Annotated in this window: 50 protein-coding genes (1 of these 50 only partly in view); 29 read left to right on the top strand and 21 right to left on the bottom strand. The window is 72.4% G+C overall.

What is annotated here, in order from left to right; translation table 11 throughout:
* Nucleotides 1-1,324: the 3' portion of a GMC oxidoreductase gene (locus ASE20_RS04220; protein ID WP_056893288.1), read on the top strand. The gene continues 278 nt to the left of window position 1, outside the view; 1,324 of the gene's 1,602 nt are visible here — the last part of the coding sequence; its start codon lies beyond the left edge, outside the window; its stop codon occupies nt 1,322-1,324.
* Nucleotides 1,325-1,329: 5 nt separating this feature from the next.
* Entirely contained in the window at nt 1,330-2,013 is a 684-nt protein-coding gene (locus ASE20_RS04215) for a TetR/AcrR family transcriptional regulator (protein WP_056893287.1), read from the top strand.
* Here the strand turns inward: ASE20_RS04215 and ASE20_RS04210 are convergent.
* Genes ASE20_RS04210 through ASE20_RS04195 form a run of 4 tightly spaced genes read right to left on the bottom strand, consistent with a single transcriptional unit; the run spans nt 2,010 to nt 5,735 of the window.
* Entirely contained in the window at nt 2,010-2,756 is a 747-nt protein-coding gene (locus tag ASE20_RS04210) for a hypothetical protein (RefSeq protein WP_200952713.1), read from the bottom strand. The two genes, ASE20_RS04215 and ASE20_RS04210, sit on opposite strands and share 4 nt — an antisense overlap.
* Nucleotides 2,753-3,592 (bottom strand): alpha/beta fold hydrolase, encoded by an 840-nt coding sequence (locus ASE20_RS04205; RefSeq protein ID WP_056893286.1) that lies wholly within the window; start codon nt 3,590-3,592, stop codon nt 2,753-2,755. The genes ASE20_RS04210 and ASE20_RS04205 overlap by 4 nt, the downstream gene beginning before the upstream one ends.
* Nucleotides 3,589-4,491, bottom strand: coding sequence for an SDR family NAD(P)-dependent oxidoreductase (locus ASE20_RS04200; protein WP_056893285.1), 903 nt, complete (start codon nt 4,489-4,491; stop codon nt 3,589-3,591). The genes ASE20_RS04205 and ASE20_RS04200 overlap by 4 nt, the downstream gene beginning before the upstream one ends.
* Nucleotides 4,488-5,735: an NADH:flavin oxidoreductase/NADH oxidase family protein gene (locus ASE20_RS04195; protein WP_056893284.1), complete on the bottom strand. Its 1,248-nt coding sequence runs from the start codon at nt 5,733-5,735 to the stop codon at nt 4,488-4,490. The genes ASE20_RS04200 and ASE20_RS04195 overlap by 4 nt, the downstream gene beginning before the upstream one ends.
* 91 nt (nt 5,736-5,826) lie before the next feature.
* Here ASE20_RS04195 and ASE20_RS04190 point away from each other — a divergent pair, with 91 nt between their 5' ends.
* The 7 genes from ASE20_RS04190 (at nt 5,827) to ASE20_RS04160 (ending at nt 13,022) form a co-directional block, all read left to right on the top strand.
* Nucleotides 5,827-6,441 (top strand): TetR/AcrR family transcriptional regulator, encoded by a 615-nt coding sequence (locus ASE20_RS04190; protein WP_056893283.1) that lies wholly within the window; start codon nt 5,827-5,829, stop codon nt 6,439-6,441.
* Nucleotides 6,438-7,430 (top strand): NADP-dependent oxidoreductase, encoded by a 993-nt coding sequence (locus tag ASE20_RS04185; RefSeq protein WP_056893282.1) that lies wholly within the window; start codon nt 6,438-6,440, stop codon nt 7,428-7,430. Before ASE20_RS04190 ends, ASE20_RS04185 begins: the two co-directional genes overlap by 4 nt.
* On the top strand, nt 7,427-8,287 hold the full coding sequence (locus ASE20_RS04180; RefSeq protein WP_056893281.1) for an alpha/beta fold hydrolase: 861 nt from the start codon (nt 7,427-7,429) through the stop codon (nt 8,285-8,287). Before ASE20_RS04185 ends, ASE20_RS04180 begins: the two co-directional genes overlap by 4 nt.
* Before the next feature lie 87 nt (nt 8,288-8,374).
* Entirely contained in the window at nt 8,375-9,241 is an 867-nt protein-coding gene (locus tag ASE20_RS04175) for an alpha/beta fold hydrolase (protein WP_056893280.1), read from the top strand.
* A gap of 122 nt (nt 9,242-9,363) precedes the next feature.
* On the top strand, nt 9,364-10,443 hold the full coding sequence (locus tag ASE20_RS04170) for an SDR family oxidoreductase (RefSeq protein WP_200952712.1): 1,080 nt from the start codon (nt 9,364-9,366) through the stop codon (nt 10,441-10,443).
* Between the two features lie 53 nt (nt 10,444-10,496).
* A complete protein-coding gene (locus tag ASE20_RS04165; RefSeq protein WP_056917994.1) occupies nt 10,497-11,297 on the top strand; it encodes a hypothetical protein in 801 nt (266 codons plus the stop codon).
* A gap of 114 nt (nt 11,298-11,411) precedes the next feature.
* Complete coding sequence (locus ASE20_RS04160; protein WP_225869209.1) at nt 11,412-13,022, top strand: helicase; 1,611 nt, start codon at nt 11,412-11,414, stop codon at nt 13,020-13,022.
* Between the two features lie 33 nt (nt 13,023-13,055).
* Here ASE20_RS04160 and ASE20_RS04155 read toward each other — a convergent pair whose 3' ends face one another.
* From ASE20_RS04155 to ASE20_RS24595, 3 genes are all read right to left on the bottom strand, one after another.
* A complete protein-coding gene (locus ASE20_RS04155; RefSeq protein ID WP_082612137.1) occupies nt 13,056-13,676 on the bottom strand; it encodes a type 1 glutamine amidotransferase domain-containing protein in 621 nt (206 codons plus the stop codon).
* Between the two features lie 132 nt (nt 13,677-13,808).
* Nucleotides 13,809-14,510 (bottom strand): helix-turn-helix transcriptional regulator, encoded by a 702-nt coding sequence (locus ASE20_RS24600; RefSeq protein WP_056893278.1) that lies wholly within the window; start codon nt 14,508-14,510, stop codon nt 13,809-13,811.
* On the bottom strand, nt 14,488-15,312 hold the full coding sequence (locus tag ASE20_RS24595) for a hypothetical protein (protein ID WP_056893277.1): 825 nt from the start codon (nt 15,310-15,312) through the stop codon (nt 14,488-14,490). The genes ASE20_RS24600 and ASE20_RS24595 overlap by 23 nt, the downstream gene beginning before the upstream one ends.
* Nucleotides 15,313-15,516: 204 nt before the next feature.
* Between ASE20_RS24595 and ASE20_RS24590 the strand changes: the two genes are divergently transcribed.
* From ASE20_RS24590 to ASE20_RS04125, 4 genes are all read left to right on the top strand, one after another.
* Nucleotides 15,517-17,562 carry a hypothetical protein gene (locus ASE20_RS24590; RefSeq protein ID WP_056893276.1) on the top strand — a complete coding sequence of 682 codons (2,046 nt, stop codon included), beginning with the start codon at nt 15,517-15,519 and terminating at the stop codon, nt 17,560-17,562.
* Nucleotides 17,550-18,281, top strand: a complete 732-nt coding sequence (locus ASE20_RS24960; protein WP_056893275.1) for a CDP-alcohol phosphatidyltransferase family protein — start codon at nt 17,550-17,552, stop codon at nt 18,279-18,281. Before ASE20_RS24590 ends, ASE20_RS24960 begins: the two co-directional genes overlap by 13 nt.
* A complete protein-coding gene (locus ASE20_RS24955; RefSeq protein ID WP_056893274.1) occupies nt 18,278-19,198 on the top strand; it encodes a glycosyltransferase family 2 protein in 921 nt (306 codons plus the stop codon). The genes ASE20_RS24960 and ASE20_RS24955 overlap by 4 nt, the downstream gene beginning before the upstream one ends.
* A 235-nt stretch (nt 19,199-19,433) precedes the next feature.
* Nucleotides 19,434-20,756, top strand: a complete 1,323-nt coding sequence (locus ASE20_RS04125; protein WP_056893273.1) for a cellulase family glycosylhydrolase — start codon at nt 19,434-19,436, stop codon at nt 20,754-20,756.
* 41 nt (nt 20,757-20,797) lie between these two features.
* Here ASE20_RS04125 and ASE20_RS04120 read toward each other — a convergent pair whose 3' ends face one another.
* From ASE20_RS04120 to ASE20_RS04100, 5 genes are all read right to left on the bottom strand, one after another.
* On the bottom strand, nt 20,798-21,964 hold the full coding sequence (locus ASE20_RS04120) for a hypothetical protein (protein ID WP_157538648.1): 1,167 nt from the start codon (nt 21,962-21,964) through the stop codon (nt 20,798-20,800).
* A gap of 5 nt (nt 21,965-21,969) precedes the next feature.
* On the bottom strand, nt 21,970-23,106 hold the full coding sequence (locus ASE20_RS04115) for a hypothetical protein (protein WP_157538647.1): 1,137 nt from the start codon (nt 23,104-23,106) through the stop codon (nt 21,970-21,972).
* A gap of 104 nt (nt 23,107-23,210) precedes the next feature.
* Nucleotides 23,211-24,086, bottom strand: a complete 876-nt coding sequence (locus tag ASE20_RS04110; protein WP_056893270.1) for a sulfotransferase family protein — start codon at nt 24,084-24,086, stop codon at nt 23,211-23,213.
* A complete protein-coding gene (locus ASE20_RS04105; protein ID WP_056893269.1) occupies nt 24,083-25,576 on the bottom strand; it encodes a polysaccharide biosynthesis C-terminal domain-containing protein in 1,494 nt (497 codons plus the stop codon). Before ASE20_RS04105 ends, ASE20_RS04110 begins: the two co-directional genes overlap by 4 nt.
* Nucleotides 25,573-26,988 (bottom strand): hypothetical protein, encoded by a 1,416-nt coding sequence (locus ASE20_RS04100; RefSeq protein WP_157538646.1) that lies wholly within the window; start codon nt 26,986-26,988, stop codon nt 25,573-25,575. The genes ASE20_RS04105 and ASE20_RS04100 overlap by 4 nt, the downstream gene beginning before the upstream one ends.
* A 262-nt stretch (nt 26,989-27,250) precedes the next feature.
* Between ASE20_RS04100 and ASE20_RS04095 the strand changes: the two genes are divergently transcribed.
* The 10 genes from ASE20_RS04095 to ASE20_RS04050 all read left to right on the top strand — a co-directional run bounded on the left by ASE20_RS04095 (nt 27,251) and on the right by ASE20_RS04050 (nt 43,110).
* Nucleotides 27,251-32,755: a PKD domain-containing protein gene (locus tag ASE20_RS04095; RefSeq protein WP_162261037.1), complete on the top strand. Its 5,505-nt coding sequence runs from the start codon at nt 27,251-27,253 to the stop codon at nt 32,753-32,755.
* A gap of 254 nt (nt 32,756-33,009) precedes the next feature.
* Nucleotides 33,010-34,413 carry a sensor histidine kinase gene (locus ASE20_RS04090; RefSeq protein ID WP_056893266.1) on the top strand — a complete coding sequence of 468 codons (1,404 nt, stop codon included), beginning with the start codon at nt 33,010-33,012 and terminating at the stop codon, nt 34,411-34,413.
* Complete coding sequence (locus ASE20_RS04085; RefSeq protein ID WP_056893265.1) at nt 34,410-35,093, top strand: response regulator; 684 nt, start codon at nt 34,410-34,412, stop codon at nt 35,091-35,093. The genes ASE20_RS04090 and ASE20_RS04085 overlap by 4 nt, the downstream gene beginning before the upstream one ends.
* A 99-nt stretch (nt 35,094-35,192) precedes the next feature.
* Entirely contained in the window at nt 35,193-35,642 is a 450-nt protein-coding gene (locus ASE20_RS04080) for a polysaccharide biosynthesis protein (RefSeq protein WP_056893264.1), read from the top strand.
* Nucleotides 35,639-36,139, top strand: coding sequence for a glycosyltransferase (locus tag ASE20_RS04075; RefSeq protein WP_157538644.1), 501 nt, complete (start codon nt 35,639-35,641; stop codon nt 36,137-36,139). Before ASE20_RS04080 ends, ASE20_RS04075 begins: the two co-directional genes overlap by 4 nt.
* Nucleotides 36,136-37,563, top strand: a complete 1,428-nt coding sequence (locus ASE20_RS04070) for an exopolysaccharide biosynthesis polyprenyl glycosylphosphotransferase (protein ID WP_056893262.1) — start codon at nt 36,136-36,138, stop codon at nt 37,561-37,563. Before ASE20_RS04075 ends, ASE20_RS04070 begins: the two co-directional genes overlap by 4 nt.
* A gap of 75 nt (nt 37,564-37,638) precedes the next feature.
* On the top strand, nt 37,639-40,536 hold the full coding sequence (locus tag ASE20_RS04065) for a PKD domain-containing protein (RefSeq protein ID WP_056893261.1): 2,898 nt from the start codon (nt 37,639-37,641) through the stop codon (nt 40,534-40,536).
* Nucleotides 40,537-40,711: 175 nt separating this feature from the next.
* A complete protein-coding gene (locus tag ASE20_RS04060) occupies nt 40,712-41,419 on the top strand; it encodes a GAF and ANTAR domain-containing protein (protein ID WP_056893260.1) in 708 nt (235 codons plus the stop codon).
* Between the two features lie 51 nt (nt 41,420-41,470).
* The gene (locus ASE20_RS04055; protein WP_056893259.1) at nt 41,471-42,193 is read left to right on the top strand and encodes a GAF and ANTAR domain-containing protein; all 723 of its coding nucleotides are present in this window, start codon (nt 41,471-41,473) and stop codon (nt 42,191-42,193) included.
* Between the two features lie 164 nt (nt 42,194-42,357).
* On the top strand, nt 42,358-43,110 hold the full coding sequence (locus ASE20_RS04050) for a response regulator transcription factor (RefSeq protein WP_162261036.1): 753 nt from the start codon (nt 42,358-42,360) through the stop codon (nt 43,108-43,110).
* Nucleotides 43,111-43,137: 27 nt separating this feature from the next.
* On the opposite strand, the gene ASE20_RS04045 is transcribed toward ASE20_RS04050, so the two are convergent.
* The gene (locus tag ASE20_RS04045) at nt 43,138-43,644 is read right to left on the bottom strand and encodes a nitroreductase family deazaflavin-dependent oxidoreductase (RefSeq protein ID WP_200952711.1); all 507 of its coding nucleotides are present in this window, start codon (nt 43,642-43,644) and stop codon (nt 43,138-43,140) included.
* Between the two features lie 124 nt (nt 43,645-43,768).
* Between ASE20_RS04045 and ASE20_RS04040 the strand changes: the two genes are divergently transcribed.
* Nucleotides 43,769-44,767, top strand: a complete 999-nt coding sequence (locus tag ASE20_RS04040; RefSeq protein WP_082612134.1) for a phosphatase PAP2 family protein — start codon at nt 43,769-43,771, stop codon at nt 44,765-44,767.
* Here ASE20_RS04040 and ASE20_RS04035 read toward each other — a convergent pair.
* Nucleotides 44,751-45,251 carry a hypothetical protein gene (locus tag ASE20_RS04035; protein ID WP_056893255.1) on the bottom strand — a complete coding sequence of 167 codons (501 nt, stop codon included), beginning with the start codon at nt 45,249-45,251 and terminating at the stop codon, nt 44,751-44,753. The genes ASE20_RS04040 and ASE20_RS04035 overlap by 17 nt on opposite strands.
* 136 nt (nt 45,252-45,387) lie before the next feature.
* On the opposite strand from ASE20_RS04035, the gene ASE20_RS04030 reads away from it, so the two are divergent.
* From ASE20_RS04030 to ASE20_RS04020, 3 genes are all read left to right on the top strand, one after another.
* Nucleotides 45,388-46,344 (top strand): zinc metalloprotease, encoded by a 957-nt coding sequence (locus tag ASE20_RS04030; RefSeq protein ID WP_056893254.1) that lies wholly within the window; start codon nt 45,388-45,390, stop codon nt 46,342-46,344.
* A 67-nt stretch (nt 46,345-46,411) separates the two neighbouring features.
* Nucleotides 46,412-47,080 (top strand): lysophospholipid acyltransferase family protein, encoded by a 669-nt coding sequence (locus tag ASE20_RS04025; protein ID WP_056893253.1) that lies wholly within the window; start codon nt 46,412-46,414, stop codon nt 47,078-47,080.
* A 113-nt stretch (nt 47,081-47,193) separates the two neighbouring features.
* Entirely contained in the window at nt 47,194-47,796 is a 603-nt protein-coding gene (locus tag ASE20_RS04020; protein WP_056893252.1) for a hypothetical protein, read from the top strand.
* A 17-nt stretch (nt 47,797-47,813) separates the two neighbouring features.
* Here ASE20_RS04020 and wrbA read toward each other — a convergent pair whose 3' ends face one another.
* The gene (gene wrbA / locus ASE20_RS04015; RefSeq protein WP_056893251.1) at nt 47,814-48,410 is read right to left on the bottom strand and encodes an NAD(P)H:quinone oxidoreductase; all 597 of its coding nucleotides are present in this window, start codon (nt 48,408-48,410) and stop codon (nt 47,814-47,816) included.
* Between the two features lie 101 nt (nt 48,411-48,511).
* Between wrbA and ASE20_RS04010 the strand changes: the two genes are divergently transcribed.
* Nucleotides 48,512-48,901, top strand: a complete 390-nt coding sequence (locus ASE20_RS04010; protein WP_056893250.1) for a hypothetical protein — start codon at nt 48,512-48,514, stop codon at nt 48,899-48,901.
* Nucleotides 48,902-48,912: 11 nt separating this feature from the next.
* Here the strand turns inward: ASE20_RS04010 and ASE20_RS04005 are convergent, their stop codons facing one another.
* Genes ASE20_RS04005 through ASE20_RS03980 form a run of 6 tightly spaced genes read right to left on the bottom strand, consistent with a single transcriptional unit; the run spans nt 48,913 to nt 56,823 of the window.
* Nucleotides 48,913-50,370, bottom strand: coding sequence for a protein adenylyltransferase SelO (locus ASE20_RS04005; RefSeq protein ID WP_056893249.1), 1,458 nt, complete (start codon nt 50,368-50,370; stop codon nt 48,913-48,915).
* 37 nt (nt 50,371-50,407) lie between these two features.
* The gene (locus tag ASE20_RS04000; RefSeq protein WP_225869208.1) at nt 50,408-51,793 is read right to left on the bottom strand and encodes a flavin monoamine oxidase family protein; all 1,386 of its coding nucleotides are present in this window, start codon (nt 51,791-51,793) and stop codon (nt 50,408-50,410) included.
* Nucleotides 51,790-52,737, bottom strand: a complete 948-nt coding sequence (locus ASE20_RS03995) for a nitrilase-related carbon-nitrogen hydrolase (RefSeq protein ID WP_056893248.1) — start codon at nt 52,735-52,737, stop codon at nt 51,790-51,792. The genes ASE20_RS04000 and ASE20_RS03995 overlap by 4 nt, the downstream gene beginning before the upstream one ends.
* A complete protein-coding gene (locus ASE20_RS03990) occupies nt 52,734-53,783 on the bottom strand; it encodes an agmatine/peptidylarginine deiminase (protein ID WP_225869207.1) in 1,050 nt (349 codons plus the stop codon). Before ASE20_RS03990 ends, ASE20_RS03995 begins: the two co-directional genes overlap by 4 nt.
* Nucleotides 53,780-55,444 (bottom strand): amidohydrolase, encoded by a 1,665-nt coding sequence (locus tag ASE20_RS03985; protein ID WP_056893247.1) that lies wholly within the window; start codon nt 55,442-55,444, stop codon nt 53,780-53,782. The genes ASE20_RS03990 and ASE20_RS03985 overlap by 4 nt, the downstream gene beginning before the upstream one ends.
* Nucleotides 55,441-56,823 carry an APC family permease gene (locus tag ASE20_RS03980; RefSeq protein WP_056893246.1) on the bottom strand — a complete coding sequence of 461 codons (1,383 nt, stop codon included), beginning with the start codon at nt 56,821-56,823 and terminating at the stop codon, nt 55,441-55,443. Before ASE20_RS03980 ends, ASE20_RS03985 begins: the two co-directional genes overlap by 4 nt.
* Before the next feature lie 76 nt (nt 56,824-56,899).
* On the opposite strand from ASE20_RS03980, the gene ASE20_RS03975 reads away from it, so the two are divergent.
* A complete protein-coding gene (locus ASE20_RS03975; RefSeq protein WP_056893245.1) occupies nt 56,900-57,481 on the top strand; it encodes a TetR/AcrR family transcriptional regulator in 582 nt (193 codons plus the stop codon).
* Nucleotides 57,482-57,671 lie beyond the last annotated feature (190 nt).

The raw sequence follows: 57,671 nt of genomic DNA, 5'->3' as shown, positions 1-57,671 counted from the left end.
GGTGTACGGCGGCGTCCTCTTCCGCCCCCACGAGGCCTTCTTCCGTCATCCCCAGTGGACGGCGCTCGCACCATGGCGGGAGCACCTCGAACCCCACTACCGCACAGCGGAGCGGATGCTCGGCGCGAGCCGGACGCCCTGGGAGTCCGTGACCAGCGGCCTGACGCGCGAGGTCGCGGACCGCTTCGGGGGCGCTTTCGCGCCGGCGCCCGTGGCCGTCTTCTTCGGCGAGCCCGGTGTCACGGTGCCGGATCCCTACTTCGGCGGCGAAGGGCCTGACCGCACGGGATGCACCCGGTGCGGGCAGTGCATGACCGGTTGCCGCACCGGTGCAGCCAACCGACTCACCAAGAACTACCTCTGGTTCGCGCAGAGGCTCGGTGCCCGGATCCTCGCCGAGCGCGAGGTCGTCGACGTGACCCCGCTCGGGGCCGCGGACGGGAGCGACGGCTATCGGGTCTCGACTCGCCGGCCCGGCACCAGGTGGCGACAAGGGTGCACCAGCGTCACGACGCGCGGCGTCGTGTTCGCCGGCGGCGCGGTGGGCACCAACGCCCTCCTCGCGGACTGCAAGCACCGCGGGTCCCTGCCCGCCGTGAGCGACCGCCTGGGTCACCTCGTCCGCACCAACAGCGAGGCCGTGCTGTCGGTCCTGCTCCCCGAGGACATCGGCACGTGGCGCGACGTCACCGCGAGCAGTCGGGTCGTCGTCGACGGCGACACCCAGATCGAGTTCCTCACCTATGGTCCTCGCGGCGACTTCATGAGGCTGATGTTCACGGTGCTGGTCGGCGAGGGCCGTCCCGCTCGCCGCCTGCTGAGCTGGCTCGTCACCGTGCTGCGCCACCCCCGACGCTGGCTGGCGACGCTGCGCTCGGGCTGGAGCGCGAGGACGCTGATGATGCTCGTCATGCAGCCACGGGACAACGCGATCCGGTTCGTTGCCAGCAAGCGCCTCCTCGGCAGGGGCTACCGGCTCTCCACCGGCCGCGACGACGAGCGCCCCGCCCCGACGTTCATCCGAGAGGGTCACCGGGTCGCGACGTGGCTCGCGGAGCGCACCGGGGGCATCGCCCAGGGCAGCGTCTTCGAGGCGTTCGGGAACCGGCCGATGACGGCCCACGTGCTCGGCGGCGCGGTGATCGGCGCGAGCCCGGCGACCGGGGTCGTGGACGCCGAGCTGAAGGTGTACGGCTACCGCAACATGGTCGTCTGCGATGCCGCTGCACTCCCGGCCAACCCCGGTGTGAACCCGGCGCTGACGATCACCGCCCTGGCCGAGCACGCCATGGCCCAGGTCCCTGCCGCCGGTTTGGGACGATGACGCCCATGGCGAGAGACTCCACCACGACCGACGGCCCGTCGAACGGGATCCCCGAGCGACTCATCGAGGCAGCCGTCGCCATGCTCGCCGAGGAAGGGCCCTCGGCCATCAAGGCACGAGCGGTCGCCGCACGGGCCGGCATGTCGAGCATGGTCGTCTACAACTACTTCGGAGGGGTCCCCGAGCTGCTCAGCGCCGTGCAGGACCACGGCTTCGACCAGCTGGGTCAAGCGTTCGCGGAGGTGGGTGCGAGCGAGGATCCCGTGGCCGACCTGTTCACGATGGCCCTCACCACCCTGTCCTACGCGCGCGCGAACCCGCACCTGTACGACGCCATGTTCGGCCTCTCGACCCGCGCGACCTATCGTCCGACGCCTGCGAAGGGCGAGCGGCGGGCCGGCCACTCCCCCGCGTTCCACGCTGCGTACGCCCACGTGATCGCGGCCGCCGCGCGGATGGGCGACGACGGCGGGCTCACGATCGAGGACCCGGCCGCTGCGGCCGGCGCGCTGTGGAGCTTCGTCCACGGCTACGTCACCCTCGAGCTCTCCCACCACTTCGCCGAGTTCGCCGACCCCGTCTGGCAGGTCCTGGTCCCGATGGGCGTCACCTTCTGCGTCGGGCTCGGGGCCGACCGCGCCGCCGCCCTCGCATCGCACGAGACCGCGCTCCGGCGCGCCTGGACCTAGCAACCCGCTCGGCGCGCCTCCGGCAGCTGCGGGTACGGCGGCCGGTCGATCCCGAGCGCCCCGGTGCAGGCCAGCGGCCGGGCCTGGAGGAAGACCCCGACCCGATGGGTCTTCTCCTTCAGCGCATGGGTCATGGCACTGGCGTGGCCGCCTTTCTTGTAGGCGAAGTCCTGCGCGAGGCCGTACGTCTTCCAGAGACTGATCGAGGTGTGCTCGTAGGGCAGCTGGGACGAGATGTCGATGCTGCCGCGATGCCCGGGGTGGTGGGCGGCCCGGCTGGCTGCGTGCACGTTGTTGCGGAGGAACTCGACGAGCCGGCCGCGGCGGAGGATGCCGTGCACGATCGCGACCATGGGCTCGCCCTCCGCGAGGGGCTCGGCCCCCTCGGCACTGGGCCGCCAGCCGTGCCAGTCGTCCCGCTCGGACTCCGAGTCGATCCGCACCCGGACGAGCTCGCTGTCCATGCTGAACCGGCCCGGACCGTCGATCGCACCACGCAGCGGGCCGGCGAACGCGGCCTCGGCCGCCTCGGCCGACTCCCAGGCTGCCACGAGGGCGCACCCACCCGGCACCAGGCTGGGTACGAGGGCGTGGGTGCCGTTGTTGGCGTAGTTCACCGAGGCGCCACGGAGCCCACTGATGCCGTTCTCGATCGCGCGGGCGAGGCCACGTCGCCATCGGAGTCGCCCGCCCGGCGGCCGCCCGAAGGCGTCGATGGTGACGAAGTCGGGCCCGCCCGTCACTTCGCCCCCAGGAAGTCGAGGACCTCGGGCACGAACTCGTGGTGGTACTGGAACACGCCGCCGTGACCGGCGGCGGGGTAGATCCGCAGGCGGGAGTCGGGCAGCCGGGCCGCCATGTCCCTGGAGTGCTCACTGGCGACCATCAGGTCGTTGTCGCCGTTGGCGACGAGGACCGGGACCTTGATCTGCGACAGGTCGTCGGCGCGGTGCAGTCCCGCGCTCGTGATCGCGCGCACCTGCGCGATGCCGGCCTGCCGGGAGATCGGGGTGTCCAGGTCCGACGTGCGCTCCGCGAGCCGCGCGAAGTAGGCGTTGGCCGCCTTCTTGCCCTCCCGGGTGCGGGGGAAGAAGAGGAAGTGGCGCGGGTCCTTCCGACTCAGGAAGGCCTTGGCGTAGGCACCGCCGACGATGAACGGCATCTTCCAGATGCCCCCGCCGCCGCGCGGGCCCGTGCCGGCGAGCACCAACCGGCGGACCAGGTCGGGCGCCTGGAGTGCGACCATCTGGGCCACGCCCCCGCCGAGCGAGAAGCCGATCAGGTCGACCTGGTCGTGGCCCAGCGCACGGATGAAGGCGATCGCGTCGGCGCCCATCTGGGCGACGTCGGTCGGCACCCGGCCGCCGGTGCTCCCGACGCCGCGGTTGTCGAACGCGATCACGTGGTGCTTCGCGGCGACGCCGTCCAGCACGCGCGGGTCCCAGTCGTCGAGCACGGCGGTCAGGTGGTGCAGGAACACGACCGGCACACCTCCGGGCTCGCCCAGCTCGCGGTAGGCGAACGAGGTGCCGTCGACGTCGATCGCCTTGGTGGGCGTGGTCTTCCAGGCGGTGGTCATGACTTCTTCCTTCGTGAGGATCCTGCAGACGTTGTTGCGGGTGTGGGTACGACGGCCACCGGGCGGGCGTCGAGTCGGGCGAGGACGTCGAGGATGCGGCGGTCGCGGCTGAAACGGGAGTCGAGCGTGGGGTTCAGGAGGCCCCGCAGGGAGGACACTGGACCCCACAGGTTCGGGCGGATGACCCGCACCGCGCGGTTCTCCAGTCCGTCCGCGATGCCGGCGGCGGCCTGATCCGGCGTGATCCGCTTGAGCATCGCCTTGGGCAGGGCGCCGAGCAGCTCCATGACGACCGGGTCCTCGTCCACGCCGCGGGCGATCATGTCTGTCTGGACGAGGGAGAAGTACGCCGTCAGGACGGAGACGCCATGGTCGGCGAGCTCGACGCGCAGACCGCGTCCGAGCTGCTCGACGGCCGCCTTGCTCATGGCGTACGGGATCGTGCCCATGCCGTTGAGGAAGGCGAAGACCGAGCTGATCACAACGACCTGCCCCTGCTGGGCGATCACCTGGGGCAGCGCCGCGGTCACCGTGTTGGCGACGCCGGTGACGTTCACCGCCAGGGTGGCCTCGATGTCCGCGGTGGGCGTGTTGCGCAGGGTGGCCGCCTTCGCGAGGAGTCCGGCGTTGGCGATCACGACGTCCAGACGCCCGAAGTGGTCGACCGCGTGAGCCACGGCGGCCTCGAGCGTCGAGGGGTCGCGGACGTCGGCGACGCATCCCAGGGCGTTGGCCGGGTGCAGGTCCCTCGCACGACCGGGCGTCGCCGGGTCGATGTCGGCGATCACCACGCGGGCGCCGCGGCCGAGCAGGGTGCGGGCCGTCGCGGCTCCGATCCCGCCGTTCCCGCCGGTGATGAGGACGACCTTGTCGGTGAGGTCGTACGACGGGCGGCTCACTTGAGGCCCCGACGCGGGGTGAACGAGACGCGGCCGTTGCGGCGCACCATGGCGGTGGCGGTGCGCAGGGCACCACGGCTCAGGTCCGGCTCCTGCCCTCGGGCCAGCCGGTGCAGCTGGTCGGTGTTCCAGCTGATGTTCAGGAAGCCGTCGAGCGCCTTCAGGTCGGTGAGCCGGCCGAGGATGGGACGCATGCCGGCCCGGATCTCGTGCGCCGTCAGCACGCTGGTGCGCCCCTCGAGGATGGCCGCCGCGGCGTCGGTCGTGGTGACGGTCGGCCGGGCCAAGCCCACGAGGTCGCAGTCACCGACCTCCAGCGCCGCCTCCATCGCGGCGCGGCTTCGGAAACCACCGGTCACCGCGATCGGGATCGATCCCGCCTCGCGCCGCACCGACCGTGCGTAGTCGAGGAAGTAGGCCTCCCGCTCGCGGGTGGACGAGGCCTCGGAGCCACCCATGGCCGGGGCCTCGTAGCTGCCTCCACTGACCTCGATCAGGTCGACGGCCTCCTCGGCGAGGGCAGCGACGACCGCACGGGAGTCGTCCTCGCTGAAGCCTCCGCGCTGGAAGTCCGCGGAGTTCAGCTTCACGGCGACCGCGAAGCCGGGGCGGACCAGGGATCGCACGCGGCGCACGACCTCGATCAGGAACCGCATGCGCCGTTCGGGACTGCCTCCCCACTCGTCGGTGCGCAGGTTCGTGAGCGGCGAGAGGAACTGGGTGATCAGGTAACCGTGGGCCGCGTGGAGCTCGACGCCGTCGAACCCGGCCTCCTCGCAGACCGCGGCGGCGGTCGCGAAGCGCTCGACGATGTCCTCGATCTCGGCGGCGGTCAGCTCCCGCGGCGTGGTGGCGCCGGGCATCGCCAGCGGGACGGCACTCGGCGCCACGGGGCGGTGGCCGACGGCGAGGAGGTTGGACTGGCGGCCCGGGTGGTTCAGCTGCGCGAGGATCACCGCGCCCCCGTCGTGCGCGGCCTTGGTCCACGCCGTCAGCTGCGGCAGGGCGCGACGGTCCTCGATCACGATGTTGCCCGGCTCCCCGAGATGGGCGCGGTCGACCATGATGTTCCCGGTGACCAGCAGTCCGTAGCCTCCCTGCGCCCAGCGCCGGTAGAGGGTGACGATCCGGTTGTCGGGCGAGTTGTCGGCGTCGCCCAGGGCCTCGCTCAACGCCGCCTTGCCGATGCGGTTGGGCAGCCGTACGCCGGACGGCAGGTCGAGCGGATCAGCGAGCGAGGCCATGGCGACTCCAGATGTCGGGATTGCAGTACGGTCGTAATAGTATGATCGTAATGCTAAGATTCCCGCAAGCCCCCGAGAGGAGATGGACCCCATGACCCGCTACAGCCCCGAGCACAAGGAGGCGACCCGGCGTCGCATGATCGAGACGGCCGGGCGCCGGTTCAAGAGCGACGGCATCGACGGCTCGGGCATCGCCACGCTCGTCGCCGATGCCGGCCTGACCAACGGCGCCTTCTACGGCCACTTCTCCTCGAAGGACGACCTCGTCGCCTCGGTCGTGACCCAACAGCTCGAGGACCAGGTCGCCGTCGTGGACTCCCTGCCGGCCGGACTCGCCTCGGTCGAGCAGTACCTGCGGTACTACCTCTCCCCCGCCCATCGCGACGACCTCGCCGGCGGCTGCCCCTCGGCGGCCCTCCTGGACGAGATCGGGCGGTGCGACGTGGCAGTCCGGGAGGCCTACACCGCGGGCGCGACGGCGATGATCCAGGCCATCGCACGTCACCTCGACAACGGAGACCCGGAACAGACCGAGCAGCGCGCGATCGGGCTCTTCTCGCTGCTGGTCGGGTCACTGCAGGTGGCCCGCGCGGTCACCGACCCCGACCTGTCCGACCGCGTGCTCGCGGCGGCGTACACCAATGCGGTGGCCCTGGCCACCGCTCCCCATCCTCCCGCCCACGCGAACCGTCAGGAACCCGAATGAAAGCCTTCGTCGTCACCCACTACGGCCCTGACGGGCTCCAGGCTGCCGACGTCCCGGCACCGAGCGTCGGGCCACGCGACGTGCTCGTCGACATCCGGGCCGCCAGCATCAACCCGCTCGACAAGATGGTCCGCAACGGCGAGTTCAAGCAGCTCCTGAAGTACAAGCCGCCCTTCGTGCTCGGCCACGACCTCGCCGGCGTCGTGACCGAGGTCGGCTCCGAGGTCCGCGGCTTCGCGGTGGGCGACGAGGTCTACTCCCGGCCACGCGACCTGCGCATCGGCGCCTTCGCCGAGTCGATCGCGATCGATGCCGCGGACGTCGCCCACAAGCCCGCGACGCTGTCGTTCGAGGAAGCCGCCGCCGTGCCGCTCGTCGCGCTCGCCGCGTGGCAGGCGCTCGTGGACCTGGCCGAGGTCAGGCCCGGCCAGAAGGTCCTCGTGCACGCAGGCGCCGGAGGCCTCGGATCCACCGTCATCCAGGTGGCCAAGCACCTCGGTGCCCACGTCGCGACGACCGCGCACACCAGGGACGCCGAGAAGGTCCGGGCACTGGGCGCCGACGAGGTCATCGACTTCACCACCACCGGCTTCGTCGACGTCCTCAGCGGGTACGACGTCGTCCTCGACTCGCTCGGCCCCGACAGCCTGCAGAAGTCCCTCCGGGTGCTGAGGCCCGGCGGGCTGGCGATCAGCGTCGTCGGGCCGCCCGACCCCTCCTTCGCCGCCCGGCTCGGCCAGCCGTTGCTCAAGCCGGTGATGGCCCTGATGAGCCGGAAGGTCCGCCGCGCGGCACGGCGTCTCGGCGTCCGCTACTCGTTCTTCTTCATGAAGGCCAGCGGCGCCCAGCTCGCGACCCTCGCGGGCCTCTACGACGACGGCACGCTGCGTCCCGTTCTCGACCGCACCTTCCCCTTCGACCGGACCCTCGACGCCATGGCCTACGTCGAGCAGGGCAAGGCCTCCGGCAAGATCGTGGTGACGCGATGACCAGGTCGAGCGGCCCGGCGACATCCGCGGTGACCTCGGCCACCGCACCCACCCGTCACCTCGACGCCGACGGCGTGCGGTTCGCCTACCGCGAGCTCGGTCCGCGCGGCGGCGTACCCCTCGTGCTGCTGCACCACTTCACGGCCACGATCGACGACTGGGACCCGCGAGTCCTCGACGGCATCGCCGCGGAGCGACACGTCGTCGTCTTCGACAACCGCGGGGTCGGTGGCACCAGCGGCCGGGTCCCGCTGACCGTCGAGGCCATGGCCGGCGACGCGATCGCGTTCGTCCGAGCTCTCGGGCTGGTCGAGGTCGACCTCCTCGGGTTCTCCCTCGGCGGGTTCATCGCCCAAGTGGTCGCTACCAGGGAGCCGCGCCTGGTGCGGCGGCTGGTCTTCGCGGGCACCGGCCCGGCCGGCTTCAAGGGCGTCGGCCGGCTCAACCGGCGCCTCCTCACCGACACCGCGCAGGGCGCGGCCCGGAGGAGCGACCCCAAGCCCCTCCTCTTCTTCACCAGGACACCGAGCGGCCGCGCCGCCGCCGCCGACTACATGCGGCGCATCGGCGAGCGGACCAGCGATCGTGTCGAGCGGACTTCGCTCAGAGCAGCCGCCCGCCAGATGGTGGCCATCGCGCGGTGGGGTGCCCGGCCCCCGATGGACCTGGAGCTGATCCGCCAGCCGGCGCTCGTGGCCAACGGCGAGGACGACCGCATGCTGGCGACCCGCGGGTCCTTCGAGCTCGCGCACCGCCTCCCCGACGCCCGCCTGGTCGTCTACCCCGACGCCGGCCACGGGGGCGTGTTCCAGCACCACGACCGCTTCGTGCCGGAGGTCCTGGACTTCCTGCGCTGACGCGCCGGAACCGCCCTGCCGAACGGAACCAACATGCCATCAAGATGCGGTCCTCGCGGCCGCCACGACCTCGAAATGAGCCCTCAGATGTCGCATCCCACCCCGGGCAACGACCCGGTCGTCACCTCCTACGCCCAAGCCCCTGCCCGCACCGTCAACGCCAGCGGCGTGAGCTACGCCTACCGGGAGCTGGGCCCGAAGGGCGGCATCCCCGTCGTCTTCTTCGTCCACCTCGCGGCGACCCTGGACAACTGGGATCCCCACATCGTCGACGCCGTCGCCCGGACCCGCCACGTCATCACCTTCGACCAGCGCGGCGTCGGGGCATCGACCGGGAAGGTGCCGGCCACCCTCGAGGAAGCCGCCGACCACGCGTACGAGTTCATCACCGCACTCGGCTACGACAAGATCGACGTGTTCTCCTTCTCGATGGGCGGGATGATCGCCCAGGACCTGGTCGTCAAGCATCCCGACCTGGTCCGCCGGCTCGTCCTCACCGGCACCGGCCCGCGCGGCGGCAAGGACATGGACAAGGTGGTCGGCGTGACCTACTGGGACATCCTGCGCGCGACCCTGACCCGCTCGGACCCCAAGGAGTTTCTCTTCTTCAACCGCGACGCGGCGGGCAAGGCCGCGGGGAAGGCCTTCGTCGCACGTCTCGGCGAGCGCACGGTCGACCGTGACAAGGACATCAGCCTCACCGCACTGCGCACCCAGCTCAAGGCGATCCAGAAGTTCGGCCGCTCCGCCCCCTCCGACCTCTCCACCGTCACCCAGCCCACCCTGATCGCCAACGGCGACCACGACCGCATGGTCCCAACCGTGCTGTCCGAGGACCTGCACCGCCGGATCAAGGGCAGCCAGCTGGTCATCTACCCGAACTCCGGCCACGGTGGCATCTTCCAGTTCCACGAGAAGTTCGCTCCGGTCGTCGCGGAGTTCCTCGCCGCCTGACCAGCGGCGGCCGCAGGTGGGTCTCGAACGGAGGACGCCGCCCCCGTCGGGGGACTGGCGCACATAGAGTCCGGATCCTCGGAGAACCTCGCCTCGTCCCGCCTCGCGAACGGAGATCCGTCATGGGCTCGTCCCCCACGACCATCGACCCCACCCAGCCCGTCCTCGTCACCGGCGCGACCGGGTACGTCGCCAGCTGGATCGTGCGCTACCTCCTCGAGGACGGGTACGTCGTCCGGGGCACCGTGCGCGACCCCGACAAGTCGTCCGGGCTGGAGCACCTGCACGCGCTGGCCGCGGAGCACCCCGGTCGCCTCACCCTGCACCGCGCCGACCTGCTGACCGACGGCAGCTACGCCGAGGCGATGGAGGGGTGCGAGCTCGTGATCCACACCGCCTCGCCGTTCCTCCTCGGCAAGGTGCGCGACCCGCAGCGGCAGCTGGTGACGCCGGCGCTCGACGGCACCCGCAACGTGCTGGCGAGCGTGGAGGCCACGCCGTCGGTCAAGCGGGTCGTGCTGACGAGCAGCGTGGTGGCCATCCACGGCGACAACGCCGACATGGCGGGCCGCGGTCCGTTCGACGAGAGCGACTGGAACACGACGAGCAGTGTCGACCACCAGCCGTACCCGTACTCCAAGACCGTCGCGGAGCGTGCCGCCTGGGAGATCTGCGAGCGACAGGACCGCTGGGACCTGGTGACGATCCACCCGGGCCTGGTACTCGGGCCCGCGCTGACCACGGCGAGCAAGTCCGGCTCGATGACCACCATGAAGGCGTTCACGGACGGCAGCCTGCTCGGCGGTGCACCGGACCTCGCGATGGGGATGGTGGACGTGCGCGACGTGGCGCGGGCGCACATCCTCGCGGGCTTCACGCCGGAGGCCCACGGCCGCTACATCACCAACGCCCGCACGATCACGATGCTCCAGATCGGGAAGATCCTGCGCGGGGCGTTCGGGCTGACGTACCCGTTCCCCCACAACAGGATCCCGAAGCGGGTGTTCAAGCTGGTGGCACCGGTGGCGGGCTACAGCCGGGAGTTCGTGGAGAAGAACGTCGGCTGGCCGCTGGAGTTCGACAACACCCGCAGCCGCCAGGAGCTGGGCCTGGCCTACCGCGATCCCGCCAGCACCGTCACCGAGCACTTCCAGCAGATGATCGACGACGGGATCGCGCGCACCTCGCCGCTGCGCAGATGATCCGGGCCGTCGTGGCACACTGACGGACCCCCGACGCACCTCGAGGAGTGCCGATGCCCAGGTTGATCCCGTTGCTCGCCCTTGCCCTGACGGGCGCCCTGACCTCGTTCTCCCCCTCCGTCGCCGCCTCCGAGGCTCCGTCACCTGCGGTGACCGTGCCGGCGGTCGGTGCGCCGCAGACGTTCTTCCGCGGCAACTTGGGGCCGTACAGCATCCGGCCGCAGATCCGCCTGCGGATCGACCCCGCCGTCGAGATGAACCTGCCCGACGCCACGGGCGAGGAGAACCGGACGTGGGACGTGCAGGTGCTCCGCGCCGACATGCGCGCGGCCACGCGGCCGGCGTGGCAGACGGCGATCACCGGCACCACCGAGCAGTGGCACCAGCTCCTCGTCGGCTCGGGCCGCGTCATCTGCGTGCGCGCCCGCCAGACCAGCTGGGGCGTCACCGGCGCCTGGTCCTACCGATCGTGCGTGGTGCGTGCGCTCGACGACCAGGCCCTGCGTCACGTGGGACCCCTCAGGGTCGTCGACGACTGGAGGTACGTCGACGGTCACGCCTCCCGGATCCTGGCGCGGACCCGGGTGGTCATGGGAGGGATACCCGCCGGCGCCGAGTACGGTCCCGTCCTCACCGACCGAGGGATCCGCCCGGACGGCACCGTGTGCAACAAGCCGCGCTGGAAGATCGCGGGCCAACGCGAACCCGGGTATGCCATCGGTGTCAGCACCGGGCCGCTCGACCTCCTGATGCACCGCACGAGGGTGGCTGGAACGGCGGTCATGAGGTCGCCGTACGGACCCAGCTGCCCTGTCGGCGGGTTCATCGTCGTTCCGAGCTGGGTCCCCCGGTAGCGTCGGCAGGTGGCCAGCTCTCGTCGATCCAGCGGACGCCGACGCAGCGGCACCCGATCGTCCCCACGGCCGTTGCCGTTCGTCGGGCCGGGTGAGCGGCTGTGGGTGCTCGACGTGCCCTACGGGACCCAGGTCGAGGGCGCGACCTGGCACTCGGCGGTGAAGGCCCACGTGTACGTCGGCCGCCACCTCCCGGCGCACCTGGCGCCGTACTCCCCGGGCCCCCACACGCTGGGCAGGTTCGTCGAGAACACCCTCAACCCGGACAGCCCGACGCCGAACCCGGAGCCGACCGACACACTCGAGCCGCGGCAGCTCCAGTTCGAGGCGGCAGACGCGATCGCGGAGCGGGCGGCGGCCGGTGGGCGCCAGTTCCTGCTGGCAGACGAGCCCGGCGTGGGCAAGACGATCTCGGCGGTCCTGGGGGCGACGGCGGTGGGCGACCTCCGGGGCGCCCGCCGGGTGCTGGTGGTGGCCGACCGGCCGGCGGCGATCACGATCGGGCACTGGTGCCGCACGATCACGGCACTGGGCGACGGTGGACTCGAGTGGGTCGTGATCACGTGGGACCGCCTGGAGAAGGTCAAGGACCACACGTGGGACGTGATCATCGCGGACGAGGCCCACGCCCTGCGCCGTACGACGACCAAGCGCTGGAAGCACTGGACGCGGATCTCCGGGCACGGAAAGCCGCACGACAAGGCGCCGTTCGTGATCGCGACGACGGCGACGCCCGGCCACACGCCGCTGGAGCTGCCGTACCTCGCGCCGGCCTACGCGCAGGTCCTCGGGGAGCCGATGAGGGACTGGATCTCGGCGACCCAGCCCGGCGCCGACTTCGCCGCGGCGCTGGAGCGGCACGGGGTCGCCGTCGAGCACGGCCGGTACGGCGCCGCGTGGACCACCGACGCGGCGCGGCGGGCCGCCGACCTCAAGCTCGTGCGCGGCTGGCTCGCCGACGAGCGGCCGCCGGCGATGCTGCACCGCGCGGCGCCGTGGGGGCCGGTGCCGATCTCGGGCATGCCGGTCGCGCTCACGCCAGCGGAGCGGTCGGCGTACGAGGCCGAGTGGGGCGCGTTCTGCCGCGAGATGGACATCGCCCGGCGCGGCCGCAACGTCGCCAAGGGGCGAGCCGCGCTGCTGCGCTTCCGCCAGAAGGCCGGCCTGATCCGGGTCGACTCGACGGTCGCGTGGATCGCCCAGCAGGTCGAGGCGGAGCGGCAGGTGGCGTGCTCGGTCGAGTTCGTCGCGACGGCCGCGGACCCGATCGCCGACCGGCTGCGGGACTCCGGCATCGAGGTCGCCACGATCTACGGTCGCGACCGGTTCGACGTGGAGGCAGAGCGGCTCCGGTTCCAGACCGGGGCCGCCAAGGTCTGCGTCTTCACCACGGTCGCCTCGATCAGCCTGCACGCGGGCGAGACCCTCCCCGACGGCCGGCAGGCCAGCACCGCACCGCGGGTCGGTGTCTTCCACCAGGCCAGGTTCTCGGGCATCGCCGGCCGGCAGGTGACCGGCCGCACCCACCGCGACCACCAGGTCTCCCCGTGGCACATCGCCTACGCCGAGGGCACGGTCGAGGAGCAGGTCGGCAAGGTGATGGTCGAGCGGATCGCCGCGGCCTCCGACACCGTCGGGAGCGACACCACCGGCCTGGCCGACCTCGCCGCGCTGCTCGGCGCCGACTGGCTCCCGGCCACCTCGCTGACCGAGGAAGGCGGCTGAGGGGGCGAGCGCCTCGCCCACCCCCTGACAGCCTCAGACGTCGGCCGAGCGCGCCGAGTCCGCGCCGTGCTCCAGCGCCTCGACCAGGGACGCGATGAACGCCGGCAGGTCGTCCGGCTTGCGGCTGGTGATGAGGTTGCCGTCCGTGACGACCCGCTCGTCGACCCAGGTCGCGCCGGCGTTGCGCAGGTCCGTCTGCAGGCTCGGCCACGACGTCAACCGCCGGTCGCGCACGACGTCCGCCTCGATCAACGTCCACGGCGCGTGGCAGATCGCGGCGACGGGCTTGCCCTGCTCCATGAACGAGCGCACCAGCGCGACGGCGCCGTCGTCGGTCCGCAGCGCATCCGGGTTCGCCACACCCCCGGGCAGGACGAGGGCGTCGAAGTCGCCCGCGTCGGCGTCGCTCACGGTGACGTCGACCGCGCGGGTGTCGGCCTTGTCGAGGTGGTCGAAGGTCTGCACGGACCCGTCCTCCGGACTGACCAGGACGGCCTCGTGGCCCGCGTCGACCACCGCCTTCCAGGGATCGTCGAGCTCCACCCGCTCGATCCCCTCGCCGGCCACGAGGAACGCGATCCGCCGCGTCTTCCGTGCCGAGCGGTCGTCGGTGTCGGCAACGCTGCTGGCGCCGGTGGTCAGGGAGCTGCTCATCCTCGTCCTCCTGGGTGTCGTGGTTGCTGATCACCAGCGATACCCGGCAGGAGCGGCCGGACACGGGCACCACAGCACTTCCCCGGAAGCGCGCGGCCCCCGTGCCGAAGCGCGAGCGGCCGCGTCGCAGCGTCAGCGACCCCCGAACCGCGGGAACACCTCCAGCGACCTGCGGTACATCGCGACGGCGGCGAGCTGGGAGTCCACGCCGAGCTTGCGGCGCAGCGACTTCACCTGGCTGCGGACCGTCGCCTCCGCGACCCCCGACGCCTCGGCGATCTCCCTGACCGAGATGCCGTCGTAGAGGGAGCCGAGGATCTCGTACTCGCGGTGGGTCAGCAGCTCCATCCGGCGCACCAGGTCCCGCTGCCCCTCCGCGACGTCCTCCCATTCCCGTACGGCGCGCGTGCGGAGCGGATCCGGGGTCGGGGAGCGACCGGCCATGGTCTCGCGCAGACCGGTGACGAGGCCGGCCGTCGTCGTCGTCGTGGGCAGCACACCGACGGCGCCGGCGGTCAGGACCGTGCCCCAGCGCGGCCCCAGCGCGCTGTCGGTGAGGACCAGCCAGCGCACGGGCCCCCGACTGACCAGCACCTCGACGTCATGCAGCAGGTCCGGGGTCCGCAGGTCGCACAGCACGACGCCGACCCGCGCTCCGGTACGGGCCAGCCGGCCCCGGAACACCATCGTGCGGCGCCGCTCGGGCCACTCGAGCACCGTCGAGCGGAAGCCCTGGGCGTTCAGGGCCGCGGCGATGGCCTGCCCGACCAGCCGGCGATCGGCCACCAGGACGACGCGCCGCGCGGCCTCGTCAGCGAACGTCGACGACGACACGGTCGATGACTCCGTTGAACTGGTCGACCGAACGGCGATCCAGCTGACCGCTCGCCCCGACCTTGGCCCCGATCGACAGCGGCACCGGACCGAAGACCATCGCGCCCGGACCGATCGGCTGGCTCCATTCACTGGGTTCCCCACCTCGCTCGAGGTCGAGCAGCTGGAGGCGAACCTCACCCGTGCGGACCGAGCACGTGAGCCGGTACCAGCGGTCGGGCACGACCTTGCGGTCCGCCGCGACCAGCACCGCCCGGTCGCTGCCGACGGCTCGGCAGGACGGGGTGCCGTGGTCGAGCTGGAGCTTGACCTGGGCGGGATCGCCGAAACGGCCCCACTGGACCACGTTGTCACCATCGTCGCCGGGTCGCGGCGGCGCCGGGGCATCGGCCCGGAGATCCGCCTGCAGCCGGACGGTCCGACGACCGGGATCCAGCTGCGCGTGGCCCGCCGCGTCCGGCCAGACCACGATCGCGGCCGCCCGGATCGCACCGTCCGCACGGGCGGCGGGGGTCCGTACCGCCCAGCCCTCGTCGAGGTCGGGGGTCCAGGTGAGCTCCCCGCCGCCCAAGGTCACCACGGACGCGCGCAGCGGAAGGGTTCCCACACTGCCCGCGCCAGGGACGACGTCGCCCGGCACGACCGGGTCGTCGAAGGCGAACGCGATGTCGTAGTCGCGCAGCTCGACGTCGTCACGGTCGACGGTCTGCGCGCCGGACCCCTCCGGCGGGTGAGCGGGCGCACCGCAGCCGCTCGTCAGCACGAGCGGGAGGAGGACCGCGACGGTGATCCGGGTGCTCACAGCTCACCGGCCTCTCCTCAGCGCAGGGACACGTCCCCCGCGGACGCGGGCCGACAGGGCTCTCATCGTCGCTGCCTCCCTCCCACGTCACGCAGGCTCGACGGCCTTCACCGTAGGCCGACGACGACCCCTCTCCCGGCTCGCAGCGATACTCACCCAAATTTGATGAGTCGGCCGGGCCCGTCGAGACGGTTGGCTTGGCCCATGGCGGAGGGACATCGGACCGAACCTCCGACAACGAGGGTCGCGCGCCGGGCATTCGTCGTCGGCATCGTCGGACTGCCCCTGTGGTGGCTGGTCGGTGTCGCCTCCCTGGTCCCCCTGCTGGTCGTGGTCCCGATGGCCTGGGACCTGTGGGCCCGACGCAGGATGCTCGTCCCGCCGCACTTCGCCTGGTGGCTGCTCTTCCTGCTCTGGGTGCTGCTCGGCCTCGGCACGTTGTGGTCGACGGCGCCGGGAGCGGTCGATGCCGACGGCGGGACCCGGATCCTCGTCTTCGGCTTCCGGTTGTCGTGGTACGTCGGCTGCAGCATCCTGCTGCTCTGGATCGGCAACACCCCGGCGAGCCTCCTGCCCGATCGGCTCGTGCACCGGGTCTTCGCCTCCGTCTTCGTCGTCGCGGTGATCGGCGGCGTGGTGGGCGTGAGCAGTCCGGAGCTCACCGTGACCACGCTGGCCGAACGCGTTCTTCCGCACCAGCTGACGGCCAACGAGTTCGTCCACACCCTGGTGTCCGCCGAGGTGGCGGACGTCCAGGAGGTGCTCGGCGACCCGGAGCCGCGTCCCAAGGCACCGTTCCCCTACACCAACACGTGGGGCAGCGTGCTGGCCCTCTCCCTGGTGTTCTTCGTGGCCGCGATGGCCTCCGCGCCCCGCAAGTGGCGGTGGTGTGCGGCGCCCGTCGTCGCGGCGGCCGCCATCCCGGTGGTGATGAGCCTCAACCGGGGACTGTGGATCGCCCTCGGGGCGGCCGCCGTCGGCCTGCTGGTGCTGGCCGCGCTCCGGCGCAACCCGGTCGCTCTGACCGGGCTCGTGGCCACGGTCATCTTCGCGGGGGTCGCCCTGACGTCCACCCCACTCGGCGACACCGTGCAGTCCCGGATCGATCATCCGCACAGCAACGACAGGAGGTCCCAGCTGCTCGTCGCGACCGTCAGCTCGATGACCGAGGGCTCACCCGCCGTGGGCTTCGGGAGCACGCGCGACACGGCGGGCACCTTCGAGTCGATCGCGGGTGGGTCCACCCCGGACTGCGCCGCGTGCGGGGTGCCGCCCCTGGGGACGCAGGGCCAGCTCTGGTTGCTGCTCTTCTCCCAGGGCTGGGTCGGAGCCGTCCTCTTCCTGGGCTTCTTCGTGCTCGTCCTCGCCCGCGTCGTGCGCTGTCGCGACGTCAGCACGACCGTCGCGACCTTCGTGGTCGGCATCTTCCTGCTCCAGATGACGGTGTACGACACCCTGGGCCTGCCGATGCTGCTGGTCATGGCCGCCGTCGGGCTGGCCTGGCGCCAGGAGGGGCGCAGCCACCGGTTGCCTCGGGTCGACCGGACCGCCGTGCTCGTCGTGGCCGGTGTCGCATCGACGGGCGCGCTCCTCGGCGTGCTCGCCAGCGCGACCTCCGACGCGCACCTCGCGTCCACCGTCGCCGTGGGACTGACACCGACGCCCACCTACCTCGACGTCGGCGAGGAGGCGGCAGCGCTCGAGAAGGACAGCTCCGCCGCCGTCCCCACCACGAGCAGCGTCGACACCGAGGCCTCGCTCCTGCTCTCGGAACGCGCGCTCAGTAGGGCCGGCGCCCGTTCGGGGGTCCGCACCAGCGATCTCCGTGACGACGTCGAGGTGACGGCTCCGCCACTGTCGGCGGTCGTCGAGATGACGGTGACCACGCCGACGCCGCAGGATCCGTCGCCGGCGGCCCGGGCCGTCGCGGAGGAGTACCTCCACGAGCGGCAGGAGTTCCTCGACGGCCGACGGGCCGATCTCGTCGCCCGTCTCAGGACGAGCCTGGCCGCGACGGATCCGCTCGATCCCGCCTGGACCACCTCACGCCAGTACCTGCGCTCCGCGATCGATCACCTCACGACCCACCGCCCCGAGGCGGGGCGGGTGCTCCGGGTGGGCGAGGTGCACAGGCTGGCACCCGATCGCTCGGTGCCGGTCACGAGCGGGCTGGCCCTGGGCGTCCTGGTCGGCCTCGCGGGTGTGCGCCTCGCGCGCGCCGGACGGAGGAGCTCCGCGTGGACGGCGTGACCCCGACGCGCGACATCTGGACCCGGGTCGCGATCGATCCCCTGGTGGATCCCCTGGCGCGGGTGCTGGCACCGCACCGCACGATCACCCCGAACCGGATCACCGCCGCCTCCGGCCTGCTCGGGGTCGCTGCCGCCGCCAGTCTGGCGGGCGGTCTGCTGCGGCTGGGCGGAGCCCTGTTCCTGCTGCGCTTCCTCGCGGACTGCCTCGACGGCAAGGTCGCTCGGTCCCAGCAGAGCAGCTCCCACCGCGGTGCCCTCCTCGACGTCGCGACGGACGTGGTCTGCGTGACCGCGGCGTACGCGGCCCTGTCCTGGTGGGCCGTGCGCACCCACCGTGTCGATCCCCTGCTGGCCGGCGCGCTCCTGGGTGCGCTAGGGACCTACGGCTGGGCGCTGGCCCACCGCAAGCTCCTGGCCCGGGTGGCGGACCGCGGGGCGGGCAGCGCCCGCATCCCGCAGGCCACCGGCCTGCCGGTCGTGGACGGCTGGCTGCGGTTGTGCCGACGGGCGGGGATGCGACCGGTTCCGTGGTCCGTGGAGGCCGAGACGCTCGTGCTGGGCCTGCTCCCGATCGTCGGACCGGGGGCAGCCGCCACCGGGCTCCCGGTGGCACTGGCCTTCTACGTGGTCGCGAGCCTGGTCAACCTGCGTCGGTGCTGGCGGATCTCCGGGCTGCTCGACCGGCAGGACGTCGGCGCTCGCGGCGGCGTACCGTGAGCGGCGAGCACGCGGACCTGCCCGACGTCGACGTGGTGATCGCGACCCGCGACCGCCCGCGGCTGGTCCGCGAGGCGATCACCGCCGTCCTCTCCCAGACCTACGCCGGGACGATCCGCTGCATCGTCGTCTTCGACGGCACCGAGCTCGATCACTCCCTGGAGCAACGCGGTCCCGGCCGGTCGGTGGAGGTCGTGGCGAACCGTCGTCGTCCCGGCCTCGCCGGCGCGCGCAACACCGGGATCCTCGCGGGGCAGGGCGAGCTCGTGGCGTTCTGCGACGACGACGACCTGTGGCTGCCCGACAAGCTCGGCCGCCAGGTCGAGCTCCTCCGGACCGGTGGACCGGCGACCTGTGTGACCGGGATCGAGGTCTCCTACGAGGGCGAGCGCCACACCCGGGTACCCACCCCCGCGGACCTGGAGCTGCGCCACCTCGTCCGGCACCGCGTGATGGAGGCACACCCCTCCACCGTCGTGGTACGCCGGCGGGCCCTCCTGTCGTCGATCGGACTGGTGGACGAGGCGATCCCCGGCAGCTACGGCGAGGACTTCGACTGGATGATCCGTGCCGCCCAGGCCGGCGGCTTCCACCTGGTCGCGGCTCCCCTGGTCCGGGTCCGGTGGGGCACGTCCCAGTTCTCGCGCGACTGGACCACCATCGCCGCGGCGATCGACTACGGCCTGGCCAAGCACCCGGTCTTCCACGAGGACCGCCGTGCGCTGGCGCGGCTCCTCGGCCGCAAGGCGTTCGCCCTGGCCGCGCTGCACCGGCGCGAGGCGTTCGCCTGTGCCCTGAGCTCTGCGCGCGCATCGGTCCGCGAGCCACGGGCCTACCTGGCCGCGGTCGTCGCCCTGCGCCTGGTCAGCGCGGAGCGCCTCCTGGACGTCGCCCACCGACGGGGCCACGGAATCTGATCCTCATCCTCCCCTATTTTGGGTAAGCGATTCGCCGCTGCCTCCTCCCTGCCGATGGAATCCCTGACGTTCCACACGGGAGACCGGCGCACGACACCCCGTCGCGCCGGCCAGGGAGGGGTAGAGGACGTTGACGCACGCCAATCGATGGACATGGCTGGTCGCAGGCCTGGTGGCACTGGCCGCAGGCCTGCTCGCAGTGACGCCGAGCGCACGGTCGGCAGGATCCACAGCAGTGCACACCAGTACGTTCGAGCGGAGGCTCGACGGATTCGCGGGCGTCGCCGACAGCCGGGTCGCGCTGTCCCGTGTCGGCGTGGGCCACCACGGGACCCGAGCCCTCGTGCTGCGGGCAGTCCGGACCGGGCCCGCCTCGGTCCAGGCCGGACGCCGGGTCGGGGCGCACCGCGCCGGAGCCCGCTACGTCGTCCGCGGGTGGGCCCGGGCATCGGCACGCCGCACCGTGGCGCTCGTCGTCCAGGAGGTCAAGGCCGGTCGTGTCCTGCAGACCCGCAGGGTGCGCCTCGTGGCCGGACCCGCCGTCTGGAGGCGCCTGCCGGTGAGCATCACCACCCGTGCGGTCGACTCGGCCCTGCGGGTCCGGGTGCGTGCTCCCCGGCTCGTGATGGGCAACCGGGTCTTCGTCGACGACCTCACCGTGACGCGCGTGTTCCGCAGCGCGGCACCCGCTCCCTCCACGACGACGCCCCCGAGCGGCTGCACGCTGTCGGCACGGGGCATCCCGTCGTGCGGCGTGTACGTCGGCGCGGCGCACGGGTCCAACACCGATCCCTCGACGCTGGAGAGCACCCTGGGCGGCAGGCTCGCCGTCCGGCGTACCTACTTCACCGCCTCCGGTGTCGACAAGGCGATCGCGACGGCGAGGACCGACCTGGCTGCCGGGCGCCTGCCCTGGATCAGCTTCAAGCTCCCCCGCTCCTGGGAGGAGATGGCCGCCGGCCGCGGGGACGCATGGGCCAAGGACATCGCCCAGCGCCTCGAGGCACTCGGTGGGCCGGTGTGGGTCGCGTTCCACCACGAGCCCGAGGGCGACGGGGACATCCAGGCATGGCGACGGATGCAGGAGCACCTCGCTCCCCTGGTGCGCACCACGGCCCCCCACGTCGCCTTCACCGTCGTGGTGACCGGCTGGAACCAGTTCTACGGCGCCGCCCAGTACCGGCTCTCCGAGATCTGGCCGAGGGGCGTCAAGGTCGACGTGGCCGGCTTCGACATCTACCAGCAGTACGGCGTGACGAAGGACGGGCGGACCACGACCAAGTGGACCGACTTCGCCGACTACTACGGCAAGATCTCGACCTGGGCCAAGTCCGTCGGCGTCAGCTGGGGGCTCGGCGAGACCGGCGTCACCGACGCTGCGGCAGCGGCCCGCCCGGCGGTGATCAGCGACAGCGTCGATCTCATGAGGACCTACGGCGGGATCGCCTACAGCTACTTCGACACCACGTTGAACAGCGTCGCGAACTGGAGCCTGAGCACCGCCGCGAAGCGCCAGTCGTTCGCGTCGGCGCTGACGGGGACCACCCGGCTCCGCTGAACCCTGCTCCGACGCCCGACGGGGCTGGACCGGCCGTGTGGTCAGTCAAGTCCCGTCAGGCGTTCGAGGGCGACCAGGGTGTGCATGGCCCGTTCGGAGATGTGCTCGCCGCCCGCAACGTGCGTCAGCCGGAGGTAGCGCGCGAGGATCTCCACGAGGTAGAGCAGGCTCTGCACGTGAGGCTGCCCGCCCACGCTCCGGTCGTGATGAGCGGCCAGCGCCAACGCCCACACGATGCCGTCCGCGGTGACCGGAGCGCCGGCGTTGAGCACGTTCACGACGTAGTGCAGCGGGTCCAGCCCACTGGGCACGCCCGTCGCGAAGCGCTCCCAGTCCCACAGCAGCACGGCCTGCCCGGCGTTGGCCATGTTCCACGGGGTCCAGTCGCCGTGCCACGCACCGAAGCGGACCGGGCGCTCACCGGCGACCACCGCGACCTGCTCCATGGCCCGCTCGAGCCGGCCGCGCGACACCGGGTCGCCCACCTCTCCGGCCATCTCCCAGCGCCGGCACCACCAGTCGGAGTCGACGAGCTCGCGCTCGCCCTCGCAGAACCAGTCGTCGAGCTCGGCCATCGCCACCCCCGGCGGATCCCAGGCCCGCCGGTGGCGCGACCAGGCCGACGGCTGGAGGGGTCCGGTGACCAGGACGGGGCGCCCGCGCCACGTCGTCCTCGCGAGGAGCTCCGGGGGTACGACGTGCCGGAACTCGATGTCACCGAGCCGGGCGAGCGCCGCGCCCTCCGCCAGCACGTCCGCGACGGTGCTGTCCGACCAGCCGACCTTCGCGAACGCCCGGCACCGGCCGGCGTCGTCGAAGACCTGCAGCACCGGCTTCCGGTTGACCCGCGCGGTGCCGATCGTGATGCTGAAGGTGACCGCGGTGCCGAGCACCGCGGACAGGTGCTGGGCCAGGCTGTCGTCACCACCGCGGATCTCCACGCGGTGGCGGAGCAGACCCGGCGCGGCCCGAACGGCAGCCCCGGCGGCTGCGCGTGCCGTCGAGTCCCACCAGGTCGACGCCGTGCTGAACCGCCGCAGGGAGGCGCCGGCCGCAGCGGCGGACTCGACGGGGACGAGGACCGTCGGCACGTGGGCCCTGCTGATCACGGCGTACCGGGCCCGCACCGGCCGCTCGTCGGCCGCACTGCCGGCCGGCACGACCTCGGCCCCGGGCCACAGCTGGACCGCGGTCTCCAGCAGCTCCATGTCCATCAGCCACTGACCGGTCGATCGGTGCGAACGCACGCGAAGAGGTGGCGCCCGTAGTTGCCGGCGTACGGCCCGACCGCGTCCCGGTCCGGGCCGAGGTCGAGCACCTCGTCGAACGTCGTGTGGTCGAGGAGGTACTGCCTGATGTGGTCGGGGTTCCAGCCCCGGAGCGAGGAGCGGAACCACTTCTCGTGCTCCTGCCCGGTGTCGATGAAGAGCACGCGACCCGTCGCGCGGTCCAGCAGGCGGACGAGCTCGTCGGCGTCGCAGCTTCCCCGCCCGAGGACGAAGTGGTGCAACAGGCTGAAGCAGGAGACCACGTCCCACCGCTCGCGGGTGCCGCGCAGGGTCTCGGCCGCGTCGCCGATCCGGATGCGTTGGGGGTCGACGCCGTACACCAGGCGCCCGACGGTCGTCCCGAGCGGATCCTGCTCGATGCCCTCGGCCTCGAAGCCGAGCCGGCTCATCCCGTCGACGAACCACCCGTAGCAGCTCGCCACGTCGAGGTAGCTCCCCGAGAGTGCCGGGAGCCGCAGGCGCAGGAACGCCTCCATCGCCTCGAGCCGGTCGACGCAGCAGCGCACGGTCGGCCACTTCGCGTCGAGCTCCGGGGAGTCGATCGGCTGGTACAGCTCGCGACCGCCGCCGAGCCACGACATCCGCCGCAGCAGGTCCTGCAGCGGCGTCGTCACCCGTCCCCGGCGGACCCGGACGGCGACGGTCGACCTCCCTTCGGCGGCCGCGAGCGCGATCCGGTGGTGGCCGTCGAGGACCTGCCAGCAGTCCGAGTCCGCGATGGGGACGACGAGCACCGGCAGCCCCGGCACCGAGTGCAGGTCCCCGGTCACGATCCGGGTCTGCTCGCCGCCGGCCCGGGCGAGGAACTGGCGGGCCTGCGCGACCACGCCGGCCTCGTCGGTCGCGGCGAAGTAGCGACCCGTGTGCCGGATGCACGTCATCGCCATCCGCCCGTACGACGAGAACAGGATCTGCTGGTCGCTCTGACCCGCACCCCGGGAGATCACCTCGGCGTGCGGTCCGTCGACGACCCGGCGCGAGGGCCACAGCGGGTCACCGAGGGCAGCGGCGAACTGGTCCCCCGTCGTGCCGTTCTGGCCACCGAGGAGGAGCCGCGACAACGGCACCTCCCGGGAGCCGGGGTACCAGCGCGTGGCCCGCGCCAACCGGTGTCGTGTCCCTGCGTCGAGGACCGTGTGCCTTCCGCGGGAGGTGGGCGCTGCCGTCATCCTTGTTCCTTTCGCCAGCTCGGCGGGTGGCCGAGGAGCACGCCGAGTGCCGTGTCGTGGTCGTCGAAGTGACTGCGGAGTCGTGCTGTGAGGGGGTCGGGCAGCGGCTCGCCGGGGCGCTCGTTCCACCGCTTGACCTCGCGCGGACGGTGGACCTCGAGCCCCAGCTGCCGCTGCAGGTCGACGTACACACCGATCGGGTCCGCGAAGAGCTCGTCCGCGTCGACGACGTGGACCCGCTCCCGCCCGAGGGCCGTCACGAAGCGGTCGACCTGGGCGGCGTACTCGCCTCGCGCGAGGTAGGAGTGGTGGCGGTGGGCGAAGCTGACGCCCGTCGGGTCCGCGACCAGCCAGTCGGCCAGGCCCGCGGTGCGTTCGTGCTCGCGCTCCACCGCCTCCTCGAACCGGAGCGTCTCGAAGCCGCGTGCCAGCTCGTGCCGGTGCGCCGAGTGGGCGCGGGCGACGGGATCGCGCACCATCACCACGACCTGGCAGTCGGGGAGCTCCGCGGCGATGCGCTGGGCTGCGAGCGGGTGGAAGAGGTAGTAGCCGCTGCACTCGAAGGCGATCCGGCTCCACCGGCCCGGTCGACGCAACGGGAAGTGCGCGCGGTACCAGCGTCGACCGTGCCGGTAGCCGTCGTCGAAGTAGCCCGTCCCCTTGTCGACCGAGGGTCGGATCAGCCCGGGATGCTCGCTGAGGAGGCGGAACAGGGTCGTGGTGCCGGCACGCTGGGCACCCACGACGATCAGGCCGGGCGACGCGCGGAGATCCGCGGTCACCCACCCCCAGCCGAGCAGCGCGGCGCGCACCGCGCGCCGTGCCGGCGGCGGCAGCGTGCGCCGGACGCGCCCGGCAACGGTGCGGATCATGCCGGCACCCGCTCGCCGCCGGGCCTCAGGCCCGACACGAAGACGTCCACCGACAGTGGGCGCCGGAGCCGCCACATCGCCCAGAGGTAGACCGTTCCGGCACCCGCGCAGGCCAGCAGCCAGGTCGTCGGCGTCAGGCCGACGGCGAGCTGGGCAGCGCCGACCGGGACGAGGATGCAGCCGATCGGAAGGGCCGCCGTACCCAGCAGGGCCCGACCCTCGACCGCCAGACCGATGTCCGTGCGCAGCTGCCGCATCGCGAGCAGGCACCGCACGACCACGGCGGCGACCCACGCCGTCGCGGCACCGGCGATGCCCATCCGGGGAACCAGCACGAGGCACAGGCCCATGTCGAGGACCAGTGCGACCAGGGTGTTCGCGAGGCTGAGGCCACTGCGTCCGGTCATCAGCAGCAGGGTGTCGACCGGACCCGACGCGACGGCCACGAGCATGCCGCAGCACATGACGACGGCGACGGCGCGGGTCCCGCCGGACACGTAGGCATCGCCGAACCAGCCCAGGTAGCCGGCGGGGGCCGCGGCGACGCCGAGGTAGACGGGCCAGGCGAGCAACATGCTCCACCCCGTGGTCACTGCGAAGATCCGGCTCAGCGCCGCGGGGTCCTCCTCGCCGCGCGCGGCGAGGATCATGGTGAAGCGGGGCTGCACCACCGTCGAGACGGCCTGGTTGGCCAGCTGCCCGAACACGACGAACCGTGTCGCGACCGCGTAGAGCGCGGCGTCGGTCGGCGAGAGCAGCCAGGCCACCACGACGATGTCGAGCTTCTGCACCGCCATCTGTGCGATCCGGGCGACGGCCCGGGGCCAGGTGAACTGCCAGAACGCTCGCGGACTCGTCCGCTCCTCGCCCACGCCGATCCGGTTCGCGCCGCGTCGCAGGACCGGGCGCAGGGCACGCACGGACAGCAGGGCGCTCACGGCGTACCCAGCCGCCCAGGCTCCACCGAGGACGGCGCCGGACTGGTCGATGGTGACGACCACCGCGACCGACCCGAGCTGCACGAGCGGGCGCACCACCCGGTCGATCAGCACCGTCGAGCGGAACTGCGCGTGGGCGCGGACCGTCGCGAGGCACAGGTCCGATGCCGCCGCCAGCGGCAGCGCCCACACGAACCACCGGGTGTCGGGCCAGGCGAGGGCCAACGCGAGGGCGACCAGGCCGGACGTGACCAGCACCGGCACCGCCGCGATGCGCAGCAACCAGACTGCCGGCGCCGGGTCGCCCGAACGGAGCACGAACCTCGCGAGACCCGTGTCCGTCCCGAGCCCCGATGCCGCGAGCGCGACGAGGAAGACGGCCGAGGCGGCGAAGAACCGGCCCGCGGTGTCCGGGGACACGCTGCGCGTCACGACCAGGACGAGCCCGAAGCCCGCCACCGTGCTGAGGACGGCGCCGGCCATGGTGCCCGCGCTCCCCCGGGCCACTGCCCGGAGGTGCCCCCCGACGTCGGCGCCGGCCGTCAGGCTCACACCGTCACCTCGCTCGACGCACCCGGGACGCCCACGAGGACCACGCCGGCGATCGTGCCGTCCAGCCGGGCGGCCTCCTCGACGAGCTCCGTCAGGTCGGGGCGGGTGACCACCGAGGTCTGCGCCTCCACGACGACCGCCCGCGATGCCGCCAGCAGGGCCCGGCCGACGGGTGACCGCAACGGCGGCGCGCCCACCAGGACCAGGTCGGCACGCTTCGCGAGGTCCTCGAGGCAGTGGCGCATCTGTGCCGACGCCACCAGGTCGGCGAAGCCGGCGTCGTCGCTGAGGTCGTCGAGCGGTCGGAGGTGGCTGCGGAACTCGCCCACCTGCACCAGCACGTCGCTCACCGAGGCACGTTGGAGGACCAGCTCCGCGAGCGCGACCCGGTCCGGGAGGCGCGCGAGGTCGATGGCGACGACCTCGTAGCGCGCGTTGGCGAACGCACCGACGAGCGCGTCGAAGGTCGTGGGAACTCCGGCGGTGACCGGTGCGACCGTCACGACCAGGGGACGGTCCGGGCCGACGGCCAGCACCACGGACCGCGCGCGGGCGATCACGGCGTCGTCCGCACCGACCGGCGGCGCGACGGCACCCAGCGGCAGGAGGCCGCACTCGGCCACGGCGGCGGCGTCGCCGACGAGGGTGACGGTGCGACGGCCGGAGCGAACCACGGCGACCGCGAGTCCGGCCAGCAGCGCCGCGCCGCCCCCGACCAGGGCCATCGTGCGTGGGTCGGAGGTCGGCCCGGCGGCCACGACGTGCCCCGGCGTGACCACCTGTCCCGGGTCCAGGCCGATCGCCTGGGCGGTCGCGAGCTGGGCGCGCAGGGAACCGATCTGGACGACGATCTCCTGGACCTGCTGCTCGAGCAGGCGGCGCTCGGGTGCCGTCGAGGACAGTCTCTCGAGCCGGCCCAGGGCCGCCTTGCGCTCGCCCTCACGGACCCCGACCAGCTCCTCCAGCCGCGACGTCCGGCCGAAGATCGACGACTCGGTCCGCGACTTGCGGAAGGCCAGGTAGACGTCTCCGAACGCCGAGGCCCGCTCCGCCGCCGTCGCGTCGTCCCCGGCCCGGACGGAGATCTCGAGCAGCTGGGTGTTCGGCGGTACGACGACGGACACGGAGGCGAGGAGCCGGGCCGGCGTACCGGAGGACCCCAGTCGGCGCAGCACCGCCCGGGCGACCGCGTCGGAGCGCAGCACCTGCGCCTCCGTCTCCAGGTTGACCAGGTCGTCGCCCCGGCCACCCGGGCTGTAGGCATTCCCCTCGAGGGGGTGGAGCAGGATCGTCGCCGTCGCGACGTGCTCGCGGCCGGCGTACGACGCCCACGCGGTGCCCGCCAGCGCGCCGAGCGCGACGACGAGTGCGCCGAGGGCCAGCCTGGCGCGGGCGGAGATCGTTCGGGTCATGCCGGTCACCCCCGACCAACGGGACGGCACCGGGCCGGTCGCCCGATGAACGCCCCATCATGTGTGCTGGCAGCGCCTCGGGATCGGGCGGTGCGCGGATACCCCCAACTTTTGGGACGTCTGCCGTGCAGCAGCACCAGCGGGGCACCGATCGCCGACGATCCTGCCCAAAATCGGTCATGCCCCGGCGGCCTGCGGTTGTCAGGATCACAGAGCCCTCCGGACCGAGAGGGCCATGCGAGTGCGGGGACGGGTGAGGCAGATGTGTTCTACCACCACGAGTCGGCATCAACCGGTCCCCGGCCGACTACGCCGACACATCGCCCGGGCGATCACCCCCATCATCGCCCTGGCGCTCGTTCCCGCACTCGCGCCACTCTCCCCACCCGCCCGCGCGGCGGCCGGTGAGGTCACCTTCGTCGCCAGCGCCAGCACCGCCGGCAACCGGACGGCCCACGTCGTCCGGGTCCCCGCGTCCGTGCAGGCGGGCGACGTCCTCCTGCTCTCACTGACCACCAACTCCACGACCAGCACGATCACCGAGCCCGACGCCGGATGGACCAGCATCGCGGCACGGGACGGCGACGGGATCCGCGCCCGGCTGTGGCGCCGGACCGCGACGGCGACCGACGCGAACGCCAATGTCACCGTGACGACGAGCGCCGCGGCCAAGTCGGTGATCGCCGTGAGCGCCTACCGCAGCACCGGCACCGTCCCGGCCGTGCTCGCACTCGCCGGCGGCGCGGACACGGCAGGCACCGCCCACGTCGCGCCCGCCATCACCGTTGCCGGTCCCGGTTCCTGGCTGGTCAGCATGTGGGCGGAGAAGTCGTCGACGGACACCAGCTGGACGCTTCCGGCGAATGTCACCGCGAGAGGTTCCGGCGCCGGGACCGGTAGCGGCAAGATCAGCGCGACATGGGGTGACTCCGCGGGAGCCGTGCCCACCGGGAGCACCGCCCCTCGTACGGCGACCACCAGCACCTCGGTCTCCCGTTCGGCGACCTTCTCCGTGGTGATCGGTCCCGGCGACCTTCCGGACAACCCGCCGCATGCCGAGTTCACCGCGTCCTGCAGCGGCCTGGTCTGCTCGTTCGACGCGTCCGGCTCCTCCGACCCGGACGGCGACACCCTGACCCACACCTGGACCTTCGGCGACGGCAGCAGCGGGACCGGCCAGGCACCGCAGCACACCTACGCCGGCGCCGGGCCGCGCACCGTCACGCTGACCGTCGACGACGGCACGCGCCAGGACGTCACGACCCGGCAGGTCAGCCCTGACATCGCCGTCACGGCCGGACAGATCACCTTCGTCGGCGCCGCCAGCACGGCCGGCAACCGGCCCGGGCACTCGGTGACCATCCCGTCGAGCATCGAGCCAGGAGACCGCCTGGTGCTCTTCCTCGTCACCAACTCCACGTCGAGCACCCTGGACGCACCGGCCGGTTGGGACCTGTTGCAGTCCCGCGAGGGCGACGGCATCCGCGGCCGGGCATGGACCCGCAGTGCCACCGTCGCCGACGGCGGTCGCACGGTGACCGTCGCCGGGAGCGCCTACGCGAAGTCGGTGATGACGGTCGCCGCCTATCGGAGCACCGGTCCGGCCGTGGTCGGGGCGTCCGCCGTGGGGGGTGCGAACGCCCCGGCCACGAGCCACACGACGCCGGCGACGACGGCCGCCCACGCCAACTCGTGGCTGGTGAGCGTGTGGAGCGAGAAGTCCACCGACCCGACGACCTGGACCCTGCCCGCCGGCACGTCGACCCGCAGCCAGGCGACCGCGACGGGCACCGGGAAGGTCAGCGCCGTCCTCGGCGACAGCGACGGATCGGTACCGGTCGGCGCGGTGCCGGGCCGCACCGCCACGACCAGCACCTCGGTGTCGCGGTCGACGATGTTCTCCGTCGTGCTCGATCCCGGTGTCGACGCGACCGCGACCAACGAGCCGCCGGTGGCCGAGTTCACGACCGGTTGCGCGGGACTCACCTGTGAGTTCGACGCCGCCCACTCCTTCGACCCCGACAAGGACGCGCTGACCTACAGCTGGCAGTTCGGCGACGGCCAGACCGGCAGCGGCGTCGCGCCGGCGCACACCTACGCGAGCGCCGGGACCCGCACGGTCACGCTCACCGTCGACGACGGCCACGGTCACACCGACCAGGCGATCAGCAGCGCGTCGGCCGTACCGCCGAACCCCGCACCCGGGCACACCGCCCTGGTGCCGGACACCCCCCGCACCAACCAGCCGACGATCACCTCGGGCGAGATCTGGGACATCGAGGTCGTCGGCAACCGGGTGTACGTGGCCGGGTCCTTCACCTCGATCCGACAGCCCAACAACGGTGCGACGGTCAGCCAGGCCTACCTGGCGGCGTACAACTGGAGCACGGGGCAGGTCGACACGACCTTCCGCCCGGTCTTCGGCAACGGCCAGGTCGACGCCGTCGAGGCGTCGCCGGACGGGACCAGGCTCTACGTCGCCGGCAACTTCGGCACCGTCAACGGCGTGAGTCGCAAGGCGATCGCCCGGCTGAACCCCGCGACGGGAGCGCCGGTCGAGGGCTTCACCGCCAACGCCAACGCCAAGGTGAACGAGCTGGCGGTCACCAACACGACCGTGTACGCCGGCGGGCGGTTCACCACGATCAACAACGTGCCGCGCGGGGCGCTGGTCGCCCTCGACGGGGCGAACGGCACGGTGCGCCCCGAGTTCGTCAACAACATCACCGGAGGCATCGGCACCAACGGCGAGCTCGCCGTGCAACGGCTCAAGCTCACCCACGACGAGGGGCGCCTGCTCGTGGTCCACACCGGTCGCCAGGTCAACGGCAAGGACCGGTACGGCGTCGCGATCATCAACACCCGCACCAACCAGCTGACCCCGTGGCGCAGCACCCTGTGGGAGGACAACCTCCAGTTCGTCGGCGGCATCCAGCGCGCCTACGGCGGCGACATCGGTCCCGACGACTCCTACTTCGTCGTCACCAGCGGCTCGGGCGGCGACCGGCCGCCGATCAACGACACCGTCATCGCCTATGCGCTCGACGACGACAGCGACGCGGAACCGCTGTGGATCTCGCGTCACTTCGACTCGGTCTACTCGGTGGCCGCCACCGAGGCGGGCATCTACGTCGGCGGGCACTTCCAGTGGGCCGAGTCCGCGTCCGCGCCGGTCCCCTGGCCCGGCCTCGACGACGTCGGCTACGGGACCGGCCAGGGCCTGTCCGCCTACGCGCTCGGCGACGCCGTCGTCAAGCGCTTCCACCTCGCAGCCCTCGATCCGTCCGACGGGCACGCCCTGGAGTGGTTCGCACCGTCCAACTCCTACGAGGGTGACAAGCACATCGAGGCCACCTCACGCGGCCTCTTCGTGGGCGGCGACGGCAACACCAAGGGCAGCTACAACGTCGGCCGCGTCGCGTTCTTCGACTTCGCCAACGTCCCCACCCAGAACGGCACCCAGACGGTGGTCACGGCACCGATCGAGGGCCGGATCGAGCCGGTCGGCACGCCGTACGAGATCACGGGATCGGCCACGGCGGCCAGCGGCATCCAGCGCGTCGAGCTCGAGGTGATGGACCGCGCGTCGGGTCGTTACCTCAACGACGACCTGACCACGTGGGGGTCGACGACCTCCAACACGTTCACGGCGACGCTCGACCCCGGCACGGGCACCACCCGGACCTGGCGGATGCCGCTGACGATGACCAACAACCGCGAGCTGCTGGTCCGTGCACGGGCGGTCGCGGGCAATGGCACGGCCGACAACACCAAGGCGACGAAGAAGTTCGAGACCTTCGGAACGAGCGACCAACCGCCGGACACCAGCGTGTCCGGGCCGGGCAGCCCGGTCGCGTCCCTGACGTTCACGATCACCGGGACCGCCTCCGACGACTTCGGCGTCAACGGCGTGAGCTTCACCCTCCGCGACAGCCAGAACCGCTACCTGCAGGACGACGGGAGCGTCTCGGGGACCTACAACACCTTCCAGGTCGAACCCGACGTGGTCGGGGCGACGAGCACGACGTGGTCCTACGAGATCACCGTCCCCTACGAGGACGAGTGGTGGGCGCAGGCCCGCGCGACCGACACGACCGGCCAGTCCGACCTCGACACCGCCGACCGGCGCTGGATCGTGACCGAGAACGGTCATCCGCCGACCGTGTCGATCACCCAGCCGGCCACGATGGTCCCGCCCACCGCGGCCCAGCCCGTCGTGGTGAGCCCCGGCAGCCCGTTGACCTTCTCCGGTTCGGCGAACGACGACGAGGCCCTGTCCGAGGTGTCCATCACGCTGCGCAACACCTCGACCGGCGAACGCCTCGCCTCCGACGGGTCCTGGGGCACGAGCGTGACCGCCGGCTCCTACCGGGTCTCGCCCGTGAACCTGGACCAGGCCAGCTACAACTGGAGCTACACGACGCCGTTCAACCTCAGCCCCGGCACCTACACCTTCACCGTGAGCGCGTCGGACGACATCGGCCTGGGCACCTCCTCGGCCAACCAGGGCCGGCTCACCCTCAACGCCCAGATCCCCGGTGACAGCCCGCCGAACGGCACCCTGAACGTGACCGGCACCGTGACCGGGCTGCAGGTCCTGCAGCTCGACCTCGCCGGGAGCGCGACCGACGACAAGGGCGTGGCTCGGGTCGGCGTGGCTCTCCAGGACCGCGACACCAGCCGCTACCTGCAGCCCAACGGGACGATGTCGGCGAACTTCGCGACCCTCGATGCCGTGCTCGCCAGTCCCGGGGCGACGACCACGTCGTGGACGCGGAGCGTGTCCCTGCCCTCGCAGGGCGACTGGGCCGTGACGGCCTACGCCTTCGACAGCGCCGGGCAGCAGGACCCGTCCACCACCGGGGCGACGGCGCGCTACCCGATCTACCCGGGCGACCAGCCGCCGGTGATGAACGAGGCGCTCCTCAACCCCCTCGAGGGCACCGAGTTCCTCGACGGGAGGATCTTCGTCAGCGGGCGGGCCGAGGACGACCAGGCGATGCAGGAGGTCGGGGTCGCGATCGTCAACGCGTCGGGCCAGTACATGAGCTCGTCGGGCACCTTCACCAGCACCACCGCGAGCTGGCGCACGGCCTTCCTCAACAGCCCGGGGACGCCGGGCTCCAACTTCTCCTACACCACACCTGTCATCCCTCCGGGCGCCTACACGGTGCGGGTACGCGCGATCGACCAGCACGACTTCGTGAGCGTGATCTACGAGCGGCACGCGACCGTCGTCCACCCGCCCAACAACCCACCGGTGGCGAGCTTCACCGCCACCTGTACGGCGAACGTGTGTGCCTTCGACGCCCGAGGGTCCACGGACGAGAACGCCACCACCCTGGTGTACTCGTGGAGCTTCGGGAACGGCAGTGGATCCGGCCCCGTCCCGACCCGCACCTACACGGCCGCAGGGACCTACACCGTGACCCTCACGGCCCGCGACGAGTGGGGCGTGACGGCGACGGCCACCCAGGCACTGGTCATTACCACGCCCCCGGGGAACCGACCGCCGGTCGCGGTCCTCAACCCGCCCGCGTGCTCGGGCCTGAGCTGCAACTTCTCCGCCGTCGGGTCCCAGGACCCGGACGCGGGCGACACCATCAGCTACCAGTGGGCGTGGGGGGACGCGACACCCAATGCGACGGCGTCGTCCGCCTCCCACGTCTTCCCTGCAGCCGGCACGTACACGGTCACGCTGACGGTCACCGACGGTTGGGGCGCGCCGACGACGGCCACCCGCACGGTGACCGTCACCGCCCCGTGAGACGGACGTCACCCCGTCGTCCTGCCGTCGGCCGCAACGACCGATGATCCACACCCAAAATTGGGTACGTTCCCGAAGTTCCTTCGCCCTGCGCTCCCCTGCACCCGCATAATCGCCACATGGCAGGCCTTCGGGACGGCCGAGTCATGACCCGCGTGGGGCGGGTCCTCGGGACGACACGCCGTCAGCAAGCACCCCCGCGACCTCGAAGTGCCCACGGGCCGCTCGGATGGTCGCTGCTGCTGGCTGCCCTGATGCTGCACCCCTACGCCATCCTCCTGCTGGAGGCCACCGCCGCCCACCCGGCGGCCCTCGCCGGTCACGTGTGCACGGTCCTCGCGGACCTGGTCCTGCTGGGGAGCGCGCTGGTCCTGTCCGTCGACGCCCGCGCGACGCACTGCGGCACCCGCGCGAACCTGGCGACCGTCGCGACCCTGATGATGATCCAGGACCTCCCGCTGGTGGTCGTCGCGGTGGCCGATCCGGGGCGCAGCGGGTACGCGTACCGGATCTCCGACGGGCACCTCCTGACCGTCCTCGTCGTGGCCGCCCTCGTCCTGATCGGGTGCCGACCCGGCCGCCCGCCGCAGCGCAACCCCCTGCTGACCGGGCTCCTGCTCGGCACCGTCGTGCTGGCGGTCCGGTCGCTGCTGCTCGTCATCGACCCGACGCCGTTCCTCCGGCCGGGGTCCCTCCTCGACGGCCTCCTGCTCGCGCTGATCGCGTTGCTGACGGCGGTCGTCTGCATCGCGACGATGCGCTCGGACCTGCCGCGGGCGGCCAGCGCCCGGATCACCCTCGGGGTGGGGGCGTACTTCCTCGCGCGACTCTGGGCCTCGGCGATCGAGGCGTCCTCGCCGCCCGTCGTCTCCGTGGTCGGTGTCGTGGTCGCCAGCGCCCTCCTGGCGACCACCTCGATCGCGCTGCTGCTCGAGTCCCTCCGTCGCCAGGAGGCACACGGCCACCACCTCCAGCAGCGGGCAGCCGTGGCCGAGGCGACCGTGCGGCACGACCGAGAGGTCGTCCACGAGGTCCGGTCGGCCACCGCCGGCATCGTCGCGGGCGCCCATCTCCTCGCGAGCGGAAGGGTTCCGCCCGGGCCTCGTCGCGTGGCGCTGCAGCAGATGGTCGACGCGGAGGCTGCGCGGCTCGACCGCCGGATGACGCAGCACGTCGCGGAGGAGATCACCGAGGTCGACGTCGACGAGCTGATCGAGCCGCTCGTCCTCGCCCAGGGCGCGCAGGGGCACCAGGTGGACTGGTCGCGGTCCGGTCACCGCGTCATCGGGCGGCACGACGCGGTCAGCGAGATCGTCAACGTGCTGCTCGCCAACGCGGCCCGCCACGCGGGCGGCAAGGGTACGGCGATCGACGTCACCGCCACGGACGCCGACATCGAGATCCGGGTCTCCGACAGGGGCCCCGGGGTCGCACCGGACGTGGAGGACCGGCTCTTCCAGTGGGAGGCCCGGTCCGAGTCCTCCCCGGGCGAAGGGATCGGCCTGCAGCGGGCACAGCGACTGGCCCACGAGCTCGGAGGCCAGCTCCGGCACGACCGAAGGGCCGGGCGTCGCGGTGCCGCCTTCATCGTGACGCTGAGGATCGCGGACCAGGCCCCCGCGCCGCCCCTCCACGAGCCCTTCGGGCTGGCTGGATGAGCGGGCCCAGGGCCGCGGTGCGCGTGACCATCGTGGACGATCACGCGCTGTTCGGGGAGTCGGTCGCGATGACCCTGGAGTCCGAGGGCTACCAGGTGCGGCGGATCGACCTGTCCGACCTCCACACCACGCTGGCCAGCGTCCTCGCGTCGGTGCTGCGCGGCCGGCCGAGCGTCGTGCTGCTGGACCTCGAGCTGGGGCACGTCGGTGACGGGATGCGGTTGATCGCGCCCCTGGCGAGCAACGGCATCACGGTCATCGTCGTGACCGGCAGCGTGGACCACCACTGGCGCGGGGAGTGCGTACGACGTGGCGCGAAGGCCGTCCTCGCCAAGACCTGCCCCCTCGACGAGATGACCGCCACCGTCCGTAGGGCGCGCGACGGGTTGCCGTTGATGGGACGGGACGAGCGCAACCAGCTGGTCGCGGAGGTCGTGAACGGGCACGGCGAGGACGACGCCATCCGGGCCCGTCTCGACCAGCTGACCCGGCGCGAGATGGAGGTCCTCGGCGCCTTGATGGGCGGCGTGCAGGTCCGCGAGATCGCCGCGCAGAGCGTGGTCTCCGAGGCGACGGTGCGCACCCAGGTGAAGTCGATCCTGTCCAAGCTCGAGCTCAGCTCGCAGCTGGCGGCGGTCGGGGCGGCGTACAAGGTCGGATGGCGGCCCCCGACGGGCTGAATCCCGCCGCGGCGATCCCGCAATTCGGGCATGCGTGCGGTCCTCCCGGGTCCCTAGGGTCGGAGCCCGACCACTCCATCGCGACGCCCGGGAGCCACCATGCGATTGCTGCTGGTCTCCTCATCCGGAGGCCACCTCGCCCAGCTGATGTGCCTGCGTCCGTGGTGGGAGAAGCACGACCGCCACTGGGTGACCTTCGACACCGAGGACGCCGTCGCGAAGCTCGACGGCGAGGACGTCACGTGGGCACACCACCCGACCACACGCAACGCGAGGAACCTGCTGCGCAACACGATCCAGGCCCGCGGCGTGCTCGCTCGCACCGACCCCCACGTCATCGTCTCCACCGGCGCCGCCCTGGCCGTCCCCTACTTCTGGCTGCGCAGCCGGCGACGCAGCGTGACGGTGTACCTCGAGGTCTACGACCGGATCGAGACGCGGACCCTGACGGCGCGCCTGTGCCGGCCCACGACCGATCTCTTCCTCGTCCAGTGGCAGGAGCAGCAGCACCTGTACCGCTCCTCCGTCGTCCTCGGGGGCCTGTGGTGAGCGCGCAACCCCCGCTCGTCGCCGTCTTCCTGGGCACCGACCACCACCGTTTCGACCGTCTCGTCCACTGGTCGGCGGAGCTTCACCTCGAGGGCCGCTTCCGGTTCCACGTCCAGCACGGCGCAACGCCACTCCCGCCCGGGCTCCCGGGGCGAGCGATGCTGGGCGCGGACGGCATCGCTCGACTCCTCGACGCTGCCGACGCCGTGGTGACCCACGGCGGGCCCGGCACGATCATGGACGCGCGCGACCGCGGGCACGTGCCCGTGGTCGTCCCCCGTGACCCGAGGCTCGGCGAGCACGTGGACGACCACCAGCTCCGCTTCGCACGATTCCTCGGGGGCCGGGGAGTGGTGACGACGGCGAACGACCTCCACCAGCTCCGCGCGCGGCTGCACCTGGCCGCGCTCGTGGGCCACGCCCCGCCCCAGGACCGCCCTGCATCGCCCGCCATGGCGCGCTTCGAGGCCATGATCGACGAGCTGGTACGCCGATGACGGTCCTTCCGTCACGCGGCATCGCCGTCCCCGCCACCGCCGGGCGGGACCGGGCCGCGCCGACGGTCCTCCGCGCGAGCCGGGTGCTCCCCGCGGGGGACGCGGCGGCGGCGTTGTTGGGGGGCGCGCTGGCGACGGCCGGCCCGATCGGGCTGTCACCGCACCTCGCGGTCCTGTTCGCGCTGGCCTGGCCGCTCGCGATCTCGACGACGGGCGACTACCGGCTCCCGGGCCCGCCGTGGGCCCGCGCACGCCGGGTCGGGCTGGTCGCCCTCGTCGTTCCCACTCCCCTCCTCCTGCTCACCGCGGCGGCCGAGCGACCACTCCTGCCCCTCGGCGCCCTGGCCCTCAGCGTCGGGACGGCGGTCCTGGGCATCGGGAGCCGCGCCTGCCTGGCCACCGCTGCGGAACGTGGTCTCCCCGTCGTGGGGCTCGGGCCGGTCCATCGCGTGGTGGCGGTCGGTTCGAGCGGCAGCGTGACCAACCTGCTGGCCCAGCTCGCCCAGGCCGGCGCCGGTCGCTTCCGGGTCCTCGGCGCGTGCGTGGTCGACACCGGCCCGTGCGGTCCTGTCCCGGGCCCGACGACCACCGGTCTGCAGACCTGCGTGGGGCTCGCTCGTGCCTGCGATGCCGACGCCGTGCTCGTCGCTCCGGATCCGTCGTTGGACGCCGCCGAGCTGCGCCGGCTCCAGTGGTCCCTCGACGCCGCAGGCCTCGAGACGCTGGTGTGGACCGGGATCTCGCCCCTCCCGGCTCCCGGCCGGACCTCGTTCGACCTCGACGACCTGCCCCTGCTCCGCGTCGGGCGCCCGCGCCGGCTCGCCGCCTCCTACACGGCGAAGCGAGCCCTCGACCGGCTCGTCGCACTGCTGGCGCTGTTGGCGCTCGCCCCGCTGCTGGCCCTGCTCGCCGTCGCGGTGCGGCTCGACTCGGACGGGCCCGCGTTCTACCGGCACACGCGCGTCGGGAAGGACGACACCCGCTTCACGATGTGGAAGCTGCGGACCATGACCGCCCACACCGCCTCGACGCGGGCAGCGCTGGCCCGGGCCAACCAGGCCAGCGGCCCCCTGTTCAAGATCCGCGACGACCCGCGGATCACCCGGCTCGGGCGGTGGTTGCGACGGACCTCGCTCGACGAGCTGCCCCAGCTGCTCAACGTGGCGCTCGGCCAGATGTCCCTCGTCGGCCCCCGGCCCGCACTGCCCGCCGAGGTGCTGCAGTACGACCCCGACGTCCGCCACCGCCTGGCGGTGCACCCCGGCATCACCGGGCTGTGGCAGGTGTCCGGCCGTTCCGACCTCTCCTGGGAGGAGTCGGTGCGCCTCGACCTGCGCTACGTCGACGACTGGTCCTGGGCGCTCGACCTGCAGATCCTGGCTCGAACGGTCACCGCGGTCTGCAGGGGCGACGGCGCCTACTGATCCGTGGGCCATCCGGCCCGGAAGTCCCCCAAAATGGGGCATTCCCGGGCTCTGCGCGAGGTGTCAGATGGGAGCGTGACCGCACGCCTCACCATCCTCTCCCTGCTGATCGGTACGGCCGTGATCAACGGCCTGCTGGTCCCCGCAACGGCATCGCCGGCAGCGGCACCCAACCGTGCGGCGGCCGCGGCCGTGACCGTCGCGGCGCCCCAGTCGGGCCGGATCGTCGACGACGACCCGGCCGGTTTCACACCCCACGTCATGGACGGTGCGGTGTTCTCGATGACCCAGGTCGGCGACGTCATCGTGGTCGGCGGGAGCTTCACCCGGGTGCGCAACGCCGGTACGACGACCGACATCCCCCGTCGCAACCTCTTCGCCTTCAACGCCGCCACCGGCCAGGTCAGCACCGGCTTCGCCCCCGACCCGAACGGCACGGTCTACGCCCTGGAGTCGGCCGCGGACGGGCAGTCGGTGTACGTCGGCGGTTCGTTCGGCACCATCACCTCGGGCGGGTCGACGGTGAGCGTCAGCAACCTCTTCCGCGCCGACATCGCCTCCGGCAGCCGGATCGCGCAGTTCCAGACCGGCACCCTGAACGGCTCGGTGCGGGACCTCGCGCTGAGCGGCTCCCGACTGTGGCTCGCGGGCAAGTTCACCCATGTCCAGGGCAAGGCCCGCCGGGCCCTGGCGACGGTCGATGCGTCGACCGGGGTCGTGGACGCGTACTACGACCGGGTGATCGCGGGCGTCCATCGGGCGGACTCGGTCACCAACGTGCTCAAGATCGCCCTGAACCCCGCGCGGACCCGCCTGGTGGCGATCGGCAACTTCGACACCGTGGACGGCGTGCGCCGGCACCAGCTGGCCGTCCTCGACCTCGGCACCGACGCGGCCACCCTCGCCGACTTCCGCACCACCCAGTTCGAGTCGCCCTGCAGCGCGTCGTTCGAGACCTACATGACCGACGTCAACTGGAGCCCGGACGGTCGCTTCTTCGTCGTCTCGACCACGGGCGCCTACGGCGGCTATGCCGCCAGCATGGCGGGCACCAGCGGGTGTGACGTCGTCACGCGGTTCGAGGCGTCGGCGAGCGGGGCCGCCGTGACACCGACGTGGACCGCCTACACCGGCGGGGACACGACGTGGACGATCGAGGTGACCGACGACGTGGTCTACGCCGGCGGCCACCAGCGCTGGCAGAACAACCCGGCCCGCGGTGACGCCGCCGACGAGGGCGCCGTCTCGCGGCCCGGGATCGCCGCACTCAGCACCCGCACGGGCATGCCCTACTCGTGGAACCCCACGCGCACCCTGGGCGCCGGCGTCCGCGACATGGTCGCGACGTCCGCCGGCCTGTTCGTCGGTTCCGACACCGACGTCTTCGCCGGCGAGACCCACCGCAAGGTCGCCTTCCTGCCACTCTCGTCCGGTCGGGTGCTCCCGCCGACCCAGGACGCCACGTTGCCCGGTGACGTCTTCCGGGTCGCGACCTCGCAGTCCCAGCTCCTGCGCCGCGGCTTCGACGGCAACCAGGTGACGTCGTCGAGCGATGCTCCCAACGGAACGGGTTGGGGAACGAGCGTGGGCGCGTTCATGGTCGACGGCGACCTGTACACCGCCTACGCCAACCGGACGCTGACCCGGCGGACCTTCGACGGAACCACCTACGGCACGGCCGTCACGATCGACACCGCCGACCAGCTGGTCTACCAGGACGACTGGCACAACGGCGACGTCCCGCTGATCACGACCCTCTTCTACGACCGTGGGTGGATCTACTTCACCGAGCTCGGTTCCTCGCAGCTGTTCCGCCGGGGCTTCGAACCCGAGTCCGGCGTCGTCGGGCAGCAGCGGTTCGCGGTGAACTCGGTGACCGGCGTGAGCTACAGCAGCATGCGCGGGGCCTTCGTGGCCGGTGGACAGCTCTACTTCGCCGCGTCCAACGGGTCCCTCAGCCGGGCCCAGTGGAGTGCACACGGCGCCGTGGCGGGCACCGCCACGACGATCGCCCCGACGGGGTCAGGATGGTCCTCCCGCGCGATGTTCCTCTACCAGGGGCCGGCGATCCCGCCGCCGGTCAACGCAGCGCCCACCGCGTCCTTCAACGTCACGTGCTCCGGGCTGAGCTGTGCCTTCGACGCGACCGCGTCGACCGACAGCGACGGCTCGGTCCAGGGATACGCCTGGGACTTCGGCGACGGCCAGCAGGGCCAGGCGGGACCGACGACCACCCACACCTACGCGGCCGGCGGCCCGGTGACGGTCTCCCTGACCGTGACCGACGGCGAGCTCACCGGGACGACGACCCGGACCGCGCAGCCGGCCGGCGCGGCCTCACCGATCGCCGCGGTCGCGAGCGCATCCACGGCGGGGAACCGGCTCAGCCATCGCACCACGGTGCCGGCGGCGGTCCAGCCGGGCGACCTGCTGCTGGCCTTCCTCGTCGCGAACACGACGACGCCGAGCTACCCCGCACCGGCGGGCTGGACCGAGATCGAGAACGCCGACGCCGGCACGAAGGCCGCGGGGCGCCTCTACGTCCGCATCGCCGGCACCTCCGACGCGGGCAGTCCGGTGACGGTCACCTCCAGCGGCTACGCCAAGAGCGTGCTGACCGTGGCGGCGTACCGCGGTGTCCACCTCACCCAGCCCATCGGCGACAGCGCCGTCGCCGTCCAGTCGACCGCAGCGACCAGCCACGTCACCCCTGCGGTGTCGGCGCCGGACGCGACCCGATGGCTGGTGAGCTACTGGGCCGACAAGAGCACCGACTCGACCGGATGGACCCTCCCGGGCGGTGTCGTCCAGCGCTCCGCGGCCACCGGCACCGGGTCGGGACACATCACGGGCGTGCTCGGCGACAGCGGCGGCCCGGTCCCCGCGGGCACCCGGGGCGGCCTCACCGCCGTCGCGGACGCATCGGGCACCGCCGCCGTGACCTTCAGTGTCCTGGTCGCCCCGTCGTCCTGACCAGCGACCGCCCCGACCGCGCGGCACACCGGCGAGGCTCGGCCACCGGTCTAGGCTGGAGGAGTTCTCCCGGCCAGACCCGATCCACCGAGACAGCGGCCCCACCTGGCAGGACCCCGAGACCACTTCGACTCGAAGCAACTCCTGCAGCCCGAGGGGCGGAAGCGTGAGAACGGTGACGCAGATCCTTGCTGCCATCAGCGCGCCCGACGAGGCCGGGCGATCCCTCCCCGAGCTGCTGTGCATCGACTGCGCCGAGACGGTCCGGACGGCCGGCGTCGGCATGGCACTGATGAACGACGACGGGCACCAGGCCGTGCTGGGCGCATCGGGTCCCCTCGCCACCCAGCTCGAGGAGCTGCAGTTCGACCTCGGCGAGGGTCCCGCCCTGGACGCCTCCCGCACCGGCCGCACGGTGGTCCACGACGACCTGGGCATCGACGCACTGGCGCGGTGGCCCGGGTTCGCCTCCGCCGCCGTCGCTGCAGGTGTCCGGGCCGTGACCGCCCTTCCCCTCCAGGTGGGCGGCATCCGGCTCGGAAGCCTGTGCCTGTACCGATCGTCATCCGAACGCCTGGACGACGACCAGGCCGGGACGGCTCGTGCCTATGCCGAAGCGGGTGTGGCGGTCCTGCTCGACCTGCAGGGCCAGGTGGGGCAGAACGGCATCCTGCACCCCGACCTGGGTGAGCCGGTGGGCTACCGGGCGGAGGTCCACCAGGCCACCGGGTTCCTCTCGGTCACGGCATCGGTCGGCATGGCCGAGGCGCTGCTGCTGATGCGCGCGCACGCCTACGCGACGGAGCGTCCGCTCCTCGACGTCGCGCGCGCGATTCTGTCGGGCCGACTACACATTGACCCCGAGGAGGGCGACGATGGGTGACCAGTGTCAGCTTGGCCGGACGCCTGTGCGTTCGTCGGAGAGGTGGAGGCCATGACCAGCGAGCAACGCCTGACCCGCGTGTTCGTCGAGCTCGCCGACACGCTGGTCGACGAGTTCGACGCCCTGGACTTCCTGTCCACCCTGACCGAGCGCAGCGTCGAGCTCCTCGGCGCCGATGCCGCGGGCGTCATCCTGATCGACGCCCACGACGTCATGCACGTCGTCGCCTCCACGAGCGACCGTGCCCAGCTCCTCGAGCTGTTCGAGCTGCAGAACGACGAAGGCCCGTGCCTCGACTGCCTCCAGACGGGCCACGCCGTCGTCAACGTCGGCGCCGAGGCGTCCCGGGCGCGTTGGCCGCACTTCACCGCCGCCCTCGCGGAGGTCGGCTTCCAGTCCGCCCACGCGATCCCGCTGCGGCTGCGCGACTCGGTCGTGGGCGCGATGAACCTGTTCTGCGTGGCCGACTCCCGGCTGAGTGAGGACCACGTGGCGATCGGGCAGGCACTGGCCGACATCGCCACCATCGGCCTGCTCCAGGAGCGCGCCGTCCGGCAGTCGGGGCTGATCGCCGAGCAGCTCCAGTCCGCACTCGACAGCCGCGTCCTGATCGAGCAGGCCAAGGGCGTGGTGATGGCGAGCTCGGGCGTCGACATCGACCGGGCCTTCCAGCTGCTGCGCGACTACAGCCGCCGGCACAACCTCGCGGTCAGGGAGACCGCCCGACAGGTGATCGATCGCGTCCTGACGATGGAGCGGCTCGCCCGCGAGTGACGACCGGGCCGCCGGCGCGCCCGGCGGACGCAGCGAGCCGGCGAAATTTTGCCATCCGGTCCAGACATTTCGCTGGTTCCCCCGCGCCGGCGGATGGTAGAAAGGTCAACCAACACCTCGCCCGGACCCCGCGAGCCGTCTGCATGCTGCCCACTGGGGGTCCGATGTCCGACACGCTCGTCTCTGCGCATCCAGATCCGCGCCACCTCGTCGCGTCCGGAGGTCTCCCCGAGCCAGAGACCGCGAGCCGGCGTCCGTTGCGGATCACCATCATCGACCACCACCTGCTCTTCGCCGACTCCCTCGCGCTGACCCTGGAGCAGGAGGGCTACCTCGCCACGGCGATCCGCTTCGATCCGTCGGACGTGTCGATGGCCGCCGTCCTCGCCGCTGCCCTGCGCAGCGCGGGGCGACTCGTCCTTCTCGAGCAGGACCTGGGACGCGTCGGGGACGGCATCCGGCTGGTCGCGCCGCTGACGGCATCGGGCGCGTCGGTGGTCCTGCTGACCGAGTCCCTCGACCGGGCCCTGTGGGGCGAGGCGCTCCGCCAGGGCGCGAAGCACGTCCTGCACAAGACCTGCTCGGTGAGCGAGGTGGCCCACACCGCTCGGCGGATCCACCAGGGCCTGCCGCTGATGCCCCAGGCGCAGCGCGAGGCCCTGATGGCCGAGGCTCTCGACCGGCGCGACGAGGAGTACCTGCTCCGGTCCCGGCTGGCGCGCCTGACGACGTGCGAGTCCGAGGTCCTCGAAGCCTTGATGAAGGGCGCGCAGGTGCGGGAGATCGCCCGCTCCCGTGTGGTCGTCGAGGCCACGGTGCGCAGCCAGATCAAGTCCATCCTGGCCAAGCTCGAGATGAGGTCGCAGGTCTCGGTCGTCTGCGCCGCCTATCGGGTGGGCTGGCAGCCCCGGGACTGAGCGGCTCCCGGCGCGCCGCGCCCAGCCTCAGCTGCGCGGCACCAGCTCGAAGACCTTGATCTCGCGCTGCGTGCGCTGCTCGTAGCGGGTGAAGTTGGGCCACGTGTCGACCATCGTGCGCCACGCCCTGGCTCGCTCCGCGCCGTCGAGGCGCCGGGCGGTGAGCTGGTGCACCCGACCGGCGTACCGAGCGGTGACCGCGGGGTTCGCCTCGAGGTTCTTGACCCACAGGGGCTCCTTGGGACCGCCGAAGTAGGAACCGGCGATCAGGATCCGGTCGCCGTCGGGCACGCAGAGCAGCGGGTTGCTGCGGGGCTGGCCCGACCTGCGACCGATGGTCGTGAGCATCAGGTTCGGCAGCCCGGCCACGTCCAGGATCGTCAGTCGACCGCCCGTCGCACCCTGGAGCGCCTTGTCGGTGCGGACGATGGCCGGCAGCAGCCGCGGCATCCAGGACACGGCACCGATGCGGACGGCGAGCGGCATGAGGAGGCCGGGACGGCGCGGAGCGAAGGCAGGGGACGACGAAGTCACCCGCGGAGCATAACGTGAACAGCGCGTTGAATAAATCTGTTGAGGTAATCGCGGGCGCGGGACAGCGGACCCTGCCGTGCCGCGCCTGTCGTCACCGCCCGTTAACCTCCCTCCCGGAGGTGTGATGACAGGCGGCGAAGCGGAAGCGGTCGGCACGAGCCTGCCGCGGGTGGACCTGGCCCGCGTGGCGGGTGTGGCGGTCTTCGTGGTGGGCCTGGCGGCCTACATGCAGGTCAACGGCCTCCCCCGGCAGGGCTACCAGGTGGTCATCATCCTGTGGCTGGCGACGGTGGCCTGGGACGTGCGACGTCCGGTCCGGGAGCACCTGGCGTTCCTGCGGGACTGGTGGCCGCCGTTCGCCGTCCTGCTGCTCTACCTCTACAGCCGCGGGGTCTCCGACAACCTCGGCATCCTCAGCGTGAGCTACTCGTGGCCGGTCGACGCCGACCGGTGGCTGTTCGGCGGGACGCTGCCGACGGAGTTCCTGCAGGCGCACCTGTGCGGTGTCCCGTGCCGGCAGTCCATGCCCCCGCGCTGGTACGACGTGGTGCTGACCACCGTCTACTACTCGCACTTCTTCGCGGCCCTCGCCATCGGTGCCGTCCTGTGGAAGCGGAACCGCACGGCGTGGGTCGGCTACATGCGGCGCTACCTGGCGATCATGCTGCTCTCGGTCGCGGGCTACATCCTCTACCCGATGGCGCCGCCGTGGATGGCCGCGCGCGACGGCTACCTCAGCAGCGACGTCGCCCGGATCACCGGCCGCGGCTGGTTCGACCTGACCGCCTCGGCGCGCTCCACGACGGCGAGCCAGGCGACCACGGCGCAGCAGGACCTGTCCTCGATCGGCAACCAGGTCGCCGCGATGCCGTCACTGCACTCCGCGCTCGCGATCTTCATCGCGTGGTGGGTGATCACGCACTTCCGCAACCCGTGGCGCTGGAGCGTGCTGCTCTACCCCGCGAGCATGCTGTTCTCGCTGGTCTACTACGCCGAGCACTACGTCGTCGACGAGATCGCCGGCGGCCTGCTCGTGCTGGTGGTGGTCACCGGTGCGGCCTGGTGGGACCGGCGCCGACGGTCCGGGCGTCCTGCGGCCGAAGCCGTCAGGGACGCTTCGTGATCGGCGCCAGGATGCAGTTGAGGCCCGAGACCAGGTCGGTGCACTCGTTGCGCGGCTGGGTGGGCGTCGGCGAGGGCTGAGTCGGCGTCGGCGTCGGCTGGGGCGTCGGCTTGCTCGTCGGGGTGTCCCGCGGCGGCTTCGGCTTCGACGGCTTGGACGACGGCTCGACCACGGGCTCGCCCGTCGCGGGGTCGATGACCACGATGTCGGTGGCCTCGTCGGTCGCCTCGCCCGCCGCGGTCTCCAGCGCCGGTACGGCGCCTGTCGGCGCCGTCGACGCAGCGTCCTGCGGCAGCGGGTCCTCCCCCTCCTCGGGGGTCGGGTCGGCGGCGGGAGCGACCGACGACTCGGGGGCGACGTTGTCGTCGCGACCGTGCGCGGAGGGGCCGCCGGTCGCGGCGATGCTCAGGGCCCATGCACCCGAGATGACGGCGAGCGCGACGCCGGCGCCGCCGCGCACCATCCAGGTCCTGCTGAGGTTCATGCCCACCACGGTCCCAAAGACCGGCCGATGTGCCAACTCCCAACCCGGGTCCGCCCACGGCTCTCGACGCGCCGACCTCCGCAGGTCTAGCCTCGAGTCCTGCCGATCCGGCCCCTTCTCGCGCCTGGGAGCAACCATGGTCCGTCGCCGCCGCCTTGCCGCCATCGCAGGATCCGTCGCGCTGCTCAGCGCGGTGCTGACCGGGGCGGCCACCCCGGGGAGCACCAGCGCCCACGCCGCCGACGACGTCCCGTGCTTCGACCCGGCGGGGGCACGCACCACCTCCGGCGCACACGGACGGGGCCACGAGGCCAACGTCGACGACGCGTACGCACGCGAGGCGGCCCTGCTGGCCAAGGGCAACGCGCAGGCGAAGGCGGCGCTCGGGAAGCCGCCGGGCGGTGGCGGTGGCACGCCGGCCGTCACGGGCGGCGTCATCGACGTGCACTGGCACGTCATCAACAACGGCAGCGGGATCGCGAACGGCGACATCCCCGACAGCCAGATCAACAGCCAGATCAGCGTGCTCAACAACGCCTACGCACCCTGGGGATGGTCCTTCCGCCTGGTCAGCACCGACCGCACGACCAATGCGTCGTGGTACGTCGCCGAGCCCGGCACCGCGGCCGAGACCGCGATGAAGACCGCCCTGCGCCTCGGCAGCGCCGACGACCTCAACGTCTACTCCGCCAACCCGGGCTCCGACCTGCTCGGCTGGGCGACCTTCCCGGCGTCGTACGCGTCGAACCCCAAGGACGACGGCGTCGTGCTGCTGTTCTCGTCCGTGCCCGGCGGATCGGCGGCGCCGTACAACCTCGGGGACACCGCGACCCACGAGATCGGCCACTGGATGGGCCTGTTCCACACCTTCCAGGGCGGCTGCAGCAAGACCGGCGACTACGTCGCCGACACCGCGCCCGAGCGCTCGGCCGCGTTCGGCTGCCCGGTGGGTCGCGACACCTGCAGGAGCGGCGGCGTCGACCCGATCAACAACTTCATGGACTACTCCGACGACGCCTGCATGTTCGAGTTCACCGTGGGCCAGGACGCACGGATGGATGCGCAGTTCAGCACCTACCGTGCGAACAGGTAGCCGCGGGGTCGTCCGGTCCGGCGGGACGCGTCATCTCCCCGTCATCGACACGCCCTAGGGTGGAGCCGTGCTCTACGCGGCCCTCCACGCCACCGTTCCGCCCCTCGCGCGCGCCCTCTGGCGCCCCACGATCGAGGGCGTCGATAACGTGCCCGCGGACGGCGCGGTGCTCTTCGCGAGCAACCACCTGAGCTTCGCCGACAGCGTGGTCATCCCGATCGTGGCGCCGCGCAAGGTCGTCTTCCTGGCGAAGGCGGAGTACTTCACGGGCTCCGGCCTCAAGGGACGGCTCAGCAAGGCGTGGTTCGAGGGCCTCGGCATGGTGCCGGTCGACCGCTCCGACACCCGGGCGGCCCTGAACTCGCTCGACGTGGCGCTCGAGGTGCTCGGGCGGGGCGAGGCCTTCGGCATCTACCCGGAGGGCACCCGCTCCCGCGACGGGCGGCTCTACCGCGGCCGGACCGGGGTCGCCCAGCTGGCGTTGACCGCCGGCGTACCCGTGGTCCCGGTGGGGCTGATCGGCACCGACGCGCTGCAGCCGGTCGACTCGAGGTGGCCGCGCCGGGCGAAGGTGACGGTCCGGTTCGGCAGGCCGCTCGACTTCACCGGCCGCTTCGACGGCGTCGCGCCCGGGAGGGCACGCCGCGAGGCCACCGACGAGATCATGGACGCCATCCACGCGCTCACCGGCCAGGAGCTCGCCGGCGCCTACAACGAGCGCCCGATCGACGCCTGAACGCGCCGCGACCCTACGGCCCGGTAGGGATGGCGCTCCTGCTCCGGGAGGAGTAGGCAGGAGGCACCGGCGGCGCCGGTCGGGCGTCGCCCACCCCTGGAGAGGAGTGAGCCGTGTACGCACGCTCGAGCACGTTCCGCGGAAGACCCGAAGGCATCGAGGCGGGCATCAGGTTCGTCGAGGACGAGGCCGGTCCGAAGCTCGCCGGCACGGAGGGCTGTCGCGGGCTCTCGTTGCTGGTCGACCGCACCACCGGCTACTGCATCGCCACCAGCTCGTGGGACACCGAGGAGGCGATGACCGACAGCGACGGCTCGCTGCGGCCGGTGCGCGAGCGCGGGCGCGACCTGTTGGGGGCGTCGATGCAGGTCGACTCGTGGGAGATCGTCGTCATGCACCGCACCCACCACGGAGCCTGCTGCCGGGTCAGCTGGCTCGACGGTGACGTCGACGCGATGGCGGAGACCTTCCGCACCGCCCTGCTCCCCCGGCTCGAGGAGGTCGACGGGTTCTGCAGCGCCAGCATGCTGGTCGACCGGCTCGGCGGCCTGTGCTGCATCACGACCGCCTGGGCCTCGGAGGAGGCGATGACGGCCAGCCGTACGACGGCCGACACGCTGCGTGAGCGGTTGGCGACCGAGGTCTCGGGGATCGTCGTCGAGGTGCACGAGTTCGACCTCGCCTACGCACACCTGCACGTCCCCGAGATGGCCTGAGGCAGAGCCCGGCGGCGTCAGCCGAGGTGGAGTCCCTCGGCCACGGTCAGCACCCGCGTGACCAGGTGGTCGAGGGCGGCGTGGTCGGTGTCGGTGAGGCCTTCCTGGCCCTCGGTGACCACGCCGACGCCGTAGGGGTTGCCGTCGCGGAACTTCACGTCGTCGGTGTAGCCCGGCGGCACGATGATCCCGCCGAAGTGGCAGAAGGTCGTGAGCATGGCCAGGATCGTCGACTCCTGGCCGCCGTGGGGTGTCGAGCTCGACGTGAACGCGGCGTACACCTTGTCCTCCAGCGCGCCCTCCTGCCACAGGGGGCCGAGGGTGTCGATGAAGGCCTGGAGCTGGCTGGTCACGTGGCCGTAGCGCGTGCCGGAGCCCATGACGACCGCGTCGGCCCAGGCGAGGTCGTCGGGCTCGGCGACCGGCTGATCGGCCACCGATGCGGCGTGCGCGGCCCAGGCCTCCACCCCCTCGACCACCTCACGGGGCGCGGTCTCGCGCACCCGTCGCAGGCGCACCTCGGCGCCCGCCTTCTCGGCGGTCTCGGCCAGGCGCGAGGCCATGGCGTGGGCGGTGCCGTAGCTGGAGTAGTAGACGATCGCGAGTTTCACCATGTCCTCACGTTCGCCATCGGCGCCCGCTTCATACGGGTCGGGCGGGGTACCGGGGGTCCGAGCGGCGTGAGCCGACCCCGTAGGACCAGGAGGAGAACCAGGTGGCAATCAAGGACCAGCTCAGCAAGGTGACCGATCTCGCCGCTACCGCCGTGCACGTCCCGGCGACCGTCGCAGGCACGGCCGTCGGGTTGGCCCAGGGCACCGTCCGGACGGTCCGGTCGGTCATCGCGGGCCACCACGAGTCCGCCCCTCCCGTGCCGACCGACGTCGACCCCGTCGAGCCCGTCGAGCCGCACCAGGTGGAGGTCGATCCCAGCCGCCCGGTCAACGTGACCGAGGAGCTGGGTCTCGACCCGTCACCGGTGGCCCGCCCCAAGGGCCCGCGCCAGCAGCCGGAGCGTCCGGTGACCGGGATCGACGCGGCGGCCGACCCGAGCGACGCGGACGCGACGCCGGCCGATGTCGCCAGGGCACTCGGGGAGGACTGACCGGCGACCGGTCAGGTGCCGCAGAACGTGCGGTAGCGGCCGAAGTCCTCGGGCGCCGGCTCGGCGTACCGCTCGAAGCCGGGACGCGGACGGTACGGGTCCCGGATCGCCTCGAGCAGGCGCTGGGTCGGCGCGAGGTCGCCCGCGTCGGCGGCGGCCAGCGCCTCCTCGACGAGGTGGTTGCGTGGCAGGTACGCCGGGTTGACCCGGTCCATCGCGTCCGGGTCGGGCCGCAGTGCGCGCCATCCAGTGAGCCAGTCGTCGAGGGCGGCCAGGTCGAGGAAGAGGCCACGCACCGGCTCGGCGTCACCGCGGGCGGCCGTCGCGAGGTGCCGCCAGAAGGTGGTGTGGTCGACGTGGCTCGCCGCGAGCAGGTCGAGGAGCGGTCCGGCGATCCGGCGTGCGTCGGCCTCGGTGCCGACCGGCAGGCCGAGCTTGGCCCGCAACCCCGAGGCCATCGCGTCGTCGTACAGGGAGCCGAAGGTGGCCAGCGCCTCGGTCGCCAGCGCGACCGCGCGGTCCTCGTCGTCGTCGAGCAGCGGCAGCATCGCCTCACCCAGCCGGGCCAGGTTCCAGTGCGCCGCGGCGGGCTGGCGACCGTAGGCGTAGCGGCCGCCCTCGTCGATCGAGCTGTAGACGGTCGCCGGGTCGTAGGCGTCGAGGAAGGCGCACGGGCCGTAGTCGATCGTCTCGCCCGACAGGGTCATGTTGTCGGTGTTCATGACGCCGTGGACGAAGCCCACCAGCATCCACTGCGCGATGAGCCGCGCCTGCACGGCGATGACCGCGCGGTAGAGGGCGAGGTACGGCGCGGGGTCCTCGGCCGCGAGCGGGTGGTGCCGCTCGATCGCGAGGTCGGCCACCCGCCGCAGCAGGACCGGGTCGTCGGTCGCCCGCGCCAGCTGCACGGTGCCGACCCGCAGGTGGCTGCTGGCGATCCGCGCGAGCACGGCCCCCGGCAGCGCCTCCTCGCGCTGCACGCGTCGCCCGGTCGCGACCACGGCGAGCGAGCGGGTGGTCGGGATGCCCAGTGCGTGCATCGCCTCGCTGACGACGTACTCGCGCAGCATCGGCCCGAGCGCGGCCAGCCCGTCACCGCCGCGGGCGAAGCGGGTGCGGCCGGACCCCTTGAGGTGCAGGTCGCGCAGCCGGCCGTCCGGGGCGACGAGCTCCCCCATCAGCAGCGCGCGCCCGTCGCCGAGCCGGGCGAAGCCGCCGAACTGGTGGCCGGCGTAGGCCTGTGCCACCGGGGTCGCCCCCGTCGGCGGACGGGTTCCGGTCAGCAGGCCGAGACCCTCGGGGGTGGCCAGCCGCTCGGGGTCGAGGCCGAGCTCCTCGGCGAGCGGGACGTTGAGCAGCACGATGCGCGGATCGGGGGTGGTCGCCGCCTCGACCGGCAGCGCCAGCTCGGGGAGCGCGGTCGCGAAGCGGTGCTCGAGGACCGCGACGTCCGCAGGTGCCGTCGTCATGGTTCGAGCGTACGCACGACCACCCCGTCACCCCACGTCAGGCGCCCTCGCCCGCGGCCAGGATCTCCCGCGCGAGACGGCCGCCGACGCGGACCGCGCCGTCGACGTGCTGGAAGCCCAGCCCGGCCACGTCGCTCGACCCGAAGCGGATCGGTCCGACGGGCGTGTGGAGCGCGGCGCCGTACCGGGTCAGGCTGCCGACGTCGAAGCTGGTCGCGTACGCGCCACCGGTGAGCTCCTGGTGCTGCCAGTCGCTCTCGACGTAGGTGCGGGGAGCCAGGGCCCGCTCGCCGAAGTAGCTCGCGAGGGACGCCAGGACGCGCGCCCGCCGCTCCTCGTCGCCGAGGCGCCCCAGGTCGTCGGCCGACAGGTCCGACACGAAGCCGACCAGGGTGCCGGTCGCCGCGTCGGCGGGGGTGTTGTCGTAGACCTCGTGGACCAGCCCGTACGGCGCGAAACCCGTGCCCGAGAGTCCCGCCTCCCGCCAGAAGGGCGTGTCGTACTCGGCCTGCACCTTGATCACGAGGCCGAACGACTGGTGCTCCCGCGCGTGCCGCAGCTCCGCCGGCAGCTCGGGCGTGATCCGGATCCGCCGGACGTGGGTGGGCGGCAGGGCCAGCACGACGTGAGCCGCCCGCAGCTGGACACCGTCGACCGTGACCGTGGCACCGGAGGCGTCCCACTCGACGTGGGTCACGTCGGCGCCGAGGCGGACCCGGTCGCCGAGGCGGGCCGCCAGCTCGGCCGGCACCGAGGCCAGGCCGCCCACCACCCGGCGGTCGAGGATGAAGTCGGCGTCGACGAGGTGGCTGAACGAGCCGGCGCTGGCCGCCATCAGCACCGCCGTCAGGGCCGAGAAGGCGTACGTCGGCTTCGTCAGCATTGCCGGCCCGAGGTAGAGCGCGATGTTGTCGCGCGCCTCGACGTCGTCGGTCTGCGCGTCGAGCCACTGCGCGAAGGTGGTCCGGTCGAGCTCGGCGGCCTGCGGGTGCTCCCACGGTCGGTCGGGTTCCATCTGCGCGGCGAGCGCGTCGAGGACGCCGATGACCCGGTCGATCTCCTTGGCGGTGAGCTCCCCGACGGGGAGGTCCTCGCCGGCGAACCGGTGCGCCTCGCCGGCCCGGTCGACGTACAGCGAGTCGCCGCTGCGGTGCCGGGCGTAGGTCTCGAGCCCGAGCTCGGCCAGCAGGTCGATCAGCGCGTCCTGGTCAGGCGAGACCCACTGCCCGCCGATCTCGAACGGGGACCCGTTGTGGTCCTCGGACCGCAGCCGGCCGCCGACGCGGTCGCGCGCCTCGAGCACGACCACGTCCTGCCCGGACTCCGTCAGTCGCCAGGCGGCGGTGAGGCCGGTGACACCGGCCCCGACGATGATCGTGTCGTGCGTGTGCGCGGCCATCTCGTGCTCCTCGTTCGTGCTCATCGGGGCGCCACCAACGACGCGTAGGTGTCGGGGCGGCGGGTCGCCAGGAAGGGGAACAGCTCCAGCCAGTCCGTGCGCTGGTCGAGATCCAGGGTGGCGACCAGGACCGCGTCGCCCGAGCGCGGCGCCTGCACGAGGATCCGGCCGTACGGGTCGGACACGAAGGACGAGCCGTAGAAGCTCACCCGGCCCTCGTCGCCCCAGCGGTTGGGGACGCACATGAACAGGCCGTTGGCGATGCCGTTGCCGACGATGACCTGCTGCCACAGCGGCTGGGTGTCGAAGTCGGGGTGGTCGGGCTCCGAGCCGATCGCCGTCGGGTAGGCCAGCACCTCCGCGTCGGCGAGCGAGTAGGCACGGGCCACCTCGGGGAACCACTCGTCCCAGCAGGTCGGCAGGCCCAGCCGCGGCGAGCCGGGCAGGTCGGCGACGTGGACCGGGTAGGCGTCCTCGGCAGGACCACCGCGGAAGAACAGGTCCTCGAAGTAGCCCTCGGTCACCGGGATGTGCACCTTCCGGGTGCGGCCGGCGAGCGTGCCCTCCGGGCTGACCAGGATCGCGGTGTTGTAGCCGAGGCCGTCGTCGCTGCCGTCCGCGGCCGGCGCCTCCTCGTAGAGCGAGGCGTGCACGAACACCCCGTGCTCCCGGGCCAGCTTCTCGGCCAGCACCCGGGTCGGGCCGTCCTCGATCGACTCCGCGAGGTCGGCCGCGCGGCCCTCGGGGCGGTAGTCGGCGGGGTAGCGCGACAGGGTCAGCTCGGGCAGGAACACGACCTGTGCGCCCGCTCCGGCGGCCTGGCGGACGCCCTCCGCGAGAGCCGCTGTGTGGGCGTCGGCGTCGCACTGCCAGTGCATCTGGACGACACCGACGGTCAGGCTGCGCCCGGGGCGGTCAGGGCCGACGCGGGCGAGGGAGGGCAGCGCGGGCGCGGTGATGAGCTTCATGATTCTTCCTTCGGGACTGCGGGCTGTTGCTGGGTGATGCAGTGGATGCCGCCCCCGCGCGCGAAGAGGGGGCGGGCGTCGACCTGGACGACCTGACGGCCCGGGTAGGCGTCGGCGAGGATCGACCGGGCCTCCGCGTCGATCTCGTCGTCGAAGGCGCACGCGATCACGGCTCCGTTGGCGACGTAGTGGTTGACGTAGCTGTGGTCGACCCAGCCCTCGGCGTCGCGGAGCCCGCTCGGGGCGGGGATCGAGGTGACCTCGATCGGCTTGTCGTCGGCGTCGCGAGCCCCCTCGAGCACGGCGGCGAGCCGGCGGCTGACGGCGTGGTCGGGGTGCGCGGGGTCGCGCTGCTCGTGGAGCAGCACCCGCCCCGGCGCGGTGAAGGTGGCGACGATGTCGACGTGGCCGCGGGTGCCGTAGCGCTCGTTGTCGCGGGTCAGGCCGCACGGCAGCCAGATCACGGCTCGCGCGCCGAGCGTCCGGGCCAGCTCGGCCTCGACGTCGGCCTTCGTCCAGCCGGGGTTGCGGAACGGGTCGAGCTGGACGGTCTCGGTCACCAGGAAGGTGCCGCGTCCGTCGGTGTGGATGCCACCGCCCTCGTTGACCATGGAGGAGTCGATCCGGACGGCGCCGGACGCCTCGGTCGCGACGTCGCTGGCCACGGCGTCGAGCTCCCACGTGGCCCAGTCCTGCTGGCCCCAGCCGTTGAAGACCCAGTTGACGGCGCCGAGCGCGGGTCCGCCGGCATCCTGACCGAGCACGAAGGTCGGGCCGATGTCGCGGTACCACGCGTCGTCCAGCGGCGCCTCGTGACGCTCGACCTCGCCTGCGAGCAGGCTCCTTGCCGCGGCGCGCTCGGCCGGCGGGACCAGCACGTGCACGGGCTCGTGCTCGGCGATGGCGTTGGCGACCGCTGCCCAGGTACGGCGGGCCTCGTCGGCCTCGGCGGGCGACTCGCCCAGCGTGTACGAGCCGGCCGGCCAGGCCATCCAGGTCGCGTCGTGGGGCTCTGTCTCGGCAGGCATCCTCCAGCCGGTGCTCACGGTGATTCCTCCAGGTGGTGGTGGGTGGTGGAGTGGACGAGGCGACCGCCGACCCACGTCTCCAGCACGCAGACGTCGGCGAGCTTGGTCGCGTCCACGGCGTAGGGGTCGGTGTCGAGGACCACGAGGTCGGCGTACTTGCCGACGGTCAGGGATCCCCGGTCGTCCTCGCAGAAGTTCGCGCGGGCACTCCCGGTCGTGTAGCCGAGCAGCGCGTCGTGGAGCGTGACCGCCTCCTCCGGCTGCCAGGGCTCGCCACCGGACAGCGGCGCGCGCGTCACCGCGCACTGGATGCCGACCATCGGCTCCATCTCGGCCACGTTCCAGTCGCTGGAGAACGCCAGCACCGCGCCGTGGTCGCGCAACGAGCGCAACGGCCAGGCCTGGTGCCAGCGCTGCTCCCCCACGGCCTCCGCCCAGGCATGTCCCGGGCCGGCGATCTCGGGACTGGCGTGACGCGGCTGCATGCAGGCGACGACGCCGAGCTCCGCGAACCGGGGCAGGTCCGAGCGCCGCAGGCACTCCACGTGCACGACCTGGTGCCGGGCGTCGCGGGGGCCGTTGACGGCGCGGGCGTTCTCGACCGCGTCGAGCACGGTGGTGATGCCGCGGTCGCCCGTGGCGTGGACGAACAGCTGGAAGCCCTCGGCGTCGAGCTCGGCCACCAGGTCGGCGAACTCCGACGGGTCGTAGTAGGTCTCGCCGCGGTGCTCGGACTCGCCGGCGTAGGGCTCGTGCAGCGCCGCGGTGTGCGGCTCGACGACGTCGTCGATGTAGAGCTTGAGCGGGCCCACGCGGAGCCGGTCGTCGTCGTACGACGTCGCGAGACGCGCGAACTCCCGGCGCTCCTGCGCAGTGGTGCCCATCGGGTGGAACATCGCGAGCACGACCCGCGGGCCCAGCCGGCCCTCGCGCCGCGCCCGCTCGAAGAGGGCGATGTCGTCGGGCGAGTTCTGCGGTTCCACGACCGTGGTGATGCCGCACCGCGCGGCCTGGTCGAGGCTGCCCAGCAGCCGCTGGTACTGCCGCTCCGGCGACGCCCACGGCAGTCCGCGCTCGAGCAGCGCGGCGAGCCCGGCACGCGAGAGCCCCTTCACGGCGAAGTCGACGACGAAGCCGGACGGACGGCCGTCCGCGTCGAGCTCGGCCGTGCCGAAGGGCTGGTCGGGCTCGTCGACGCCGAGCGCCGCGAGGCCGGGCGTGTTGAGCCACAGCGTGTGGACGTCGTAGCTGAGGACGGCGACGGGCCGGTCCGGCACGAGCTCGTCGAGCATCTGCCGGGTCGGGTGCGCGCCGGCGGTCAGCCCGGCGTAGGTGTAGCCCTCGGCCTCCACCCAGCCGGTGCCGGGGTGCGCGGCGGCGAAGGCCCGCAGGCGGGCACCGACCTCGTCGAGCGTGTCCGCGCCGGCGAGCTGCACGCACGCGTCGTCGGACCCGAGCCGCACGTGGTTGTGCGCGTCGACGAAGCCCGGCAGCACGGCACGGCCGTCGAGGTCGCGGACCTCGGTCGCGGCGAGCGCCCAGGCCGGCGCGTCGGCGCGGCGACCGACCCACACGATGCGCTCGTCGCGGACGGCGAGCGAGTCGGCCTCGCCCAGGTCGGGGTCGAGGGTGTGGACGATCCCTCCGGTGAGCAGCAGGTCGGCTGCCTCGGCGCTCATCGCTCCTCCAGCGCGTCGACGAGGAAGCGCTCGTCGCGACGGGGACGCAGGTAGAGCAGCTCATAGGCGAGGGCCACCACGACGATGACGCCGGTGATGACGAGGTCGACGGCGGCCGAGCCGAGCAGGGCGTAGCCCAGCGCGCCGATCACGACGACCGGGGCCAGCGGCCACAGCGGCATGTGCCAGCCCGCGTGCGGGGTGCGCCGGACGGTCAGCGCGCCCACCGCGAGCAGGATGAAGACCACGGAGACGATGACGGAGGTGACGCCGAGCAGCGCCTCGATGTCGACGAGGTAGGCCAGCAGGGCTCCGGCACCGCCGACGACCAGCGTGGCGACGTACGGCGTGTTGAACCGCGGGTGCATGCGGGTCAGGGCCTTGTTGATCGGCTCGGGCCAGGTGCGGTCGCGGCCGGTGGCGTAGATGACCCGGCCGTTCTGGACCATCATCACGATCACGGCGTTGAAGATCGCGATGGCGATGCCGACGCTCACCGCGGCGGCGACGTCGGAGCCGGCCCAGGCCTCGACGAAGTCGGGGAAGCCCAGCTCGCCCAGGTCGGTCAGCGACCCGGCGCCGATGATCACCGCGGCCGTCGGCACGATGATGATCACGGCGGAGATGAAGAGCGACAGGAAGACCGCACGCGCGACGTTCTTGCGCGGCTCGATGATCTCCTCGGCGAGGTACGACGCCGTGCCGAACCCGTTGACCACGAACATCGCGACGGCGAGCCCCGCCATGAGCACGCCGAGCGTGTAGGGGTTGAGCGCGCCGCTCCCGTCGAGGGCGTGCGGCTTCAGCAGCGAGCCGACGCCGCGCTCGGCGTGGGTGAAGCCGAGGTAGGCCACGACCGTCGCGGCGACGGTCTCGATGCCGAGGAAGATGGCGGTGACGAACGCGTTCGAGCGCATGTCGAGGATCGCGGTGAAGGTCGCGAGCAGCATCACCACGGCGCCTGCCGCAGCCCGGTCGACCGTGACGATCGAGGAGAGGTAGTCGGCCGTACCGAGGGCGATGATCGGCGGGATGACCACGAGCAGCGCCGCCGTGAGGGTGAAGGTGAGCCAGCCCAGCGTGCGTCCCAGCGTGTGCGTGATCATCGCGTACTCGCCGCCCGACGACGGCGTGCGCGTCCCCAGCTCGGCGTAGCACGCGCCGACCGCCACCGAGATCACCACGCCGACGACCAGGGCGATCACCGCGCCGCTGCCCTGGCTGGCCAGGACCTCCGGAACGATGATGAACAGGCTCGAGGTCGGGGTGATGCACGAGACCGTCATCAGCACGGCACCTGCCAGGCCCAGCACCGGCGTCAGGTGGCGCACCGTCTGGGCGGGCGGCGCCAGCTCCGCGGGCTCTTGGGACACAGCCATGGTCACTCCTCGAATTTGAAAGGCTTTCAAACGTGTGCTGGATCACTATGCGGTCCGCGGCCGCTAAGGTCAAGGGGTGAGCACCACCGAGTTCCGCAGGAACCGACGCCTCGGCGATGCGCGGGAACGGATCCTCACCGAGGCCCAGGCGCTCCTCTCCGAGCGCGGGCTGGCCGATCTGTCCCTCTCGGAGCTGGGCCGTCGCCTCGACACCAGCGCGGGCCACCTGTCGTACTACTTCGGCAACAAGGACGGGCTCCTGCTGGAGCTGTTGCGCTGGTGCGAGGGCGCGGAGGCCGAGAAGCGCGCCGAGATCCTCGCGACCGACATCCCGTCGCTCGACAAGCTCGAGCAGATGTGCGCGGTCTACCTGCCGCGGCACACCGGCGACCCGCGATGGCTGGTCTGGGCCGAGCTGTGGCCGCGCGCCGGGCGTGAGCCGGCCCTCAAGGCAGCGCAGGCCGAGTACGACGGCGCCTGGGCCGACGACGTGTCGTCCCTTCTGGAGGCGCTCGACTTCGAGGACGTGCCGCACCTGACGCGCGGTCTGCTGGCGTTGCTCGACGGGCTGAGCATCGCGCTGCTGATCGGCGAGGAGGGCATCAGCCCCGAGCACGTCTGGGCGCAGGTGCGCCGCTACCTGCAGATCACGGACTGACCAGGGCCAGGAGCTGGCTCGAGTGACCCATCCGCGGGTCGCGCTGCGGCAGCGTCGGCGCAATGCTGCGGCCGGGCGGTGATCGGCTACGCAGGGACCCCTTCGAGTGGGCACATACCGCAAGTTTTCGGCCGTTTTTTCTGCGGTTTGTGCCCACTCGGGGGCCCCGCGCGCAACAGACCATCACCCG

It is taken from the genome of Nocardioides sp. Root240 (assembly GCF_001428825.1).
Lineage (GTDB): Bacteria > Actinomycetota > Actinomycetes > Propionibacteriales > Nocardioidaceae > Nocardioides.
The sequence above is the reverse complement of the archived record's forward strand: the minus strand, read 5'-3'. Positions and strand labels throughout refer to the sequence as shown.

What these genes read in the sequence shown, in the direction of transcription:
- ASE20_RS04180 (WP_056893281.1), top strand. Translation starts at nt 7,427, where the DNA reads ATGACCAGGTCGAGCGGCCCGGCGACATCCGCGGTGACCTCGGCCACC.
- ASE20_RS04040 (WP_082612134.1), top strand. Translation starts at nt 43,769, where the DNA reads ATGACAGGCGGCGAAGCGGAAGCGGTCGGCACGAGCCTGCCGCGGGTG.
- ASE20_RS04185 (WP_056893282.1), top strand. Translation starts at nt 6,438, where the DNA reads ATGAAAGCCTTCGTCGTCACCCACTACGGCCCTGACGGGCTCCAGGCT.
- ASE20_RS04090 (WP_056893266.1), top strand. Translation starts at nt 33,010, where the DNA reads ATGCTGCACCCCTACGCCATCCTCCTGCTGGAGGCCACCGCCGCCCAC.
- ASE20_RS04195 (WP_056893284.1), bottom strand. Translation starts at nt 5,735, where the DNA reads ATGGCCTCGCTCGCTGATCCGCTCGACCTGCCGTCCGGCGTACGGCTG.
- ASE20_RS04165 (WP_056917994.1), top strand. Translation starts at nt 10,497, where the DNA reads ATGCCCAGGTTGATCCCGTTGCTCGCCCTTGCCCTGACGGGCGCCCTG.
- ASE20_RS03995 (WP_056893248.1), bottom strand. Translation starts at nt 52,737, where the DNA reads ATGAAGCTCATCACCGCGCCCGCGCTGCCCTCCCTCGCCCGCGTCGGC.
- ASE20_RS04215 (WP_056893287.1), top strand. Translation starts at nt 1,330, where the DNA reads ATGGCGAGAGACTCCACCACGACCGACGGCCCGTCGAACGGGATCCCC.
- ASE20_RS03980 (WP_056893246.1), bottom strand. Translation starts at nt 56,823, where the DNA reads ATGGCTGTGTCCCAAGAGCCCGCGGAGCTGGCGCCGCCCGCCCAGACG.
- wrbA (WP_056893251.1), bottom strand. Translation starts at nt 48,410, where the DNA reads ATGGTGAAACTCGCGATCGTCTACTACTCCAGCTACGGCACCGCCCAC.
- ASE20_RS04085 (WP_056893265.1), top strand. Translation starts at nt 34,410, where the DNA reads ATGAGCGGGCCCAGGGCCGCGGTGCGCGTGACCATCGTGGACGATCAC.
- ASE20_RS04035 (WP_056893255.1), bottom strand. Translation starts at nt 45,251, where the DNA reads ATGAACCTCAGCAGGACCTGGATGGTGCGCGGCGGCGCCGGCGTCGCG.
- ASE20_RS04155 (WP_082612137.1), bottom strand. Translation starts at nt 13,676, where the DNA reads ATGAGCAGCTCCCTGACCACCGGCGCCAGCAGCGTTGCCGACACCGAC.
- ASE20_RS04205 (WP_056893286.1), bottom strand. Translation starts at nt 3,592, where the DNA reads ATGACCACCGCCTGGAAGACCACGCCCACCAAGGCGATCGACGTCGAC.
- ASE20_RS04030 (WP_056893254.1), top strand. Translation starts at nt 45,388, where the DNA reads ATGGTCCGTCGCCGCCGCCTTGCCGCCATCGCAGGATCCGTCGCGCTG.
- ASE20_RS04055 (WP_056893259.1), top strand. Translation starts at nt 41,471, where the DNA reads ATGACCAGCGAGCAACGCCTGACCCGCGTGTTCGTCGAGCTCGCCGAC.
- ASE20_RS04095 (WP_162261037.1), top strand. Translation starts at nt 27,251, where the DNA reads ATGTGTTCTACCACCACGAGTCGGCATCAACCGGTCCCCGGCCGACTA.
- ASE20_RS04005 (WP_056893249.1), bottom strand. Translation starts at nt 50,370, where the DNA reads ATGACGACGGCACCTGCGGACGTCGCGGTCCTCGAGCACCGCTTCGCG.
- ASE20_RS04000 (WP_225869208.1), bottom strand. Translation starts at nt 51,793, where the DNA reads ATGAGCACGAACGAGGAGCACGAGATGGCCGCGCACACGCACGACACG.
- ASE20_RS03985 (WP_056893247.1), bottom strand. Translation starts at nt 55,444, where the DNA reads ATGAGCGCCGAGGCAGCCGACCTGCTGCTCACCGGAGGGATCGTCCAC.
- ASE20_RS04175 (WP_056893280.1), top strand. Translation starts at nt 8,375, where the DNA reads ATGTCGCATCCCACCCCGGGCAACGACCCGGTCGTCACCTCCTACGCC.
- ASE20_RS04170 (WP_200952712.1), top strand. Translation starts at nt 9,364, where the DNA reads ATGGGCTCGTCCCCCACGACCATCGACCCCACCCAGCCCGTCCTCGTC.
- ASE20_RS04120 (WP_157538648.1), bottom strand. Translation starts at nt 21,964, where the DNA reads ATGGAGCTGCTGGAGACCGCGGTCCAGCTGTGGCCCGGGGCCGAGGTC.
- ASE20_RS04050 (WP_162261036.1), top strand. Translation starts at nt 42,358, where the DNA reads ATGTCCGACACGCTCGTCTCTGCGCATCCAGATCCGCGCCACCTCGTC.
- ASE20_RS04080 (WP_056893264.1), top strand. Translation starts at nt 35,193, where the DNA reads ATGCGATTGCTGCTGGTCTCCTCATCCGGAGGCCACCTCGCCCAGCTG.
- ASE20_RS04100 (WP_157538646.1), bottom strand. Translation starts at nt 26,988, where the DNA reads ATGACCCGAACGATCTCCGCCCGCGCCAGGCTGGCCCTCGGCGCACTC.
- ASE20_RS24590 (WP_056893276.1), top strand. Translation starts at nt 15,517, where the DNA reads ATGGCGGAGGGACATCGGACCGAACCTCCGACAACGAGGGTCGCGCGC.
- ASE20_RS04190 (WP_056893283.1), top strand. Translation starts at nt 5,827, where the DNA reads ATGACCCGCTACAGCCCCGAGCACAAGGAGGCGACCCGGCGTCGCATG.
- ASE20_RS04110 (WP_056893270.1), bottom strand. Translation starts at nt 24,086, where the DNA reads ATGATCCGCACCGTTGCCGGGCGCGTCCGGCGCACGCTGCCGCCGCCG.
- ASE20_RS04070 (WP_056893262.1), top strand. Translation starts at nt 36,136, where the DNA reads ATGACGGTCCTTCCGTCACGCGGCATCGCCGTCCCCGCCACCGCCGGG.